Source organism: Prevotella sp. P2-180 (genome assembly GCF_002251435.1).
Lineage (GTDB): Bacteria > Bacteroidota > Bacteroidia > Bacteroidales > Bacteroidaceae > Prevotella.
In genome coordinates this window covers 1-57671 of record NZ_NPJI01000096.1, presented here as the reverse complement: position 1 = coordinate 57671, position 57671 = coordinate 1, and the positions used below count along the sequence as shown (strand labels likewise).

At 45.7% G+C, this 57671-nt stretch carries 44 protein-coding genes, 2 tRNA genes and 1 pseudogene (1 of these 47 running past the window's edge); 26 read left to right on the top strand and 21 right to left on the bottom strand.

All coding sequences use genetic code 11. The features are described from left to right. Nucleotides 1-576, bottom strand: the 5' portion of a protein-coding gene (locus tag CIK98_RS13785; RefSeq protein WP_094385202.1) for a phosphatidylserine decarboxylase family protein. Its footprint begins 120 nt before the window's first position; 576 of the gene's 696 nt are visible here — the first part of the coding sequence; it begins with the start codon at nt 574-576; the stop codon falls past the left edge of the window. A gap of 138 nt (nt 577-714) precedes the next feature. On the opposite strand from CIK98_RS13785, the gene dnaE reads away from it, so the two are divergent. Further along, nucleotides 715-4425 carry a DNA polymerase III subunit alpha gene (gene dnaE / locus CIK98_RS13780; RefSeq protein ID WP_094385200.1) on the top strand — a complete coding sequence of 1237 codons (3711 nt, stop codon included), beginning with the start codon at nt 715-717 and terminating at the stop codon, nt 4423-4425. 30 nt (nt 4426-4455) lie between these two features. Continuing rightward, the gene (gene trxA / locus CIK98_RS13775) at nt 4456-4770 is read left to right on the top strand and encodes a thioredoxin (protein ID WP_094385198.1); all 315 of its coding nucleotides are present in this window, start codon (nt 4456-4458) and stop codon (nt 4768-4770) included. A gap of 104 nt (nt 4771-4874) precedes the next feature. Here trxA and tsaE read toward each other — a convergent pair whose 3' ends face one another. Genes tsaE through CIK98_RS13745 form a run of 6 tightly spaced genes read right to left on the bottom strand, consistent with a single transcriptional unit; the run spans nt 4875 to nt 12330 of the window. Next, on the bottom strand, nt 4875-5288 hold the full coding sequence (gene tsaE / locus CIK98_RS13770) for a tRNA (adenosine(37)-N6)-threonylcarbamoyltransferase complex ATPase subunit type 1 TsaE (protein ID WP_094385196.1): 414 nt from the start codon (nt 5286-5288) through the stop codon (nt 4875-4877). After that, a complete protein-coding gene (locus tag CIK98_RS13765) occupies nt 5279-6868 on the bottom strand; it encodes a bifunctional response regulator/alkaline phosphatase family protein (protein WP_094385195.1) in 1590 nt (529 codons plus the stop codon). The genes tsaE and CIK98_RS13765 overlap by 10 nt, the downstream gene beginning before the upstream one ends. After that, nucleotides 6865-9831 (bottom strand): lipopolysaccharide assembly protein LapB, encoded by a 2967-nt coding sequence (locus CIK98_RS13760; protein ID WP_094385193.1) that lies wholly within the window; start codon nt 9829-9831, stop codon nt 6865-6867. The genes CIK98_RS13765 and CIK98_RS13760 overlap by 4 nt, the downstream gene beginning before the upstream one ends. Continuing rightward, a complete protein-coding gene (locus tag CIK98_RS13755) occupies nt 9812-10633 on the bottom strand; it encodes a metal ABC transporter permease (RefSeq protein WP_094385191.1) in 822 nt (273 codons plus the stop codon). Before CIK98_RS13755 ends, CIK98_RS13760 begins: the two co-directional genes overlap by 20 nt. Before the next feature lie 18 nt (nt 10634-10651). After that, nucleotides 10652-11062, bottom strand: coding sequence for a hypothetical protein (locus tag CIK98_RS13750; RefSeq protein ID WP_094385190.1), 411 nt, complete (start codon nt 11060-11062; stop codon nt 10652-10654). Next, nucleotides 11059-12330 (bottom strand): 3-phosphoshikimate 1-carboxyvinyltransferase, encoded by a 1272-nt coding sequence (locus CIK98_RS13745; protein WP_094385253.1) that lies wholly within the window; start codon nt 12328-12330, stop codon nt 11059-11061. The genes CIK98_RS13750 and CIK98_RS13745 overlap by 4 nt, the downstream gene beginning before the upstream one ends. Nucleotides 12331-12519: 189 nt before the next feature. Between CIK98_RS13745 and CIK98_RS13740 the strand changes: the two genes are divergently transcribed. Then, a tRNA-Pro gene (locus CIK98_RS13740) sits at nt 12520-12593 on the top strand. A gap of 206 nt (nt 12594-12799) precedes the next feature. Here the strand turns inward: CIK98_RS13740 and CIK98_RS13735 are convergent. Then, complete coding sequence (locus CIK98_RS13735) at nt 12800-13957, bottom strand: glycosyl hydrolase 53 family protein (protein ID WP_094385188.1); 1158 nt, start codon at nt 13955-13957, stop codon at nt 12800-12802. A 689-nt stretch (nt 13958-14646) separates the two neighbouring features. Here CIK98_RS13735 and CIK98_RS13730 point away from each other — a divergent pair. From CIK98_RS13730 to CIK98_RS13700, 7 genes and pseudogenes are all read left to right on the top strand, one after another. Then, entirely contained in the window at nt 14647-17619 is a 2973-nt protein-coding gene (locus tag CIK98_RS13730) for a two-component regulator propeller domain-containing protein (RefSeq protein ID WP_094385186.1), read from the top strand. 193 nt (nt 17620-17812) lie between these two features. Further along, nucleotides 17813-21016, top strand: coding sequence for a TonB-dependent receptor (locus CIK98_RS13725; RefSeq protein ID WP_094385185.1), 3204 nt, complete (start codon nt 17813-17815; stop codon nt 21014-21016). 35 nt (nt 21017-21051) lie between these two features. Further along, nucleotides 21052-22803 (top strand): RagB/SusD family nutrient uptake outer membrane protein, encoded by a 1752-nt coding sequence (locus tag CIK98_RS13720; RefSeq protein ID WP_094385183.1) that lies wholly within the window; start codon nt 21052-21054, stop codon nt 22801-22803. Nucleotides 22804-22893: 90 nt separating this feature from the next. After that, on the top strand, nt 22894-24666 hold the full coding sequence (locus CIK98_RS13715; protein ID WP_094385181.1) for a hypothetical protein: 1773 nt from the start codon (nt 22894-22896) through the stop codon (nt 24664-24666). 121 nt (nt 24667-24787) lie between these two features. Next, nucleotides 24788-25249: a T9SS type A sorting domain-containing protein gene (locus tag CIK98_RS13710; protein ID WP_094385179.1), complete on the top strand. Its 462-nt coding sequence runs from the start codon at nt 24788-24790 to the stop codon at nt 25247-25249. 15 nt (nt 25250-25264) lie between these two features. Further along, nucleotides 25265-27052, top strand: a pseudogene (locus CIK98_RS13705) (arabinan endo-1,5-alpha-L-arabinosidase); the annotation flags it as partial. Between the two features lie 931 nt (nt 27053-27983). Beyond that, nucleotides 27984-28223: a hypothetical protein gene (locus tag CIK98_RS13700; protein WP_094385175.1), complete on the top strand. Its 240-nt coding sequence runs from the start codon at nt 27984-27986 to the stop codon at nt 28221-28223. Between the two features lie 61 nt (nt 28224-28284). Here CIK98_RS13700 and rplS read toward each other — a convergent pair whose 3' ends face one another. Continuing rightward, nucleotides 28285-28647, bottom strand: a complete 363-nt coding sequence (rplS, locus tag CIK98_RS13695; RefSeq protein WP_094385173.1) for a 50S ribosomal protein L19 — start codon at nt 28645-28647, stop codon at nt 28285-28287. A gap of 192 nt (nt 28648-28839) precedes the next feature. Between rplS and CIK98_RS13690 the strand changes: the two genes are divergently transcribed. Beyond that, a complete protein-coding gene (locus CIK98_RS13690) occupies nt 28840-29613 on the top strand; it encodes a 5'-nucleotidase C-terminal domain-containing protein (RefSeq protein WP_253249746.1) in 774 nt (257 codons plus the stop codon). Between the two features lie 9 nt (nt 29614-29622). After that, nucleotides 29623-30462, top strand: a complete 840-nt coding sequence (locus CIK98_RS13685; RefSeq protein WP_094385171.1) for a bifunctional UDP-sugar hydrolase/5'-nucleotidase — start codon at nt 29623-29625, stop codon at nt 30460-30462. A 20-nt stretch (nt 30463-30482) separates the two neighbouring features. Here CIK98_RS13685 and CIK98_RS13680 read toward each other — a convergent pair whose 3' ends face one another. Beyond that, nucleotides 30483-31229 (bottom strand): porin family protein, encoded by a 747-nt coding sequence (locus CIK98_RS13680; RefSeq protein WP_094385169.1) that lies wholly within the window; start codon nt 31227-31229, stop codon nt 30483-30485. A 159-nt stretch (nt 31230-31388) separates the two neighbouring features. On the opposite strand from CIK98_RS13680, the gene CIK98_RS13675 reads away from it, so the two are divergent. Then, complete coding sequence (locus CIK98_RS13675) at nt 31389-31556, top strand: 4Fe-4S binding protein (protein WP_094385167.1); 168 nt, start codon at nt 31389-31391, stop codon at nt 31554-31556. Between the two features lie 81 nt (nt 31557-31637). On the opposite strand, the gene CIK98_RS13670 is transcribed toward CIK98_RS13675, so the two are convergent. The 9 genes from CIK98_RS13670 to CIK98_RS13630 form a co-directional block, all read right to left on the bottom strand. Then, nucleotides 31638-32975: a TolC family protein gene (locus tag CIK98_RS13670; RefSeq protein WP_094385165.1), complete on the bottom strand. Its 1338-nt coding sequence runs from the start codon at nt 32973-32975 to the stop codon at nt 31638-31640. A 12-nt stretch (nt 32976-32987) separates the two neighbouring features. Beyond that, the gene (locus CIK98_RS13665; protein ID WP_094385163.1) at nt 32988-34097 is read right to left on the bottom strand and encodes an efflux RND transporter periplasmic adaptor subunit; all 1110 of its coding nucleotides are present in this window, start codon (nt 34095-34097) and stop codon (nt 32988-32990) included. Nucleotides 34098-34136: 39 nt separating this feature from the next. Then, on the bottom strand, nt 34137-35381 hold the full coding sequence (locus CIK98_RS13660) for an ABC transporter permease (protein WP_094385161.1): 1245 nt from the start codon (nt 35379-35381) through the stop codon (nt 34137-34139). 24 nt (nt 35382-35405) lie between these two features. Further along, nucleotides 35406-36665, bottom strand: a complete 1260-nt coding sequence (locus CIK98_RS13655) for an ABC transporter permease (protein ID WP_094385159.1) — start codon at nt 36663-36665, stop codon at nt 35406-35408. Nucleotides 36666-36697: 32 nt separating this feature from the next. Continuing rightward, on the bottom strand, nt 36698-37402 hold the full coding sequence (locus CIK98_RS13650; protein ID WP_094385157.1) for an ABC transporter ATP-binding protein: 705 nt from the start codon (nt 37400-37402) through the stop codon (nt 36698-36700). 95 nt (nt 37403-37497) lie between these two features. Next, nucleotides 37498-37851, bottom strand: coding sequence for a GntR family transcriptional regulator (locus CIK98_RS13645; protein ID WP_094385155.1), 354 nt, complete (start codon nt 37849-37851; stop codon nt 37498-37500). 13 nt (nt 37852-37864) lie between these two features. Then, a complete protein-coding gene (locus CIK98_RS13640) occupies nt 37865-38713 on the bottom strand; it encodes a hypothetical protein (protein WP_094385153.1) in 849 nt (282 codons plus the stop codon). Between the two features lie 27 nt (nt 38714-38740). Continuing rightward, nucleotides 38741-39565, bottom strand: coding sequence for an ATP-binding cassette domain-containing protein (locus CIK98_RS13635; RefSeq protein ID WP_094385249.1), 825 nt, complete (start codon nt 39563-39565; stop codon nt 38741-38743). A gap of 72 nt (nt 39566-39637) precedes the next feature. Continuing rightward, nucleotides 39638-40126 (bottom strand): DUF3836 domain-containing protein, encoded by a 489-nt coding sequence (locus CIK98_RS13630; protein WP_256387784.1) that lies wholly within the window; start codon nt 40124-40126, stop codon nt 39638-39640. 217 nt (nt 40127-40343) lie between these two features. Here CIK98_RS13630 and CIK98_RS18970 point away from each other — a divergent pair, with 217 nt between their 5' ends. Continuing rightward, nucleotides 40344-40475 (top strand): hypothetical protein, encoded by a 132-nt coding sequence (locus CIK98_RS18970; protein WP_256387783.1) that lies wholly within the window; start codon nt 40344-40346, stop codon nt 40473-40475. A gap of 347 nt (nt 40476-40822) precedes the next feature. On the opposite strand, the gene CIK98_RS13625 is transcribed toward CIK98_RS18970, so the two are convergent. Beyond that, nucleotides 40823-40899, bottom strand: a tRNA-Met gene (locus tag CIK98_RS13625). 148 nt (nt 40900-41047) lie between these two features. On the opposite strand from CIK98_RS13625, the gene CIK98_RS13620 reads away from it, so the two are divergent. The 10 genes from CIK98_RS13620 (at nt 41048) to CIK98_RS13575 (ending at nt 51699) form a co-directional block, all read left to right on the top strand. Further along, the gene (locus tag CIK98_RS13620; RefSeq protein WP_094385149.1) at nt 41048-41446 is read left to right on the top strand and encodes an START-like domain-containing protein; all 399 of its coding nucleotides are present in this window, start codon (nt 41048-41050) and stop codon (nt 41444-41446) included. 147 nt (nt 41447-41593) lie between these two features. After that, nucleotides 41594-43495 (top strand): LptF/LptG family permease, encoded by a 1902-nt coding sequence (locus CIK98_RS13615; protein ID WP_094385147.1) that lies wholly within the window; start codon nt 41594-41596, stop codon nt 43493-43495. Between the two features lie 59 nt (nt 43496-43554). Continuing rightward, on the top strand, nt 43555-44763 hold the full coding sequence (locus CIK98_RS13610) for a bifunctional 3,4-dihydroxy-2-butanone-4-phosphate synthase/GTP cyclohydrolase II (RefSeq protein WP_094385145.1): 1209 nt from the start codon (nt 43555-43557) through the stop codon (nt 44761-44763). A 120-nt stretch (nt 44764-44883) separates the two neighbouring features. Further along, on the top strand, nt 44884-46077 hold the full coding sequence (locus CIK98_RS13605) for a pyridoxal phosphate-dependent aminotransferase (protein WP_094385143.1): 1194 nt from the start codon (nt 44884-44886) through the stop codon (nt 46075-46077). A 200-nt stretch (nt 46078-46277) separates the two neighbouring features. Then, nucleotides 46278-47108, top strand: a complete 831-nt coding sequence (locus CIK98_RS13600; RefSeq protein ID WP_094385141.1) for a MotA/TolQ/ExbB proton channel family protein — start codon at nt 46278-46280, stop codon at nt 47106-47108. Between the two features lie 29 nt (nt 47109-47137). Further along, nucleotides 47138-47752: a biopolymer transporter ExbD gene (locus CIK98_RS13595; RefSeq protein WP_094385139.1), complete on the top strand. Its 615-nt coding sequence runs from the start codon at nt 47138-47140 to the stop codon at nt 47750-47752. 2 nt (nt 47753-47754) lie between these two features. Further along, nucleotides 47755-48396, top strand: a complete 642-nt coding sequence (locus CIK98_RS13590; protein WP_094385137.1) for a biopolymer transporter ExbD — start codon at nt 47755-47757, stop codon at nt 48394-48396. A gap of 24 nt (nt 48397-48420) precedes the next feature. Then, nucleotides 48421-49254 (top strand): energy transducer TonB, encoded by an 834-nt coding sequence (locus tag CIK98_RS13585; RefSeq protein ID WP_094385135.1) that lies wholly within the window; start codon nt 48421-48423, stop codon nt 49252-49254. Nucleotides 49255-49272: 18 nt separating this feature from the next. Next, the gene (locus tag CIK98_RS13580) at nt 49273-50235 is read left to right on the top strand and encodes a PstS family phosphate ABC transporter substrate-binding protein (RefSeq protein ID WP_094385133.1); all 963 of its coding nucleotides are present in this window, start codon (nt 49273-49275) and stop codon (nt 50233-50235) included. Between the two features lie 39 nt (nt 50236-50274). Next, complete coding sequence (locus CIK98_RS13575; protein WP_094385131.1) at nt 50275-51699, top strand: tetratricopeptide repeat protein; 1425 nt, start codon at nt 50275-50277, stop codon at nt 51697-51699. An 84-nt stretch (nt 51700-51783) separates the two neighbouring features. Here the strand turns inward: CIK98_RS13575 and CIK98_RS13570 are convergent, their stop codons facing one another. Continuing rightward, complete coding sequence (locus CIK98_RS13570; protein WP_172409961.1) at nt 51784-52680, bottom strand: DUF3298 and DUF4163 domain-containing protein; 897 nt, start codon at nt 52678-52680, stop codon at nt 51784-51786. Nucleotides 52681-52882: 202 nt separating this feature from the next. Between CIK98_RS13570 and CIK98_RS13565 the strand changes: the two genes are divergently transcribed. Beyond that, nucleotides 52883-56911 carry a two-component regulator propeller domain-containing protein gene (locus tag CIK98_RS13565; protein WP_172409960.1) on the top strand — a complete coding sequence of 1343 codons (4029 nt, stop codon included), beginning with the start codon at nt 52883-52885 and terminating at the stop codon, nt 56909-56911. Nucleotides 56912-57131: 220 nt separating this feature from the next. Continuing rightward, a complete protein-coding gene (locus CIK98_RS13560) occupies nt 57132-57545 on the top strand; it encodes a hypothetical protein (protein WP_141210552.1) in 414 nt (137 codons plus the stop codon). The last annotated feature ends 126 nt before the right edge of the window (nt 57546-57671 follow it).

Below are 57671 nucleotides of genomic sequence, written 5' to 3'. Positions count from 1 at the left end.
GCCCAAGTGTTCGTCGATGAAGCATTCCTCACCTTCCTTGGCATATGTCACAATACGACGAGCCATGGCACCAGCAATCTGACGGCATAGAATGTCGTCGCCTTCAGGAGTGGTAATCATAACGTCCGCATGCTCGTTTTCCTCGCTGGCCTTCGGAAGCCAAGCCTTATGGAAGTTTCCGTTGAAATGCTTCACGAATTTTACTTTGCCGTCAACAGGAAACCAGTTTGCGTGAACATTTACAAGACTCATGAATATGGAAATCATAAGACGGCGGTCGTGGAAATACTCGTTTTCTTCAACTTCTTCCACCACAACTATCTTACCATCGGCAGGCGCAACCACAATACGCTCTGTGTCTTCCTTAAACTCACGGATAGGACATCGGTAGAAGTTCAGGACAATAGCCCAAGCGATGCCAACAACGGCAACGAAACTCCAGAATACCCCAGCCGGTACCCCGATCCAATGCAGAAAGACAGCGACGGCAACAATTCCAGCTAAGCTATATATTAGTGTTCCGGTGCCTTCTCTGTGTATCCTTTGTTTCTTCAATTTTCGTATTCTTTTTCCCATGAGGTAACTCGTTGATTGATATTTGCACTGCAAAGATACATCTTTTTTGAATAATAAACAAACTTTTTTCAATTTCTTTTGGTTATTTCGCGGAATAAGCGTAACTTTACACCTCGAAAACTACAAATAACACGAAAAATGCAAGATTTCATACATCTTCACGTTCATACGTACTACTCCATACTCGACGGACAGTCAAGTATTGCAAAACTCGTAGACAAAGCCGTGGCCAACGGAATGAAGGGCATGGCGGTGACCGATCATGGCGACATGTTTGGCATTAAAGAGTTCTTCGACTATTGCAATAAGGTGAACGGTGGAAGAAAAAAAGAAGGACTTGAGCCTTTCAAGCCTATCTTCGGATGTGAGATGTATGTGGCACGACATAGGAAAGAAGACAAAAACAAAGACAATGGCGACCGGGGAGGTTACCATCTCATTGTTCTTGCAAAGAACTACCGGGGATACAAGAACCTTATAAAACTGGTGTCTAATGCATGGGTTGACGGATTCTACGGACGTCCGCGTACCGACAGGGCAGAACTGGAGAAATACCACGAAGACCTGATAGTATGCTCGGCTTGTATTGCCGGTGAGGTGCCACGCAAGATTCTTGCCGACGACATTGAAGGTGCGAGGGAGTCGATAGAATGGCACAAAAGGGTGTTTGGAGACGACTACTACCTTGAGCTGCAGCGACACGAGGTAAAAGACCCTGCAATACGTGCCAACCGCGAAACGTTCCCATTGCAGCAGAAAGCCAACAAGGTGCTGCTTGAATTGGCAAAGGAGTATGGGATAAAGGTGATTTGTTCCAACGACGCGCATTTTGTAGACCAAGAGAACGCAGAGGCACACGACCATCTGTTGTGTCTCTCAACCGGAAAAGACCTCGACGACCCTACCCGAATGTTATACTCAAAGCAGGAGTGGTTTAAGACAAGGGAAGAAATGAACGAGGTGTTTGCCGACATTCCCGAAGCTCTGTCAAATACCCTTGAAGTGCTCGACAAAGTGGAATTCTACGACATAGAAAATCCACCCATTATGCCATTTTTCCCCATACCGGAGGATTTCGGTACCGAGGAAGAGTGGCGCCGGAAATTTACAGACGAGGACATCTTCAATGAGTTCACTACCGACGAAAACGGAGAGAATCCGTTGCCGCGCGAGGAAGGTGAGAAGAAAATCGCAAAACTCGGCGGTATCGACAAACTCTACCGAATAAAGTTCGAGGCCGACTATCTTGCAAAACTTGCATACGAAGGAGCCGAAAAGCTATATCCCATGCCGCTGACTAAAGAAGTGGACGACAGAATACGTTTCGAACTGCATATCATGAAGACCATGGGATTCCCAGGATACTTCCTTATAGTCCAGGATTTTATCAACTCGGCACGTGACGAACTGGGCGTGATGGTAGGTCCAGGACGTGGCTCCGCTGCCGGGTCGGTGGTGGCATACTGCTTAGGCATCACAAAGATCGACCCTATAAAATACGACCTGCTGTTTGAGCGTTTCCTCAATCCCGACCGTATTTCCCTGCCAGATATCGATACAGACTTCGACGACGACGGACGAGGCAGAGTGCTGGAATGGGTGGAAGAAAAGTATGGACACGAAAACTGTGCCCATATCATCACCTATGGCACTATGGCAACAAAAAACTCCATCAAAGACGTGGCGAGAGTGGAAAAACTGCCATTGGAAAAGGCAAACTGGCTATGCAAACTCATTCCCGACAAACTGCCCGACGGACTGAAAATGAACTTGGGTAACGCCATAAAGTGCATACCAGAACTTCGCGACGCAGAGGCCAGCTCCGACCCGAAGCTCCACAACACAATGGCTTACGCCAAGATGCTTGAAGGCACCGTGAGAGGCACTGGAATACACGCCTGCGGCTTTATCATCTGTAGAGACAAGATCAGCGATTGGGTGCCAGTGTCGGTGGCTGAAGACAAAGCCGACCCAGGACACAAATTACGCTGTACGCAATATGACGGACACGTGATAGAGTCCACGGGACTCATAAAGATGGACTTCCTCGGACTGAAAACACTGTCCATCATGAAGGAAGCCGTAGAGAATATCAGACTTACCAGAGGACATGTGGTAGATCTCGATACCATACCCATCGACGACGAACAGACATACCAGCTATACTGCGACGGACGTACCATCGGCACCTTCCAGTTTGAGTCGCCAGGCATGCAGAAATATCTTCGCGAACTGCATCCTACCGTCTTTGAAGACCTAATAGCCATGAATGCCCTCTATCGTCCGGGACCTATGGACTATATCCCTTCGTTCATCGCACGAAAGAACGGGCGAGAAGAGATAAAGTATGACATACCATGTATGGAAAAATATCTCAAGGACACATACGGCATCACTGTATACCAAGAGCAGGTGATGTTGCTGTCAAGACAGCTCGCCGATTTCACCCGAGGCGAAAGCGACGCCTTGAGAAAGGCGATGGGTAAGAAAAAGAAAGCCATCGTAGACGCCATGAAACCAAAGTTTATCGAAGGCGGACAGAAAAACGGACATGACCCGAAGGTGCTTGAGAAAATATGGGGCGACTGGGAGAAGTTTGCTTCATACGCCTTCAACAAGAGTCACGCCACGTGCTACTCATGGGTGAGCTATCAGACGGCTTATCTTAAGGCACACTATCCTGCGGAATATATGGCGGCAGTGATGAGCCGAAACCTCGACAATATCAATGAAATTACAAAGCTTATGGACGAGTGCCGGGCAATGGGAATACCAACACTCGGTCCTGACGTAAACGAAAGCCGCGCTAAGTTCAGTGCAAACAAGAAAGGCGAGATACGCTTTGGCATCAGCGCTATAAAAGGCGTGGGAGGTGCCGCTGCCGACTCTATAATAAAAGAACGTGAAGCTAACGGACCGTATAGCTCAATATTTGACTTCATACAGCGAGTGAACCTCTCCAACTGTAACCGAAAGTGTATTGAGTCGCTCGTGCTGAGCGGAGGCTTCGACTGCTTCAGCGAACTAAAGCGTGAGGACTTTTTTGCCAAGACATCCAAAGGCGACCAGTTCATAGACACGCTCGTGCGCTATGGCCAGCTGTATCAGGCAGAAAGGGCACAGGCGAGAAATTCTCTCTTCGGAGAGGATAATGCAGTGGAGATATCCACACCTCCAATAGTAAAAGGAGAACAATGGAGCGATATAGAAAGACTAAACAGGGAACGTGACCTCGTGGGCATCTATCTCTCGGCACATCCGCTCGATGAGTATAAGGTGATACTCGACAGCCTTTGCAATACCTCATGCCAGGAACTTGAAGACGTGCAGCGACTGACCGACCGTGAGCAAGTGGTGTTGGGAGGCATAGTGACTGCCATAAGACAGAAATATACCAAGACGGGAAAACCCTGTGGCTTTGTTACCATTGAAGATTTCAACGGCAGTGGTGTGCTGCCTCTTTTTGGAGAAGACTGGGGACGCTGGGCAGGAATGTTTGTGGAAGGTTCCACTGTTTACATTCTCGCAGAGATGAAACAGAGATTCCGCGACAGTAATCTCTATGACATGAAGGTGACCGACGTGAAATATATGCAGACGGTGAAGGACAGCACACTGACGAAACTCACCATTTCCATCAACACCGACAAGCTTGACGCACGCACGGTGGAAGAGCTAAACGAGATAATAACAGAGAATCCCGGAAAGACACAGCTGTTCTTCCAACTTCGTGACTCACAAGGCAAGAAACACGTATTGCTGAAAAGCCAGTCGAGGACAGTAGACGTGAGAAGCCAGCTCATCAACTATATTGATCAGCAAGAGGCGTTAGAATATAAAATCAATTAACATTATTATAACAAAACATTTATTAAAGAAATGGAAACAAAAATTACAGCAAGCAATTTCGAGAGTTTGAAGAATGGCGAACTGCCATTGGTTGTTGACTTTTGGGCTACATGGTGTGGACCATGCCGTATGATTGCCCCAATCATTGAAGAACTGGCAACAGAATACGACGGCAAGATCAACGTAGGCAAGTGCGACGTTGAGGAATGTGATGACATTGCCGCTGAATTTGGTATTCGCAACATCCCGACAATACTGTTCTTCAAAGGTGGCGAAGTGGTAGACAAAATGGTTGGTGCCGCTTCAAAGTCCAAGATTGAAGACAAGTTCAAGGCATTGCTCTAAAAAATGTAGTTAACGCTATTTTCAGGAGTTAAGGAGTTAAGAAGTAGGCTCCTTAACTCCTTTAACCCCTTAACCTTTTAACCTTTTAACCTTTCCTCTTATCCTCAAAACCTCACAATCCTGCTTCCGTCCGCATTCTCTTCAATAGTCACTTTTACCGCCTCCTCCGGCAATAGTTCCTCTATCAGCTCCGGCCATTCAATGAAGCAGAGGGCTCCGCTGTAGAAATAGTCTTCGTAGCCCATATCGTATACCTCCTCAATCTTCTTGATGCGATAGAAGTCGAAGTGATAGATAAGTTCTCCGGTGGTATCCGACCTGTATTCGTTTACGATGGCAAACGTGGGAGAAGTGATGACATCTTCTACACCAAGTTCTTCGCATACGGCCTTGATGAAGGTGGTCTTGCCAGCTCCCATTTTTCCGTAGAATGCAAACACGGTGTTTTCTCCCGTTGCAGCCACAAACTGTCTTGCAGCTTCTCTTATAGAATCAATGTTGTCTATTCTCAGTTCCATTTTTCTTTCCTTGGTTTTAATGTTACTAATGGTATGATGATTTCTTCCATGGATATGCCTCCATGTTGGAATGTGTCCCTATAATACTGTACGTAATAATTGTAGTTGTTCGGATAGGCGAAAAACTGGTTCCCCTGTGCAAACACGTAGTTGGTGCTCACGTTAGGTTGCGGCAGATGCACACGTCGGGGATCCTTTATCACGAAGAGGTCTTTTGCATCGAATCCCAAGTTTCTGCCTATCTTGTAGCGAAGGTTGGTGTTGGTATTGCGCTCGCCAATAATCTTCACGGGTTTGTTTACACGAATCGAACCATGGTCTGTAGTAACCACTATGCGGTAGTCGCTTGAGGACAGCATCTTGAAGATGTCGTATACCACAGAGTGGCGGAACCAGCTCATGGTGATGCTTCTGTAGGCCTTTTCGTCTTTCGCCAGTTCCCTTACGGTTTTCGACTCTGTTCGTGCGTGGCTAAGTATGTCGATGAAGTTAAACACCACGACATTGAGGTCTTTGTTTTGTATTTCGTTAAACTTCGCCATAAACTTTTCCGCTGAGGCCGAATCGTTTATTTTTGTATAAGAGAAAGAGTCCTTGCGCCTATATCGTTCTATCTGTGTTCTTACCAAAGGCTCTTCGTTGAGGTTCTTCCCCTCCTCTTCGTCCTCGTCTACCCATAAGTCGGGAAACATCTTTGCGATGCCGTCGGGCATGAGACCGCTGAATATGGCATTGCGGGCATACTGGGTGGCTGTGGGCAGTATGCTGTAGTAGAGCTGCTCGTCGATGTCAAACATGTCGCCTATCTCTTTTGCAAGAAGTCTCCACTGGTCGTATCTGAAATTGTCGAATACAAGTAGAAACACCTTTTCGCCTGCGTCGATGTGTGGAAAAACAGCCGTTTTCATCACTTCTGTACTCAGTATGGGGCGGTTTTCGCTCCTTGGCTTAGGTGAGCTTATCTCGTCCATCCAGGTTTCGTAGTTCTTTTTTATGAACTTCGCAAACCTTATGTTGGCGTCTTCCTTTTGCATTACCAGCGAGTCCAGCAGCGGTGTGTCGGCAGTAGGCAGTTGCGACAGTTCCAGTTCCCAGTGTACCAACATCTTGTAAACCTCAATCCAGTCATTCCAGTTGCGCGAGTCATCAATTTTCATGGCTATCTGCTGGAAGTTCTGCTGGTAGTCTGACTGTGTCACTTCAGCCACGATGGCCTTTTGGTGTATGTTTTTCTTCAGCGACAGCAATATTTGGTTTGGGTTGACAGGCTTTATCAGATAGTCTGCAATATTTTTGCCGATAGCCTGGTTCATGATGTCTTCCTCCTCGCTTTTTGTCACCATCACCACCGGCACTTGTGGCTGTACAGATTTTATTCTCTGCAGAGTCTCAAGTCCCGAAAGACCAGGCATCATTTCGTCGAGCAGCACGAGGTCGAAAGTTCTTGTCTCGCATTGCTTTATTGCGTCGTGACCATTGCTCACCGTCACCACTTCATATCCCTTTTTCTGAAGGAACATCACGTGGGCTTTGAGATGTTCTATCTCGTCGTCAGCCCATAACAGTAATCCGTTTGTCATCTGTAAAAATCTTCTTCAAAGTCAAATACTTCCTGGTCGTCACCATTGCTTTCTTCAGTGCCGTCCCAATCATCGTTATCGTCGTCCTCCTCATTGTCGTCCTCCTCTTCCTCCTTTGGTTGTGTAGTCACTTCTTCCGGTTCAGTGAGCAGCTTTTCTTCGGGCATGGCCAGAGGCTCCATGTTTTTCTTGTAGAAATCATCATATTCCGCAAAGCTGAATGATGTGCCGAGAAGTGACAGGTTTTGTTCACTTACCACGAAAAGCCTTACTCCAGAAGAAGGTTTCTGTAGAGGTGCGAATTCCTTTGAGAGCTGTTTACGGTATTCGGTAGCCTCTTCCCAGCTGCGGAATCCGCTGACAGTCATTCTTGTTATACCCTCTTCGCCTGACACATTGATGTCGAAGTTTCTAACAAGGAAGTTGGTGAAGTTGTATTTTGCCAGTTCGTAAAGCATCTGGTTGCTGTTCACCGAGTCGGTTTTGAAGGCAAGCATCACCACGTGGGCAGTGTTCAGTTCCAAGCTGAGAGTGTCCGCGGCGGTAGAGTCAGCCTTGGCTGATGACGAACGTCTCGACCACACATCGCCCAGGTCGAATCCTCCAGTTTGAAGAGCCTTCCCCTCTTTTACTCCTTTAACTATCATTCCAGCCATTTCTGCCACTTCAGAGGTGGGGTGTTTCTCCACTACCTCAGTCATCATCTTCACACATGTCTGTGAGTCGCCTTCCTTCAGCATAGTCAATGCGCCTATGAAAAGGAACTTGGCACGATTTTCGCCCTGTTCAAATCTTTCGTCGCTTATGGTTACGTTTGCCTTTACTCTTTGGCTGTTGTCAGCCTTGAAAGCCTCGTAAGTGGCGGCGTAGATAGAGTCTTCTATATGCTCTCCCCATCTTGAGTCTTCAAGGTAGTGAGGGTTTGAGAGTAGTTTTGTGTATGGGCTTTCAGGATGGTTTTTCTTCAGTGTCTCAACCATGTTGGCAGCCTTTGTGTCTTTGCCTTGTCGTGAGTAGGCGAGAAACAGGTGGTAGCACGTCTCGTCGTTACGTTCAAAGTCTGGCCAGTTTTGCAGCAGGCGTTCAAGGTGCTTGCATGAGGCGGGTATATTGTCCATCTCGTCCTTAATGATTATTCCTGCTTCCAATAGGGCTGGCTTTAACAGGTCGTCAGACTGCTGCTTTTGTTCCTCGGTGAATGGTATCTGTGCAAGATAGTATTCGCGTTTGTGAGGGTCTTGGCTTTCGTCGTCGGCCTCTTTCTCCTCTTTGTCTTTTTGTCCCTTGTCTTGTTTTTCGCTTGTCTCGCTGCCGTTTTCTTCCGTTTCTTCCTGTTCCCCGTTGTTTGCCTCTTCGGGATTGTCAAACTTCACCACTGTTTGGTTAGACCTTCTCCAGTTGTCAATGTTTTCGCGTTTTCCCCAAAGACGTTCGAATGCCGCCTTTCCTTGGCTTACTGTAGTGGGATTGTAGAAATACCATACACCAGACTTGTCGGTCGTAGGTTGTGTGTTTGTTGCCTGTTGTCTGTTGTTGGTCTGTCGGTTGCCTGTTGAGGCTTGCTGTCTTTGCATTTCCTCAGCCTGCTTGTCGAGTTCGGCGTCTCTTTCTTCCTTTTCTTTTTTCTTCAGGAGTTCTATCTGCCTGTCTATGGCAGCGTTTCGCTCTTGTTCCGGGCATGATGCAAGGTATTGAAGAGAGTCTTGCAGGTGTATGGTCTCGGTGTGGGGCACTAATTTGTCGAGTACGACAGAGCGATCCGAGAGCTGCTGGTAGTCTGGTCGTTCTTTGTCGAGCAGTCCGATGGCTTCTCCATAGCATCTTCTTGCGTCGGAATATTGTTGCCTTTCCCAGTAAATGTTGCCGAGTGTGAGCAGCAGTACACCTTTCTCTATACCGCTTCTTGTGGCCTTCTTGTAGCCTTCCTCGTATGCTGCAATGGCTTTCAGAGTGTCGCGGTTCATCAGGTGAATATTGCCTATGGCATAGTAAACTTGGTCGAGATAATCCTTGTTGTTGTCCGAGGCAGCCATTCTTTTCAGTCTTCCCACCATCTTCTTCGCGTTACCTGTGCCTATCACTTCCGTCTGTGCTATACGTGCGTTGAAAGAGAGTTCGTATGGCGGGCTTAGTTTAATGACTTTACTGAACGATTTGTATGCAGCCGCCTTGTCTCCCTCCTGAGCCAGTAGTTGTCCGAGCAGATACCACTGTCTTGCCCGTTGTTTTTTTCGTTTTTCGTGTTTTATTACTTTTTTCAGGTATGTGATAGCCTGTTTCCTCTGTCCGCTTTTGAGATAATAGTCGCAGTAGGCGTAGTCCCAGTCTTTCACCGCCCTATAGTCCATGGAGTCTCGCTTCATCTTCGTTATCACGTCTTCGGCGTCGTATATCCATCCGAGTTCAGCATAGCTTTTGGCGAGCCATGCTCTTGAAATGCCGTAGATGGCAGGTTGTGTTGCATATAGTCTGCCCATGTATGAGAAGGTGGCTGCCGCCTCTTCGAATTCGCCTTTTTGGAATTGCGATTTCCCTAATAGCAGCCATGCTTTCCAGATGAAGGGGTTGTATTCGCGTCTGCCAAGCCATTCTATGTCTTTTGGTGTCTTTCGTCTCGACTTGGTCCACTCGGGTCGTTTTTTGATGCTATGTCGTTTGATGGCTTTTTCTGCTTTTTCTATAGCCCGGTCGAAATTCTGTTTACCTATGTCCTTGCCGGTCTTAGTGCCCGCAGGGTATAGTGGCAGTTGTTCCGTGAAGTTGTCCTTGTGTCCGTTTTCTTTCTCCAACGATCCCTCAATGAATGCCTGGCTTCCGTTGAAGTATGTGTTGTATCGGGCATTGAAGGCGTGCCACCTGCGGGTTGCCGAGGTGTTTTTTTGTGTAGAGCAAGCAGCAAACAGCAATGCTGTCACTATACAGGAAAAAAATATGGCCCAAGGGCTAACTGGCCTTCTTTTCATTTGTGAATGCAGATTTAAGAATTCTAAGTATCATGTATATTAGTATCGACACGAAGATGATGGATGCTCCTGACGGGACGTTAAGATAATATGACATTCCAAGCCCCATGAGACAGTAGCAAATGGCAAACGCCACGCTGAGCCATTCCATCTTCCGGAACTGTGATACGAAAATGTTTGCCGTCATCTGTGGTATGGTGAGAAGACTGATGGCTAACACGATGCCCACGAGTCTTAGTGTGGCTACTATCGTCATAGCTATTATTATCATCATGGCATATTCCACCATCTTCACCGGAAGGTTTTGAGTCTTTGAAAACACGGGGTCGAAGGCTATGCTCACTATAGTGTTCTCAAACAATAGGAATAGCGCTACTACCAATGTCGCGAGAATGGCAAGTAGAGAGAGGTCGAAACTGTCGATTGTAAGAATATTGCCGAAGAGAAACGACGGGAGGTCGGGCATGAATCCGGGGGTGAGGAAACTGCATATTATTCCCACGCTCATTCCAAGGGTCCAGAACAAAGCTATGGCGCTGTCTTCCCTTACCTTTCTCTTTTCCGACATCCATTGTACACCGCATGCGCTTGCAATGGCAAATGCCATGGCTGACAATATGGGGTTGATGCCGAGAAACACGCCAAGCCCCACACCTCCAAAGGAGGCATGGGTGATGCCACCGCTGATGAACACCAGCCGACGGCTCACGATGTATGTGCCTACGAAACCACATACCACACTGGCCAGCACACTTCCCAACAGTGCGTTCTGGAAAAACGTGTATTTCAGTATCTCCAACATTCTTTATCCTTTATAGTCTCAGTTTTGTTCACTCCTTGTATCCTCCTCCATCATCATTATCAGTTCGTCCTTCAGTTGGTCAGGCACGTTCACTTGTCTGAGTATCAAGCTTCTGTTCCATGCCTTCGCTTCTTCGCGTCGCATGGTGTACAGCACATCGCGGAACTCCTCTACTTCCTCTTCGGAATAAGAGTCGGAGGGCTTGCCGGCAAATCGGTCAAGGTCTTCGTCGTCGAAATATTCCACTTGCTTTGTTGCCGCCTCCAGCATGCATTCTTGTTCACACCGGCTGTCGTCACCATTGCAGGTGTCGCATGTAGGCTTTGTCACTATCGTCTCCTCATCGTTTGACGAGAAGAAGAAGTGAAGGCCACCGATAATGATGGCACCAGCTGCCAATGCTAAGAGAAGTACGACAATCACGTTCATTCCTTATGTTCCTCGCATATTTCAAACCCTACTTCGTCAAGATGCTCCCAATAGTGGGGATATGACTTTGTCACCACTTGAGGGTCGTTTATTCTTATATAGTTTCTTACAAAGGCCATTGGCGCAAAGGCTAAGGCCATGCGATGGTCCTCGTAAGTGTCGATGGCTACTTCGGGGGCGCTGTTAGCGCTCCGGCCTTGTATCGAGCCGTCCCATATCAGTTCTGAGTTGTCGCGGTCTTCTATCACATATCCCATTTTCCTCAGCTCTGTCTTCAAGGCTTCTATACGGTCGGTTTCCTTTATCTTCAGAGTCTGTAGGCCAGTGAAGTGGAACGGGATATGCATTGCCACGCAGGCCACAACGATAGTTTGTGCCAGGTCGGGGCAGTTCAGGAAGTCGTAGTCAAGGCGTGTCACGCCGTGGCCTGAATATTTAAGGCACACAGTGCCGGGCATTCCGTCAGCCGACTTTTCAAAAGTGGTCTTCACGCCAAGCAGGCTGAACAGGTATCTCGTGATAGAGTCGCCTTGCTTGCTGCCGTCAAACAGTCCAGTAAGTCTTATGCGGTCTTCGGGCCTGGCGTTGAGTGCTATCATCTCATACCAGTATGAAGCTGCGCTCCAGTCGTTTTCTATGTAGTATGTCCTTGGAGTGTATGGTCTTGGCTTTATTGTTATCACGTCGTATGAAGTCCATTCCGCCTCAGCTCCAAACTCTTTCATCATCCAAAGCGTTAGGTCGATATAGGGTTTTGATATTATATCTCCCTCGAGATGTAGTTCCAGGCCGCCTTTGAGTGTAGGTCCAATCATCATCAAGGCCGAAATATATTGGGAGCTGACGTTTCCTTTAATGTGCAGTTCGCCTCCCCTTAGTTTCTTTCCTTTTATCTTAAGAGGCGGGAATCCTTCTTTTTCCACATAGCTTATGTCGGCTCCGATGTAGCGCAGTGCATCTACCAGCACTGCTATCGGCCTGTTTTTCATTCTTTCGGTTCCGGTGATGACGTGCTCGCCTTCAGTGGTGGCAAGGTATGCGGTCATGAATCTCATGGCGGTGCCTGCCGCCTTTATGTCAATTGTCTCAGGATTGTCTTTTAGGGCTTTTACTATCACCTCGGTGTCGTCGCAGTCAGACAGGTTGTCGGGCATGATTCCGCTGCCTGCCAGTGCGCTTATTATTAGAGCCCTGTTGCTGATGCTTTTTGATGCCGGCAATTTCACGGTGCAGTCCAGTGCTGCCGGTGCGGTAATGATGTATTGCATAGAAGAATTTTGCATATATATAATGTGATACTCTATTTCGAACTGCAAAAGTAACTATTTTAATCCGTATTTCCAAGAAATGTTATGCAAATTAGGCCTAAAAAGAAAAAAATATTCCCAAAAACTTGTGTATATCGTAATTTATGTATACCTTTGCACCCGCAAAACCGAAAGGTGATGCAAATTGCTCGGGATGTAGCGCAGTTGGTTAGCGCACGCGTCTGGGGGGCGTGAGGTCGCAAGTTCGAGTCTTGTCATCCCGACAAAAAATTGGCTTTCTCGTATAGAGAAAGCCTTTTTTTGTAGTTAAGGAGTTAAGGCATTTCAGCTTCATTTTTTTTATGAACCACAGAGAAAAAGAGTTAATGAGTTTTTTGGTTGATATATAGAGTTGATGCCAAGGCATGGGGATATTCTCTTTTTCTCTGTGGTTTAAAAATAAAATGTTGAATATGTATCCTTTAATTCTTTAATTTTTTAATCCTTTAATTCTTTTTCCATTCCACTTACTATATTCATAAAATGCAGGAAGAGCACAGCCGGTCTTGTTGTCAAACAGTCCGCGGTTAAGCCATCCTTTGGTCACTTCGCTGCCAGAGGCGTTTTCCTCAGGGAACCACCAGAACAGACCTGTCACGTTCTTATGACGGCGAAGTTCGGCCACGAGTTCTTTTGTGAACATTGTCTGACCGTCTACGCTGATGGGGTAGAACTCCGAATAGGTGTTCGGCTTCGACCATCGGTCGTTTTCGTGGGAGTAGTATGCTGCCGTTTCAACTATCATCACGTCGCGGAACGGCTCTCTGAGTTCTAAGGAGTCGAGGGTGGCTGACAGCACTCCCATGTTGCGGTGCCACATGGGGTAATAGCTCAGGCCTATGATGTCGTAGTCTGTGCGGTGGCAACGTAGCTCGTCGTAGAATCGGCGTGTGATGTTCCAGTCGCCGGCTTTCTCTGTGTGTATGATTATTTTCGCTTTAGGACAAACCTCTCGGCACGCCTTAGAGCCACTGTCTATCATGCGGCAAAGGATGTCCCAGTTGTCTTCTTCCGTATGGTTTATCTTGCCCACTGGCCACAGCATGCCGTTGGTAATCTCGTTGCCCACCTGTATGAGTTCAGGCTCGGCTCCAACTGCTTTCAGAGCCTTTAGCGATGTCAGGGTGTGGGCGTAGATGCTGTCGCACAGTGCCTCCACAGAATGGTCTTTCCAGTCGGAGGGGATAAATTGCTTGCCTGGGTCGGCCCAGGTGTCTGAGTAGTGGAAGTCGAGCATGAATTTCAGTCCCTTCTGTTTCAGTTTCATGGCAAACGCTTTCACGTATTCAAGATCCTGACACACACCCTCGCCTTTGTTCATCTTTGGCGCATTTGCCGGGTTTACAAACAGACGTACACGTATGCAGTCCCATCCGTTTTGCTTCAGAAAGTCAAGTGCGTCCACTGCATGTCCTTCTGCGTCGCGGTAAACTGTACCCTTCGCCTCGTATGAAGGCAGAAGCGAGAGGTCGCCTCCGAGAATTTTCTCTTTCCCGTCGTTCAGGTTAAACACTTCAGATAGTATTGACTGGCCTTGTGAGGTGATGGCTGTTGCCAGTAGGATAAGGGTGAAAATAAGATGTTTCATAAACATGTAATTAAGTTACTTGCAAAAGTACGACATTTTTCTCGTATATCCAAATGTTTTTGCCATTTTTTTTATTTCCGTATCACTCCAAATGTAGTATGAGTCATTGTAACCTTTTATGTGCGACTATTATAAAGTCTTATCTCCTACTGGTATAATTGTCCCACAAAGCCTGTTTTAATTTACCAAGAACAGGCTTTTGTTTTATATTCCGCAGTGTGGAATGTGTATTCCGCAATGGTGAACGTACATTCCGCAATGGTGAACGTACGTTCCGCACTGCGGAATATAAAACCAATACGTTATAGAGATAAAATCCAAATGGCTATTTTGAAAACTTATATTCAACAGGCTTTATACTTTTATTACTATTAATCAGATGCCGCCACATTGTCCTTTTCTTGCGCGCGCGTAACTTAAATTTTATAATTTTTCTGTCACCTCTGTCATTTCTTGCATTAACTATCATGTAGCCAGATAGTTATGTGGTGATAGAAGAGTGACAAAAGAGTGACAGTTGTGATTTCCACGAAAATGTTTATACGCGCCAAAATAAAGGACGAATGTCCAGACTTTTGAAGAAAATCACGCTCAAATGCAAAAAAAGAAGCCGAAAATTTTGTGCTTTCAAAAATAGTTATTACATTTGCAACCACGCAATCAAATGTTTATTTTGACACCTAAAAGCTATGAACAAGTATTTGCTTATTATACTCTGTGTTATTGTCATTTCTACAAGAAATGTCTTTTCACACGAACTAGACGGAGAGAGCAATCTCACTGTCCTTGACATGCATACCGGGTTGCCACATAACTTTGTGAACGATATTTATGAAGACAGTCGTGGCTTTATATGGATTGCCACATACGGAGGCGGCCTGACACGATACGACGGATATGGCTTTATGAACCTCGGATTCGGCACTCGCTCGCTAAACCTGAGAAGCAATTCTTGTCGCACGTTGGTGGAAGACAAATTCAACCGCCTTTGGGTGAGCTTCGATGAGGGAACAGACATAATAGACCTTGATACATACCAAAAGGCCCAAGTGAAGTGTAAGACAGCTGATTTGTCCAAAATTCTAAATGAACCATCCATTTTCGTATACCTTGACTCAAAAGACAATATCTGGCTTTTGACACGAACGCATGTCTATCGCTTTGTGTTCGATGAAATGGGGAATATTGTTGAAATTGCTACAACAATGTATTCAAGTAATACTCCTGAGGTGCATATCTATGACGCCAATAGCGACGGGTCGGTGTGGATGTCGTCGGATGGAAAACTGCAACGTTTTGTCGCACAAAATTCAAAATTGGTAAAGTCTTCTCTTTCTCGTACTTTGGATGTTCTCGACAATGTATATATTACCGACTTCCTGAATTTTGGTGGCGATACCTGGATAAGTACCAACGTTGGACTTTTCCGGTATACACCAGCCACCGACATGATACGCCATTATATAAAAGGTGAAGGGCCGCAGTCGCTTACAAACAGCTACACTACATGTCTTGCACGCTCGAGCGACAACAAACTTCTGGTCGGCACTCTTGGTGGAGTGAACATCTATGATGCGGCAAAGGACAGTTTTACGCCTTGGGACACCTCGTGCATGCCTTCGCCGCATATGGGCGACTTCGTACATTGCATGTTTGTCAGGCCTGGGGTAGTGTGGGTCGGAACAGAGACCATGGGCATCTTCCGCTTTTCGGCACGACAGATGAAGATTCGTAATTTTGTAAACACCAGCGACCCCGGGTCACTGTCACCTAATTGTGTAAATGCAATGTATGTTGAGCCCGACGGTACCTTATGGGCAGGAACCGTTGATGGCGGACTGAATCGTCGCCCTGTGGGAAGCGACACTTTCCAGCATTTCAACACCTCCAACAGTCGCCTGTCGCACAATTCCGTTTCCACGCTTGAAGCCGACGCCAACCGCCGCCTCTGGGTAGGTTCATGGGGTGGGGGAGTGGATGTGGTGATGATGGACAACCCCAAGGAAATATATCATCTCGATGTAGGAGAGAAATATAATAAACTGCTGAATTACATAGGGGCTTTTGCCTTCGACTCGCGTAACAACGGACTTTGGATAGGCAGTAATGACGGAATGTTCTTCTATGACTTCGACAGAAAACAGCTGTTGCTGCCTTTTGAACGATGCCTCGACGTAAGAGGATGCATCGGCTCGCTGGTCGACAGCAGAGGACACCTTTGGATGGGAAGCCAGACAGGACTGCGTATCATCGACCTTAACCACCGCGACAATAAAGGGCAGTATCCGTTTATCTGTACAAACTACATGTATAAACTCGACCAGCCCGACTCTAAGGTAGTCGACAAAATCACATGCTTCTGTGAAACAGCCGACGGTACCATCTGGATAGGCAGCAACAACTACGGCATTTACCGTGCAGTGCAAGACGAAAAAGAAGAATGGCATTTCCAATGTCTCACAACAGAAAACGGACTCGCAAACAACTGTGTGAAAGGCATAGCCTGCGACATAAGCGGAAATCTTTGGATAACAACCAACTGCGGTCTCTCGGTGTATAATCCCGCCGACGATACCTTTACCAATTTCGACTCTTCCGACGGACTTGTGTCGGCCACCTTCTATTGGAACTCAGCCCTTGCGGCAGGAAAGACAGTATATCTCGGAACCGACAAGGGACTGTCAGAGGTATTTGGCCTTAATCATATAACACGGGGAAACGACAAGCTGACTTTCACCTCCCTTACCATAGGAAACCAGGCTGTATATGCAGGTTCAGACTATCTCGACAAAGACATCTCTGTGGCAAGTCAAATTAACATGCACGAGTCCGACAAGTCATTTGCCATAAGTTTCTCGGCTTTACAATACAACCAGGAAGCCAAGGGACTGTACTATTACCGTCTGCGTGGTTTTGACCGCGACTGGGTGAAGATGCGCCTTGGCGAACACTCAGTGCGCTACACCAACCTCCCTTCAGGCAAGTTCACTCTCGAAGTGAAATATGTGTCGGCCATATCAGGCAACGTGCTCAACACGGCAAGCATCGACATTTGCGTTACTCCATACTTCTGGAAGTCCTGGTGGTTTATGCTCATTGTTGTGGCTGTTGTCTCAGTAGTGGCAGTGTATGTCTACAGGCGACGTCTTGAAACAATAAGGGAACGGGAGACCATGCGACTGCTTACTCCCATAAAGGAAGCTTTGGAGGACTCCGATGACCCTATGGTTACCCAGACGCGTATAAGAAATATACTCGACTCCCAAAAGCGTTTTAAGGAAACCATTGCCAAGGTGGCAGAGGAAGAGAAGCAATACGACAAGCAACATGCAATGCCGTTTATGGAACGCCTACTAAACGTGATGAAGAAAAACTATATGGACTCCAACTTTGACGGCGACCGACTTGCCGACGGGGTAGGCATGAGCCGTAGTCTGCTCGTGAAAAAGGTAAAGGCGGAAACCGGTCAGACGGTAACTCAATTCATAAAAGACTATCGCCTGAATATGGCCCGCGAGATGCTGTCACAAAACGAAGGCAACCTCAACATTACCGAGATAGCCTACAGGGTGGGTTTCAACGACCCGAAATACTTTACGCGATGCTTTAGCCAGAAATATGGGACCAGTCCATCGAATTTTGTCGATTCTATGACTAAATAGTGGAAAAAAAAGGTTCAAAATCTTATTTGTCCACCTAAAATATTAAAATTTCCACCTAGCAAAACCTAATTAATGCTAATTTTGCATCGATTTCGTTGATTTATATCATTGATGTATATCAACACCTTATTATAATTAACAAAAACATTGTATTGAATAATTCTAATTTATAACCTAATAAAACGTATTAACAATGAGGAAACAATTATTCTCAGTTATGCTATGTTTGGGTGCCATCGGCGGCGTTTCGCTCTGCCCAATGCCAGTACAGGCCTCAGTAGCACAGGCGACCATTACGGTCAAGGGACAGGTTGTTGATGAAAACGGTGAGCCGCTCATCGGTGCCACTGTAAGGTTGAAAGACGCGACAACCGGAGTGATTACCGACTTCGACGGTAACTTTACCATCAGTGCAAAAAGCAATGCTGTCATAGTGGTAAGCTACATGGGCTACAAGACCCGCGAGATTGCCGTGCGCGGACGCGCGGTGCTCGAACCTATTCAATTAGAATCTGACACCAACGTGCTCGACCAGGTGGTTGTAGTGGGTTACGGTGTGCAGAAGAAAGCAGACCTCACAGGTTCGGTGTCTATCGTCAACGCTGACGAACTGAAGAAGGTATCTAACTCCAACATCTCGACAATGCTTGAAGGTAAGGTACCTGGAGTGCAGATCACTTCTGACGGACAGCCGGGTGCTGACCCATCGGTAAGAATCCGCGGTATCGGCTCGTTCGGTAGCACTGCACCTCTTTATGTCATCGACGGTGTGCCTATGGGTACAACCATCCGCGACTTCTCTCCTAACGACATTGAGACCATACAGGTGCTTAAGGATGCTGCCGCAGGTGCCATCTACGGTTCGCGTGCCGCCAACGGTGTGATCATCATCACAACAAAGAACGGTAAGAAAGACCAACCACTGAAGGTGAACTACTCAGGATATTTCGGTGTTGACCAGATTCCAAGCGATGTTTATGATGTGATGGATGCTGACATGTACAGCAACTATATCGGTCAGGCTTGTGCAAACTCCGGTACAACTCTTCCCGGCGGCTACTCTCTTGACCCCACCACAGGCAAGTATAAGTTTATGGACAATACCAACACCGACTGGTTCAAGGAAGTGTTCAAGACTGGTACACGCCAAAACCACAACGTGAATCTCAGCGGCGGTAGTGCCCACAGCACATACAACATCTCTCTCGACTACTTCAACCAGAAGGGTACGCTTGAGGGAGCAGGACCTAACTACGAGCGTTACACTGCACGCGTGAACAACACCATGGACGCAAAGTTCATCAAGTTCCGCACAAGTCTCGTTTACTCTCACTCCGACCAGGACAACATGGGTCTGTCAAACGCCAGAGAGTATGTTCAGGGTCTCTACGGTGACGTGACCAACGTGCTCCGCGGAACACTGCTCATGCAGCCTACCATCAAGGCATACGACGAGTCAACATGGGTGCTCGACGACAAGGTGGGTCTTGCCAGCGGTTATAGATATGACGCATACGGATATGGTGTTTACTACGACAATATCCACGGCGACATCTCGGCCTCAAACCCTCTGCTTGTCAACAACTTGTTGCAGCGTAACACACGCGTTGACCGCTTCGTGGGTACAGCTTCAGCCGATGTTGACCTGTTTGACATGCTTGGCCTGAAAATAAAGAACCACTCGCTGCACTACAACATCAACCTCTCTTACAGCAAGACACACGCCAAGGACTTCACCTGGATTGCTGCCTGGGCACAGAGCAACCGTGTATATCTCGACAAGTCTAACGAGAAGTTGACAAAGGGTTCGCGCGATTATACCGACGCCCTGATAGAAAACACACTTACTTACGACGGCACCATAGGCAAGCACCATGTAAATGTCGTTGTAGGTCAGACATACGAGGAAGAATACACCGACCTTCTTACTGGTTGGGCAGTGAACTTCCCGGAACCATACTTCCTCCAGCTACAGAACGGAGCAAGCACCTACTCTTCTTCTTATGAGTACAAGCACGCCATTGCTTCTTACATCGGACGTATTAACTACAACTACGACGAGAAGTACTTGCTTTCTGCAGTGGTACGTAGAGACGGTAGCTCACGCCTCTCTAAGAACATCCGTTGGGGTACATTCCCATCAGTGTCTGTTGGTTGGCGTGTGGACAAGGAAAAGTTCTTCCCATTCACACCTGACGTGATGAACATGTTTAAGATTCGCGGTAGCTATGGTGTACTTGGTAACGAGAACATCGGTGAATTTATGTTCCAGACAACCATGAACCGCAACAACATGACATATAGCTTCGGCAATATACCTGTAACAGGTTCTGCTGTTTCTACCTTCACCGACAACAACCTTGCATGGGAGAAGAAGAAGACCACCAACGTGGGTATCGACGTGGCAATGTTCCGCAACCGTTTGGAGTTCACCTTCGAGTGGTACAAGAATGTGTCGGAAGACCTTCTCTATGCCGTTCCTGTGCCTGCACAGGCTGGTGTAAGCAACACAACAGTTACAATGAACGCCGCCTCTATGGAAAACAGCGGTTTCGAGTTCTCTGCTACATATCGTAACAACGACCACGACTTCAAGTATCAGATTGGAGCAAACCTCAGCACACTGAACAACAAGGTCACTTCGCTCGGTTTCGGTACAGAGTCATATATCGAAGGTGCTTACAAGACTGAGGTAGGACAGGAAATCGGTAAGTTCTACGGATGGGTATACGAGGGAATAGCACGTACACAGGAAGACCTCGACAACCACGCATCGCAGCCTGGCGCAAATGTGGGTGACTGCCTCTACAAGGACATCTCCGGTCCGGATGGCACTCCCGACGGCACTATCGACGCATACGACCGGACTGTGCTTGGAAGCGGTCTACCAAAGATTAACTTCGGTCTCAACGTACGTTTCGAATACAAGAACTTCGACCTGAGCGTGGCTACATTCGGCGCTCTCAACTATCACGTCAGCGACGACATCTACAACAGCCTTAACTCTTGCTACGGCTGGGGCAACAAGGACGTAGCAATGAGTGACGCAAACCGATGGTCGGAAGACGGTACAACATACCTCTCAAGCATTCCACGCACATACGCGGCCAACAATGCCACACTGGCATGGAACGACCTCTTCAGCGAGCGCAAGATTCAGAACGCAGCATACTGGAAGATAGCCAACGTAGAGCTTGGCTACAACCTGCCCGACAAGTGGTTCGGCAACTACGTTTCAGGAGTTCGCGTATATGTATCTGCACAGAACCTCCACACCTTCACAGGTTACAAGGGATACAATGTTGACTATGCGGGCGGTACATTCACACCTGGCTACAACTTCTGCTCTTTCCCAAGCGCACGTAGCTTCATGGCAGGTCTGCACTTCACATTCTAATCTTACACATTATATATAATATAAGGAATAGTAATATGAAACTATATAAATATTCACTTGCCCTCATGATGGGCCTCTGCACCTTCTCTTCGTGTGGAGACAAGCTGGACTTGACAAACCCTAACCAGCAGACATCAAGTTCGTTCGGAGAAACTGCCGACGACTTGGAGGAGAGCGTAATTGCCGCATACAACCATATCCGTATGGAAGGTACATACGCACGTGTAGGCTACAACATCGACGTTTGCCGCGGCGACGAAGTGTGGAACTCTTCACAGGTATGGTACATGCCTTTCGACGACCTCAACGAGCCTGTGACCGACGAAATAGGAATGTGGTCGTGGCGTGACTGGTACTACACCATCAACGTGACCAACTTCATCCTTTCACGCACCGGCGACGACAATGCCGCCCTCTCAGACAGAATGAAGCGCATTAAGGGACAGGCCCTCTTCATTCGTGGACTGGCATACTACAACCTCGTGAACTACTATCAGACACCGTCGCTCATCACAAGCTATGACGCTTACTCTTCACTCGACGGCCTGTACGGAACTAACGCAACCTACGATGAGGTGGTAGACCAGATAGAGAAAGACTTCTCAGAGGCCATGACCCTGCTGCCTTCAAGAGATGCTGGAGGCGAATGGGCAAAGGGACGTGCCACATGCGGTGCCGCTGCCGGATACTATGCACGCACCCTCATGCAGCGTCACAAGTTCAGCGAGGCTCTTGCCGTGCTGAAAGACATCATCAACAAGAAGTATGGTACATACAAACTCATGGCTAACTACGGCGACAACTTCCGTGAAGGCCCATCTTACGAGAACAACGACGAGAGCCTCTTCGAGGTTCAGTTCCTCGACAAGGACTCACAGGGTGTTGACGACGAGTGGACACCGGTGAACACTTCTCCTAACGCTACACAGGGACATGCCATAGAATCGAACTTCTGCCCTGGCGCATACGGAGGATGGGCAGACCTCTCTGCCTCTCCATGGCTCTACAACCTCTTCAAGGCTGAGCGCACAAAGACCGGAAGCCTCGACCCGCGTCTTTACTGGACCATCGGTACATACGAAGCCGACTGGGAAGGCTTTGAGAATGGAAACGTGGGTTATTCGCAGCCAATGTCGGCTAACGAGCCGGTTGTGACAAACAACCTCAACGGCGGTCTGCCTATCGCAAAGTGGACAAACTTGCGTACTAACCTCGTTGACAAGGTGGTGACAGGTCTTCACTGCGGTATCAACCTCCGACTGATGCGCTACTCTGACGTGCTGCTACGTGCCGCAGAATGCGAGAACGAGGTGAACGGACCTACACAGCAGGCTATTGACTGGATTAACGAGGTGCGCCGTCGTGCAAACCTTAACGACCTGAAGCTCGCCGACTTCTCTTCTGCCGACAAACTGTTTGAGCAGATTGCAAACGTGGAGCGTCCAAAAGAGTTCGGCTGTGAAACCGGTCGTGGTTTCGACCTCCTCCGCTGGGGATTCTTCTATTCTGCAGACCGTCTGCAGCAGCTGAAGGAACACGGAACGTTCCGCAAGACACTTGACGACCCGAAGGCTCCGGTGAGCTACTCTGAGGTAGGTATCGACCCAATGGTGAAGTCTTCATACGACAGCTGGCTCCCAGGTCACGAGTACTTACCAATCTATCAGGGTACGCTCAACGCCAATCCAAATCTCAAGGGCAACTCTGCCAACGATGGTATCGACAATTCATCCGACTTCTTCAGCCGCGGCTGGAAAGTACGTCCGGTAGTGGACTTGAGCGAATAAAAATATAAGGTAAATAACTTATAGACATGTTAACCAGACAACATACAACTTGTCAACTTGTTAACTTGTCAACTAAAAAATAAAAAAACTATGAAATATCTAAATAAATTGTCATCCGTATTATGCACAGCGGCCCTTGGGCTGCTCGTGCTCACGGGATGTGAGGGCGGTGACCTCTACGGCGTAAGCTCGCCCGACTGGATTTCAGAGAAGATTGACTCTATCGAAAACGCCAAGAAAGGTGACGTAGAAGTACTCGAAGGCATGGAAGAAGATGTTTACACCGTCGGTGCCACCGATTTCTCCTCAGGCTGGTGGTCTGAATTTTCAAAATACTATGTTATACCCGACGGAAAGAAGTTCCACCTTCAGTTTAACCTGAATATCAACCCAAGTGCTACAAACACTTACAAGAACTTCGCCATGATTCTCACAAACGACGTTGATCGTGGTGGTGCAGATTATCTTGAGTATGGTGCTATACGCTATGACAACCAGCCTTCGGGCAACTCTGAGTGGGGTGACTATATCGACCGCAGCTGCGTTGAGAGTACACTCACTTTCAACTCCGATACAGATGCCGGTGTAGACAAACTCGGAGGCAAGGTGACAATCACTATCGACCGTTCAGACCCAAGCTCTTTCTCAGTGAAGATGGACAATGGTGTTGTTACAAAGACATACAAGCAGAAGACTCCGCTTGCTAATCTCAATGCCGACCAAAATAATACAAATATCCGTATATTCCTTGTGCCAGAGGGCTCATATCTTAATTTCTTGGCTGCAAACGTTGAGCCTATCGGCGGATTCACTTCCGCACTTGACAAGAATCCATTGTCGATGACACTTGAGAATGTTCCTGACGAGGTCGTTAAGGGTTCTACACTTGAGGATGCCGTCGCCGGTATTTCTGCTACTGTACAGTTTGAGGAAGGCGTAACAAAGGTTGTTCCTGCTGCTGAACTCCTCTTCTCTGCTATTCCAGATATGGACGAGCCCGGTGAGAAGACTCTCATCGCCATCTACAACAAGACCTTCAAGGGTGAGAACTGCAGTGCGCCTATCGTGGCATACGCCAAGTTCAAGGTGGTTAACGCGATTGCTTCTATCGCCATGACTCAGGCACCTGCTCGCAACACTTACTACTTCTTCAACTCTGACGCTACCGACGGAATGGAAGGCCGCTATCTGACATTTGACCCGACAGGTATGGAAGTGGTTGCAACTTATTCCGACGGAACAACCGCCGTTATCGACAACTCCAAGCTGTCGTTCTCTACAGTTCCTGCTGTTCCTGGCTCACACAAGGTTACAATCTCTTCTGCTAACGGCAAGACCGTTGAGACTGAGGTTAATGTTGAAGTTTCCAACTGCGAAAAGGCAACTCCTTCTACTACTATCGTAGGTGCTGAGGATAACTCAACAGGCTGGTGGGGCGCACACGCTGCGGACGTAAATGTCCCAGCAGGAGAGACTCGTGAATTTAACTTCACCAACTATAACAACAGTGCCAGTGCTGCTAACTGGAACAACTTCGTTCCTATTCTCCGTAAAGCAGATCTCACAGAGTATGCCGTGGTACGTGCAGACAACTATGGATGGGGTGCAGGTTATGACGGCAATCCAAACCTTGTAACCTCTGGCGGTCAGGCAGACTGGGCTACATGGCTCGCAGCAATGAATGGTGCCAAGTGTACTGTATGGGTTACCAACTGTAATAACGGAACAGCAGATATTCAGTGCATTATGCACGGAACTGACGGTATCGACTATATCCAGTACTATCTCGGTATCCGTTACGTGGAACCAAGCGACTTGTTTGTTTCATTCACAGTTGACAGTTGTCACCTTGTATTTGAATAATCATTCATTACAGAATATGATATGACTTTTTTGAGAGGTTTTAGGCTCGCGGTTAACCCCGCGGGCCTCTCCCTCAATTTCATATTCATTGTATAATATAAACAACAAACAGATAGTATTTATGAGAAACTATTTAATGGCTTTTGTCCTGCTATGCACTACCGCAGCAAATGCCGCCGACTTGAAATGGGCAATGACTACGCAGGATGGTAAATCTGTGTTTATGAACCAATTGGCATATATCCTCTATACTGACGGCAGCTCTACGATGAGCATTGTCAAGACCGACAATAGCACTATTGAGGATGTAACCAAGGTGAGTTTTGCAAAACTCGACGCTACGGGTATTTCAAGTGCCGTGGTAAAAAACGGAATCTCTCTGCTCTCGAACGTAGTTGAAGCTAACCTTACTATTACAGGATGTAAGGAAGGTCAGGCCATTACAGTTGTCTCTACGGATGGTGCTGTTAAGGTAAAGACAGTGACAAGCGGCGACCATACAAACGTTGATGTTTCTCGTCTTGCCTCTGGTGTATATATGCTTAACGTGGGTAAGACCACTGTGAAATTCATAAAGAAATAACAATTTATCACTGAAGTGATTATGAACAAGAAAATCCTCTCTTTGATATTGATGTGCACGATGGGAATTGCTTCCATTTCGGCACAAGAACTCGTGATTAAGAAAAAGGACGGCTCGGCGCAGACTGTAGGTGGAAAATTGTATTTCAAGCAGAAAGGCGATGCCGACAAGTGGTCAGCCACTACTGATGCCAATGGTGAATATTCTTCAGCCAATGACATCTCGAATATTAAGAGTGCATCCATCCTTGACGGGATCGACCTCGAACTCGTGAAATATCAGTCGCCATCATATATCGACTATTATATCTCAGCAGGTAGTTCGTGGTCAGATCGCGCCAAGTGGAATCTCGCAAATATTCATGACCCGTCGGTGATGCTTGCCGAGGATGGATATTACTATATGTATTGCACTGATGCCGGATATGGTAACCCACATAACGAGGACGTGAAGGATGGGAAACACGGACATTTCCAGTGCCGCCGCTCCAAGGACCTCGTCAACTGGGAGTATATGGGTGCCACAATGTATGGCTTGCCATCATGGGTGCAGCCCAAGCTCAACGAGATACGCAAGGCTATGGGACTTAAAAACAGTACAGCCAATTTCAGCGATGACCTGCAGTTTGGATATTGGGCACCATGTGCACGCAAGGTGAAGGACGGACTCTATCGCATGTACTATTGTATAACTTGTCCAGGATATATTGACCCAACCAAGACATCATGGGGCGAGAGAGCATTCATCGGTGTAATGGAAACAACCGATCCTTCCGACCTCTCTAAATGGGAAGACAAGGGATATGTAATCACCAACTATTCCGACCGTGACCTCTCTAAGATTTATGTTTCTCCAACTGCTTGGGAGAGTTGCTATTATAAGTACAACGCCATTGACCCGTCATATATCATTACTCCAGAAGGAGAGCATTGGCTTATCTACGGTTCATGGCATAGCGGTTTTGCTGCCGTGGAAATCAATCCCGAGACCGGTAAGACCAAGGCTGAACAAGGCAACCCATGGGGAGCAGAGAATGAGGCAGCATACGGCAAGCGAGTATATACACGAAAAATGAGCAGCCGCTGGCAAGGCTCTGAGGCTCCCGAGGTTATCTATCATGATGGATACTACTATCTCTTTATGGCATACGATGGTTTGGATATTCCATATAACACACGTGTAGTGCGTTCAGAGAATATCGATGGTCCATATAAGAGCATGAATGGGGTAGATGTAACAAATAAGGGTGGTGATGCATTCCCCATAGTCACTCATCCTTATCAGCTTGGTGGTAATAATGGTTGGGTGGGTATCAGTCACTGCGCCGTATTCGAGGATGGCAATGGCAACTGGTATTATGCCTCTCAACAGCGTTTCCCAGCCAATTATAATGGCAATGCCTATAGCAATGCTGTAATGCTCGGTGGCATTCGTGCCATACGTTGGACCGACACTGGCTGGCCTATCGTGATGCCTGAGCGCTATGGTGCAGTGCCACAGGCTCCTATCACTGAGGAAGAACTCATCGGTAAGTGGGAGCACATATCTATTCAATATAAGTATGGTGAAATCCAGAAGTCTGTGTCAATGACTCTTGGTGCTGACCATAAGGTACTCGATGGTTGGAACAAAGGATATTCATGGAGTTTTGACCCCGTTGACAATGTATTGACTATTAATAATACAAAGTTGTATCTCGCACGCGAGGTTGACTGGGAAGCTACTCCACGCAAGACAACTATAGTGTATGCCGGTTACGGTAAATATAACACTACAAGTAACCAAAGGACATATTGGGGCAAGTGGGTAGGACCGCTCGATGATGATGAGGCCGATGAAGGCGAAGGTGAGAATAATGTTCAGATTGTTGGTGCACAGGACTTTTCTTCCGGTTTCTGGTCTGCTTTCTCTGACTCATACACTATTCCTGCTGGCAATAAACTCAAATTGAAGTTTGTCAACCATTCTTCCAAGGGTAATAACTGGAACAACTGGGTGATTGCATTGACTAATGACGTGGAGCGTCAGGGAACAGGTTATCTTGAGTACTTTGTTCTGCGTGCCGATAACTATGCTTGGTGGCCTACGGGCAATACGATGGCCAATCCAGATGCCGGCTTCTCATTGACAAGCAATTACAATTGGGAAACCTTTATGAATGATATGGATGGAGCGACAGTTGAGTTGACTGTATCCAGAAAAGGTTCTACCATCAGTGTGGATGCCGTGACAACAACTACAGCCAATAATGTATATACGGAATCATTCTCAATGCCTAATTGCGGAGATGGCACACAGCCTGTGCGTGCCTTCCTCGTATGCGATGGCACTTGGTTTGAGATAGACAATACCGCGCTATCGATAGCGCCTGCTAACTAATGACCTAACGGATGCGAGGACTGGACGCGATGTCAAGTCCTCGCTATTTTTTTTTGCCTTTTAGAAAAAATTATTCATAAAAGTTTGGAAGTTTCGGTTGAAAAGCGTATCTTTGCAACGAATAAATAGTGTAAAAACGTTTAAGCGATATTATACATCATTTTTTTATAATAATTTGGTTCAAATGTTGAGGCGTTTTGGCTGTGAAGTTTTAATGCCTCATGTTTCGGAAGCCAAAGTGATTTGGGCAAACCGGGACAAACTAACTTAGCGCCTGATGACTGTCGTTCACAGAATCGATGGTCGCAGGCGTTTTTGGCAAGAATGTTTGAAAGATAAAATATTGTTATATGTTATGGAAAAGAAACTGTTTGAACTCAAAAAGCTTAAAGAAGCTATTGAGAAAGAAAGAAACTGGAAGCCACTGAAACCCATTGCACTGAAAAAAGTATTGGGATTTCTGCAAGGCAAGGAAAAACCAAGCAAAGACGTGCTCGACCGCCTCTCGCTATTTGTGGGATTCCAGGATTGGGACTCTTTCAAGGAAGCTGTCCATGGCGACACAGACAACAAGGTCATTGGCAGCGATACATAAAAAAGAGGCAAACACCTTTCGGTGTCGCCTCTCTTTTATTGCTTTTAGACATAATAATCGATTAAGCCTTTGCAGTGCTGACGCGCTTCTCCTTGATGCGGGCCTTCTTACCGGTGAGATTGCGAAGGTAGTAGAGCTTGGAACGACGTACCTTACCAATCTTGTTCACTTCGATGCTGTCGATGTTTGGAGACTCAATAGGGAAGATACGCTCTACACCTACAGTTCCTGACATCTTGCGAACGGTGAAACGCTTCTTGTCGCCATGACCGGCGATTTTGATTACTACACCACGGTAGAGCTGGATACGCTCTTTTGAACCCTCGATAATTTTGTAAGCGACTGTTACAGTGTCACCAGACTTGAACTCTGGGAACTTCTTGCCGGTTGCAAATGCTTCCTCAGCAACTTTAATTAAATCCATTTGTTTGTATAAAATTAAATTTGTTTATCGTTCCAACGCAACATAACAGGCAACTCGTTACTTCCTGCCAGCGATTACGCCGGAAAGCGGTTGCAAAGGTACTACATTTTCTTGAATTTCAGCACTTTTATCTTATTTTTTTTGTTTGTTGCGAGTTTTTTTGCTATTTTTGCACTCAAATTTCGTGAAATCATGAGGGTAATCAAAGTTTTTTTTGCCGTTGTGGCTTTTTTATGCCTTTCGGTCTCTTGCACCGGACAACGGAATATCATTAGTGTTGAACGCTCTGTTGTGGTGGTTGACTCTACATTCGACAGCAATCCTGACAGGGAGGCTGTGGATTTTCTCTCGCCTTATAAGGCAAGTGTCGACAGTATCATGCGTCCGGTCGTGGGACATCTTGCCCGCACCATGAGCAGCGACCGGCCTGAAAGCTTGCTGTCTAACCTTCTGTCAGACATTCTCGTATGGTCTGCCTCCGCTTATGGAGAAACTGCCGACTTTGGCGTGTATAACATGGGAGGTATAAGGGCTTCACTGCCAATGGGTGAGGTGACCTTCGGCGATGTGCTGGAAGTGGCTCCGTTTGAAAACAAGATTTGCTTCCTCTCGTTAAAGGGAACTGACGTGAAACAACTCTTCAGGGAAATTGCGGCCGTTGGAGGTGAAGGTGTGAGCCACTCTGTGAGAATGTGTATTTCTGCCGACAGAAAATTGCTCAGTGCCACTATCGACGGAAAAGACATTGACGACGACAAGTCTTACCGCATAGCCACCATCGACTATCTGTCTGAAGGTAACGACCGAATGTCGGCATTTGCAAAACATTTTGATATCAATTCCCCCTCTGACGAGTCTAACGATATGCGCCACATTATCAGCAACTACTTCCGCACGATGGAAAAAAATGGTATTGTGGTGGATGCAAAGATTGAAGGAAGGGTGGTAGTGAAGGGTGAAAAATAAAAATGAAGAATGAAAAGGATTAGCATATTTTTAATTTTTGTCTTGGCTGTTTCGGTAGTTGCCAAGGCTCAGAAACAGATTGTGATCTTACATACTAACGACACTCACAGTACCATTGAACCTGTGAGCAAATTTTCAAAGGTGAAAGAGGCTGCAGGAAAGGCAGGGTGTGTGCGTAGGGCAACGATGGTAAAGCAGTTGCGCGAGCAAAATCCTGACATTCTGCTCTTCGACAGCGGTGACTTCTCGCAAGGTTCCACCTTTTATACTATGTATAAGGGAGATGTGGAGGTGGGACTCATGAACATCATGGGCTACGATGCGGCAACCATAGGCAACCATGAATTTGATTTCGGACTCGACAATCTCGCAAGGCTTGCCCGCCAGGCAAAGTTTCCTATAGTATGCTCCAATTGCGACTTTACAGGCACTCCTTGTCAGGATGTGATAAAAAAATATTGTGTAGTGGTGCGCGATGGTGTACGAATAGGTGTATTTGGGCTCACACCAAAAATTGAAGGACTGGTGATGAAGGAAAATATTGCCGGCGTGAAATATATCGATCCTATTCAGGCTACTAAGGAGATGGTAAGCGTGCTGAGAGATAAAGAGCGATGTGATATAGTTGTATGTCTCTCACATCTTGGATGGAAACTTGCACCGGAATATATCGACGACCAAGTACTCATATCTTCCACTACTGGTATTGACATTGTACTCGGTGGTCATTCCCATACTTATATGAAGGAAATGGAGTGGGTGGATAATGCCGAAGGCAAGTCCATACCGGTAGACCAGAATGGCAAACACGGTGCTTTTGTCGGAAAAATAACGTTGAAATTGGAATAATTCATCTCACTCATCATTTCTTACTCGAAATAAAATGTGAGTATGATCATTTTGCTGTGACCGGCTGACACCGAGTTGGCGTAAGCCTTTAGTGTCTCGTCTTTCAGCTGGTCGGCATGATTTTTATTGAGGCTGTTGGAGAGGCTGTAGCAGAACTTCAGTTCGGGAATGAGTTTGAAGAATGGAAGATAAAGGTCGCATCCGAATCCTATTTCCACAAAAGTGTCGTAGCGTTTCAATTGTACTATGTCCTCGCTCTTTGCAGTGAGATTGAGCATGGGATTAAGTCCCGCTACAAGATAAGGTCTGTAGTTGCCATATCTCTTGGAACTGAACTTCAGGTCGAGAGGTAGCGATACGTATGTGTTTTTCATGTCTTGTGTGGTTTCCATTGGACGTCCCTCCTCGTCGGTGGCAGAAAGGTTTCTGAACACGAGGTGTTTTGCTCCGAAATGCATTGTTGGGGCAAAACGGAATGAGAGATAGTCAGAAATGCGCATGTCGGCCAATACTCCCACACTAAGTCCAGGATTCCACTTGTCGGCATCGCACACAATGGTCTGGGTGGCTGTAGAACCGTCGGGCAGCGTCACTGTTTGAGGTCCTACATTATTGAATTCAATATCCTGTGTGTGAAATCCGACGTGAATGCCGAAATGCAGCGGACGCAAGTCGATGTATGGCTTGTTTTCCACCTGCCTGTCTTGTGCGATAGCTGAAATAGCCGTCAAACAAGCTATGAATATGATAGTTGCAATTCTTTTCATACTAATTAAAACGAAAGGATGACACATTTTATTGTGTTGTAGATTATTTTGAATTTGTATAAATATAAAAATTATCTACTTAAAATGTGGTATATTTCAAAAATTATGCGTACTTTTGCATCATAATTTTTTGGTATTAATTTTTAAAAGAATATTATTATGGCTTATGTAATTGGTGATGACTGTATCGCATGCGGTACATGTATCGATGAGTGCCCAGCAGGAGCAATCTCTGAGGGCGAGAAGTATTCAATCAATCCTGATGTCTGCACAGAGTGCGGCACTTGCGCTGATGTATGTCCTTCTGAGGCAATCAGCCTTCCCTAATTGACAGGTACTTCTGATTAAGAAACAGAGGGCGGTTAGCTTCACAGCTTTCCGCCCTCTTCAGTTATATAAGAGAGAGATTTAAAATGTAAGTTGACGTCCACGATAGAAGTCGAGCAGTGAGGTTTGGTAGAGGTATTCGTACTTTGCCTGCACTAAGTCGCTCTCTGCCTTTAGCAGATTGTTTTTCTGCTCGTTAAACTCCGTGAGTGTGGCTTTGCCGTTTTCATATTTTGCCTTTGTGAGTTCAAAGGCGTCGTCGTTGCTTTTCTTGGCTTCAAGGCTGCTGGTGTACTTGCAGAGTGAAGCTACCGCGTTGTAGTACACTTGTTGTATCTCCTTGTACAAGTCTTTCTTCGTATTCTCCAGTCTTAGCATTTGGTTCTCGCGGTCTATCTTTGCGGTGCGAATCTTGTTGCGTGTGGAAAAATGGTTGAAGATGGGTATGGAAAGGTTGAGACCGAGATACTGGCTGAAATTGTTTTTCAGCTGTTTGCCGAATGAGTCGGCAGTGAATCCGGAGGTAGTGTAATAGTTGGTGCCAAGGCCTGCCGAGAACGATAGTGAGGGTAAGTAGTCGGCACGTGCTATCTTGATGTTATATTCAGTGCCTGAAAGGCGCAGCTGCTCTGCCTTCACCTGTGGCTTGATGCCTATAGCTTCAGAGTAGATGAGGTCGGGGGAGGGCAGAGTGCAGCTTGCGTCATTGGCAGCAACAGCTATGGATGAAATGTCGGGACGTTCGATGGCGAAGCCTTCAGGCGTGGGTAGTTCAAGCAGTTGGCTCAGCGTGAGCAGCGACAGGCGGCAGTTGTTCTGGGCGTTGGTGGCTGTCAGCTTGCTCTGTGCGAGGGTGGCCTTTTGTCTTGATACCTCTGCGGGGCTTGCCTTTCCCGCGTCAAGCATTCTCTGGAGTCTGTATACTTGTGCTGAGTCGATGGCTATCTGTCTTTGTGCTACATCGCTCACTTCCATGTCGTAGAGTATCTGGACGTATGCCTTGGCCACTTGTGTGCGTATGTCGTCCTTTGCCTTCTCGAGATCGGCAAGCGATGCGTCGAGGTTCAGCTGGGATAGTTTTACAGCGTTGACAATCTTGTTGCCCATAAAGATGGGAACCGAGGCGCCGAGTTTGAACGATGTGTTGCTTGTATTGGAGTTTTCGTAAGTGTTCTGTGCAGTGAGGCCACGTCCGAAGGAGAAGTCCTGGCCTATAGATGCGTCAACTGTGGGAAGGTGGTTGCCGCGGTTGTCGTCGAGTTGTATCTGCTGTTGTCTTGTAGTGTTCTTCTGCTGCTTGACCTGGATGTTGTGGTCGATGGCGTAGTCGATACACTCACGCAGTGTCCACGTCTTCGTTTGTGCGAAGACGGGAGCCGCTGTGAGCAGAAATGCTGAAAATATGGTTATTGCTTTCATCTTTTTTATCCTTTACTTGTTATTGTCGGCCACCTTTTGTGGTCCGCGCACCTTGTCCTTTACGGTTACGCCTTTCTTTATCTCAATGTTAACACCGTCGCTGATGCCTGTAGTGACAGGTACTCGCTGGTAGGTCTTGTTTTCTGCCGTTCCCTTTACAAGATAGACGAAGGTGGAGTCGTTGCTGAACTCGATGGCGCTCTCGGGAATGGCTGTTACCTTAGTGGCTTTGTCGAGTACTATCTCGGCATTGGCACTGTATCCAGAACGAATCTTGCCTCCGTCGACGCTTTTCACCGCAGCCTTTACCTCAAACTGGTTGGCTCCGTTGTTTTCCACAGCCTTCGGCGAGATATACTCGAGGGTGGCCTCGAATTTCAGGTCTTGTAGTGCACCGATGGTTATCTTCATGGGCATGCCTTGTACGAGTCGTCCAACTTCTGTCTCGTCGATGTTTCCGCGGAAGATGAGGTCGTTCATGTCAGCCACGGTGGCTATTGTTGTTCCGTCGTTGAATGTGTTGCTTAGCACCACGGTGTTTCCCACCTTCACTGGAATGTCGAGAATGATGCCTGAGATGGTTGATCTGATGAGTGTTGAGCTTGCATTGGCATTGCTTTTCGACACACCGTCGCGTACTACCTCCAGTGCATCGTTTGCAGCTGCCACTTCTTCTTCGGCCTGTTTAAGTGTCTGCTTTATTTTGTCAAACTCTTCGTCCGACACGAGTTTCTGGTCATAAAGTGCCTTTTCACGTTTGAAGTCCACTTTTGCCTGTTTGAGGTTGATGCCTGCCAGTCTGACGCGGGCTTCAGCTGAAGAAAGTTGTCCCATGTCGGGAATCACTTTTACCTTGGCAATCACTTCACCTTCTTGCACCTTGTCGCCCGCTTCTTTATAAAGGTGGGTGATGATGCCGCTAATCTGTGGTTTCACGCTCACCTCGTCTCGTGGCTCAATCTTTCCTGTTATCACCGTTGTCTTGTTGATGTCGGTGACAGATGGTGTAAATTCATTGTAGACTACAGGTTGTGGTTGTGATTTTTTGTAGAGAAACACGAATGTTCCGATGAAGACTATTGCGATGAAAACCGCGATAATCAGTTTGCTGTACTTTTTCATATCTTGTATTTTTTTTGTTTTCAATTTTCAATTTTCAATTTATTCGTCTCTCATGGCATCCACAGGTTTAATACTCATTGCCCTCCATGCAGGAGCGAGTCCGGCGAGTCCTCCAAGGAAACTTAGGATAAGGGCTGCGCCTATGGCAGTCCAGAATCCCACCTGGAAGTGGGCTGTGAGGATGCCGTCGGAGGTGTTGGCCAGTTCAAGCATCTGTAGGAGACTGACTCCGAATAGTATTCCGCTCATTCCCGCCACGGCAGTAAGAAGGATGCTTTCTGACAAAATCTGCGAGAGTATCATTCTTGGAGTAGCTCCGATGGCGCGTCGTATTCCTATCTCTGTTGTGCGCTCCTTCACTGTCACCATCATGATATTTGAAACTCCTATGGCACCGGCAAGCAAAGTTCCTATACCAATGAGCCATATAAGGAAGTTAACTCCATTAAACAGGTTGTCGAGCATGGTGAAGAGTAGCTCTGTGTTGAAAAGCGTCACGGCCTTCTCGTCGGTAGGATCTACGGTATGTGCCCTGGCTATCACTGTTCGCATGCGGTCGGTTATGGAACTCATCACCACTCCTGGCTTGGCTGTGACAGCAAGGCTGTGTATTTGGTCGCCAGAGTTGTATATCTTTCTGAACAGCGAGTATGGTATTGTGACAAGCTGGTCGGGACGCCCGTTGATGTTTATTCCGTCCACCTTGTAGTCTACTCCCACTACCTTATAATATGTACCGTCAATTCTTATGGACTTTCCGCAAGGGTCACCGCCCCCAGGGAAGAGTTTCTTGTAAACCTCCTTTCCTATGACACACACTTTTCTTCCTTCGCGTATGTCCATTTCGTTGAGGAATCGTCCGTAGAACATTATTGGCGGATTGATTTCGGGATAGTCGAAACTCACTCCCGAGATATTTGCCGTAAACGACTTGTCGCCTACCACGGCATCCTTAGTGCCTCCAAACATCACCGGTGTGATTACATCCAGTTCTGGCACATGTTGCCTAAGTCTTTCCATGTCCTTTTCCACCATGGAGAAGTATCGTCCTTTGCGAAATCCCTTGTATGGTTTTGTTGTGTTCTGTGTCCACACCATAGCAGAGTTAGTGGCAAACCCCGCAAAGTTTTTCTGTAGCATCTCCTTTAAGCCCTTTCCTCCTCCAATGAGGAATATGAGCATAAACACGCCCCAGAACACTCCGAATCCCGTGAGAAACGACCTCGTCTTGTTTCGGGTTATGGTGTCGATAATCTCCCGATAATTATCTATGTCAAACTTCATACCATTTTTATATATTTAAAGTTTTTACTCCGCTCTCAACGCTTCTATCGGCCTTACCCTTGCCGCCTTTATGGCTGGTATGAGTCCCGCTATGGTGCCGGCTATGATAATTACGAGAGTGGCTTGTATGCAAACGTCGAGACCAACTGTGGGGTCGAGGAACATCGAAGCCTGGAACAATCCTGTGTCTACCACCTCATGGCCAATTGTGGCGTTCATATATTCGTTGGCGCCTATGCCGCACAACATGCCTATATATCCAAACAGAGCCGTCGTTATTACACTTTCGGTAATTATCAGTTTCAGTATCTGCCATGGTTTGGCGCCAATGGCCTTTCTTACTCCGAATTCCTTTGTGCGCTCCTTTACCGTGATAAGCATGATGTTCGATACTCCCACTATTCCGCTTAGGAGTGTGAAGAGGCCAATAACCCACAGCGCGGTCCGTATGATTCCTATACCAGTCTGCATCTGAATGTTCTGTGTATACCGGTTCCATATATACATGGCCGACTCGTCGTCGGGTGCGGCATTATGCTGGATGTTGATGTGTGCTCGGTAATTTTTTTCAAACTCTTTATTCTGCTCTTCAGTCACGAGATTTTCTATTTCAAACTGGATGTTTCCAGCCTGGTCGCCTTTTGAGTATACCGTTTTCAACGTGGTGTATGGAATGAAGGCCGTATTGTTTTGACCTTGCTTGTCGTCTTTCACTATGCCCACCACCATAAATGCCAGTTCTCCCACTTTCACATGCTTTCCAATAAGCCTTTCGGGGTTTTTGTCGAGTTCTTTCGCCTGTGTCTGCCATAGGGCAATCACTTTGCGTCGGTCTTTCATGTCGATGTCGTTGATGAATCGTCCGGTAATCATCTCTCTTCTGTTAATGTCTTTGTCAGAAGGGTAGACACCGTTGAGGCTCTGGGCTGATATGTAGTTGTCGCCGAGTGAGATGTTTATCCCGTTTACGGAAATTTCCGACCCTACGTTTGAAGTGTTGTCGCTGAAGGTCTTGTCTGTTATTTCCACGTCGCTTTCTTTCAGCGTAATGAATCTGCCCTTTTCCAGACCCTTGAATGGTTTGGATGTTTGTCCTCCGAAAATCTTAATTGAGTTGGCGAGGTGTCTGCTCTGTTGGTCAAGCTGCGCATTGATGAGCCCATTGCCGGCTCCGAGCAGGAATATGATCATGAATATGCCCCATGCCACTGCAAATCCGGTGAGCGATGTCCTGAGCTTGTTTCTCTTGGCCGTGCTCCATATTTCCTTAAAGAGTTCAATCATATTGTTGTTTTTTTGTTGACGAGTAGACTTGCCTACTTAAATCCTCTATTCGCATGATGGTCGAAGTTTTCCTCGATGTTACCTATGAGACCATCCTTGATGTGGACGATTTTGTTTGTCTCGTTGGCCACACCGCCTTCGTGAGTCACTACGACAATGGTAATGCCTTCGTCGCGGTTGAGATTTTTCAGCAGGTCCATTACCTCAACGCTGGTCTTAGAGTCAAGGGCGCCGGTAGGTTCGTCGGCAAGAATTATCTGTGGTTTTGTTATCAGAGCCCTTGCAATGGCCACTCGTTGCTTTTGACCTCCCGACATCTCGTTGGGATAATGGTTTGCCCATTGGGCGAGACCGAGTTTGTCGAGATATTCCATTGCCATTTGGTGACGTTTTCGCCTGCTCACTCCTTGGTAGAACAGTGGCAGCTCCACGTTTTCCACAGCAGTCTTAAACGGGATGAGGTTGAACGATTGGAAGATAAAGCCTATCATGCGGTTGCGGTATTCTGCCGCACGTGTCTCGCTTAGGTTCCAGATGGGCACGTCGTTAAGCCTGTATTCGCCTGAGTCGTAGTTGTCGAGTATACCGAGTATGTTCAACAGTGTTGACTTTCCCGATCCTGACGCACCCATGATGGATACGAACTCTCCTTTCTCTATGTCGAGATTTATGCCTTTCAGCACGTGAAGCGGCTGCGCTCCCTGGTAGGTTTTGTTTATGTCTCTTAGATGAATCATTTTTTATTCAGTTATGTACAATTTGTTTTTTCATTCGTTTGACGCTATCTGTCACCAAAAAGCTGCAAATAATAGTATAAATAATGTTAATGGTGCTATTGCTGCTGCCATTTTTTCTGAATGTCTTCTATCGTTATGTCCAGGAGCTGCATCTGTCTGAAGAGTTCGGGCAGGGTCTGTTTCATAAATTCTGCCTTACGTGCTTTTTTTATCTCCTTAGAAGCTCCGGCTGTCACGAAGTAGCCTAGTCCGCGCTTGTTGTATATTATGCCGTCGCGGGCCAACTGATCGAATGCCTTTACCGCGGTGTTGGTGTTCACCTGGAGCATCACGGCATATTCCCTTACGCTTGGAATGCGGTCGTCGTCCTTGTATGTGCCGGCTATTATCTCGTCGCAAAGGCGGTCGGCCATCTGTATGTATATTGCCTTGTCGTTACTGAAATTCATGTTTGTAGAGGGTTTAAAGGTTCAACCATTTGTTGTTTATCACTTGCATACGTGTGAATATCTTATAGCTTGCGTAGTATAGTAAACCTGTTATCACTGTACCTACTAAGAGCATGGTGTTGATGGTGATGCTTATGCTTGTCTCGTTAGCGAATATCACGTTGAAAACTCCCATGTCAATAAGCTTAAATATACATATTACTATAGTGAAGCCCAAGATGAAGTGAGAGCATATGGCTAACAGCCAGACATTGCGGCGGAAGAGTGATCCGCAGAAGGTGTAGAACGCATGGTTTATGAGCAAGAACAGCAAAGCTGCATACTCCATGGTGGCTACACCTATGTTCAGCTCCATTCCCTTCATGACAAATATTCCAGGTCTTGCATCTTCTGAGTTGTAATTGTTCAGTATATGCATTGTCACAGAGCCTCTCAGGTCGTAACCTGCCACAACGCAGAAGAGCTGATGGATGAGGTCGGCTACTACTATTGATGCGCTTGCCAAAAGGAACACTCCTACTGTCATCGACAAAAACCTTACCATATATTTTTCAAAGTTTGATGCCGGCTGCATAAGAAACTCTATTCGCATTTCTTTAGTCTGCATGTTGTTGAATATGTATGTGGCTGCAACATACATCACTACAGTTGCAATAAAAATGCTCGTTCTGGCAAGTGAGTCGAGGTGGTAGCCGCTGGCTATTCTGCTGCTGCCTTGTGAGTTTATCCATGTGTTGAAACAGAAGATGAATGCTAATGCTATGGTCAGGCCGATAACTATTTTGATGTAGAACTTCTTGTTTGTCAGGATGTCCCATTTTGCAAGGTTTCCGAATCTCTGTAAGTCAAATATCTTGTTCATAGTTGTATCTTCTTTAAAAATTATTATTTATATTTTTATCTTCCCGGTTGCCACTGCATTAAACAGCAGTTCGAGGTTCATCTGGGTCTCGTCATCGTTTTCTTCTCTCTTCGCTATCACTGCGTTGCCTTGCAGTGTCGGTTCGGCATATATCACTGTGTCGTCCATTTCCTGAGGCTGTCGGTATTCGAACGAGAATTGTTCGCAAATGTTGCTCACCGACGAGTTCAGTAGCATTTCGCTTTCGCTGAGTATGAGAATGTGGTCGAGCAATGTTTCCACGTCGTGTACCTGGTGTGTAGAGATTATCAGTGTCCGTTCGTCGCTCATGTTGTTTGCTATCACCCTGCGGAACTGTGTCTTCGACGGAATGTCAAGCCCGTTGGTAGGCTCGTCCATAAACAGGTATTTTGTGCCTGCAGCCAGTGCAAAACTCATATACACCTTTTTCTTTTGTCCCATTGAGAGTTCGTTAAGCTTCAGTGTCTGAGGTAGTTCAAAGTCTTTCAGACAACTTTCGAGTACTTCCTGGCTGAAGTTGGGGTAGAAAGGCTTGTTTATCTTCACATAGGTGTCGAGGGTCACAGCAGGCAGGTTAAACTCCTCTGGCACTATAAACATATCTTTCAGCATTTCTGGCAGTCTGTCTGTAGCCAGTCTTCCGTCTACCTTCACTTCTCCATTTGCAGGTCTCAGTAGTCCGCTTATCAGGTAGAGAAGTGTCGACTTGCCTGTTCCGTTTTTCCCGAGCAGTCCGTATATGTTGTTTGCTTCGAGCGACATGCTGAAGTTGCTGAATACGTTGTGTTTCGTTCCTGGGTATCTGAAACTGATATTGTTTACCTCTATCATTGTTGTCTTCCTTTTTTTATTGTTATTAATCATTCATATTTCCACCCTTTGGCGTTTAAGGAGTTAGGCAGTTTAATCTTCTACCAACAGCTTGTTAGTGTCTGATGTCATCACGAGCATGTTGTCAGCCAAGGCAAACTCACCGCTATTCTCGTCCAGCTTATAGCTGTTTACTGCCAGCACGTTGTCCATCAGCACCATATAGTGGCTGTATTCCTTAGCCTCGGCGTAGTCGTGCTTGGTTTCGTTCCAGAATCGCTTCTCTATTGTGTAGCCTTCGGGATTGTAGTTGTAGCAGAGGCAGCTGTGCTTTTCCCACGACATGGTCTCCTTGTTCCATTTCAGTGTCTCACGCATCACCAGGCGGTTTTCTTCGTCGTATGTGTAGAGGCGTTTCAGGCTTGCCGTGATATATTCACCCTTCTTGTCATATACCTCTATAGCATTGATACGACCGTTTTCTATTTCGGCGTTATAGCAGTGCTTGTTGTTTTCTACGTCTGTTGTCAGATTCATGTACATTGACATAATTGTCGTAACTGTGATGATTGTGTTCATAATCGTATTCTTTTTAATTGTTTATTTTCATTGTTAAAAGTCACAGTGTCCATGTCTGTAGTAGTGTACTACTTTAATAGAACACTGCAAAGGTAGTGCATTTCTTTATACGCTCCAAATATTTCGGCAACTTTTTTTTGACTTTAACATTTGCTTAACATTTCCACCTTATATTATTATAATTATATGGGAATTTTCAGTTTTTTCTCATATACAGAATGTGCTTTTCATTCGTTTTTCCAAGGTAAGCTGGTTTGATGACTGCCATGTCGTGTGTGACATCGTTCAGGAAGATTGGATGGAAGGAGGCATGCAAAAACGCCCTCGTCATCACGACGAGGGTGTTGATTAATTTAAATTACTTTTTTTTCTTTTCTAAAAAAATCTAAACCAATGTAACCTTTTTTCTACAATCTTTTGCCTTTATTGCTATATAAGTTAAAACCAAATAGGTATTATTGTTGTAAATCCGCTATGTTGTTGATGTCTTGTTTTGACGATGCAAAATTACTACGACTTTGCCATTTATATGGGATAATTATCAAGAATGTTAGGGTAACAAATCATTATTCACCCTTTTCCTTCTATTTTTTACACCTTCAAATAGTCATAATTCGCTTATTTCAAGAAGAAATAAATGTTGTCAACAACAAATATAAAAAAGAGAGACTCGACAATTGAGACTCTCTTTTATTAATATGGTAGCGGGGGTGGGACCCGAACCCACGACCTCCGGATTATGAATCCGACGCTCTAACCAGCTGAGCTATCCCGCCATATTTCCTGATTGCGGGTGCAAAGGTACTACATTTTCATTAAACTACCAAATTTTTTCCAGGAAAATTTCAATAAATGAATAAATTTTCGTATTTTTGTAGCGAAATAACGGGTTTCCCCGTTGTCCCAATCTAAAATACTAAAGATATGAATAAAAAGAAACTCGAAATTGAATATCCTCTTTCGTCAAAATCAGAGTCGATAGTATGGGGATTAATAGGAAATGCACATGGGCTGAGCAAATGGATGGCCGACTATGTGGAAGAAGTTGATGGCGTAATGACTTTTACATGGGGGGAAGTATGGACACAACAGGATATACGGACCTCGGTAATTATTGAAAGACGAGAAAACAGCTTCATCCGCCTGAAATGGGACGTAAATCCTTCCGACGATGATTTCTGGGAGTTACGGGTAGGGAAAAGTGACTTCTCGGGCAAGCTCACACTTCTCATTACCGACCATGTGGACGAGGACGACTACGACTATATGAAAGGTGTGTGGGCTGACAATCTCAACAGACTGCACAATGTTAGCGGCCTGTAATAGGGTATAAATATTACTCTTTAGTGGCAAAATTTTGCTAAATACAAGCGCTAACAAGGGATTTGTTCCGCATTTATTTCGTGGAACGGATTTTTTGTGCTAACTTTGCAGCCCGAAATCCTATATTTAATAAGGGTTCGCACGCGAATGATTAGAATAAAGAAACTTGATATCTTCATAGCTAAGCAGTTCGGACTGCTTTTCGTCGGAACGTTCTTCATCTGCCAGTTTGTGCTGATGATGCAATTCCTTTGGCGATATGTGGACGAACTTATAGGTAAAGGCCTCTCGCTCGAAATACTTGCGCAGTTCTTCTGGTATATGGGTCTGATGCTTATGCCACAGGCCTTCCCATTGGCGATACTGCTATCTTCGCTCATCACCTTTGGTAACCTGGGAGAGAGTTCTGAGCTTACCGCCATCAAAGCTGCGGGCATATCGCTTATGCAAACTTTCCGTTCACTTATTGTTATAGTGACACTGATATGCGGATGCTCTTTTTATTTCCAAAACGTGGTGGCCCCAGATGCTAACAAATCGTTCGCGCAACTGCTGCTGTCGATGAAACAGAAAAGTCCAGAATTGGAAATTCCAGAAGGAGTATTCTATGACGGAATACCTAATTGTAACCTTTATGTGCAGCAGAAAGACCTTAATACCGGAAAACTCTATGGTATCATGATATACCGTATGAATGGCGGATATGAAGATGCCGCCATCATACTTGCAGACTCTGGAATGCTCCAGTCAACAGCCGAAAAGAAACACTTGTTGCTCACACTTTATAGTGGAGAATGGTTCGAAAACATGAGATCTCAAGACCTCGCGGGAAGTGCCAACGTCCCGTACAGAAGGGAGACTTTTTCTACAAAACGTATAGTGCTCGACTTCGACGGTGGCTTTAATCTTGCCGACGTGACCGGCATTGCAAGCGACGCAAGGTCGAAAAGCCTTGCGAAAATACGACACGATCTCGACTCCATAAGAGAGTTTAACGACTCGGTGGGAAGAGCATACTATACTCAGGCAAAGCAAACCGTGTTTAATATTCCCGGCTTGACTAAAGACGACTCGGTAAAGGCCGAGAAAGCTGCGAAGAAGATTGACTTCGACAGTCTCTATCTCGCCCACAAACCAGAAGAGAAGCAAGAAATCTCACGTATAGCTTTGTCTTCCATTGGAATGAACGCCGCCGAGATAAGCATGAAGGGCGACTACTCCTATGCCATTAACCGACAGGAGAGACTACACGAGATAGAGGCTTATGGAAAAATCACACTGTCGCTACTCTGTATCGTATTCTTCTTCATAGGCGCCCCTTTGGGAGCCATCATAAGAAAGGGAGGACTTGGAGTGCCGGTTATCATCTCTGTATTGGTGTTCATCGTTTATTACATCTTCGACTTCTCGGGAATGAGAATGGCACGCGACGACAACTGGACAGTGCTGTTCGGTAAGTGGATTTCTACTGCCATACTTGCACCGCTTGCCGTGTTCTTCACCTATAAGGCTAACAAAGACTCCGTGGTGTTTAACATGGATGTTTACAAATCTTTCTTCAGAAAAATGTTCGGACTTAGAAATAAACGACACATATTCAAGAAAGAAGTGATAATACACGATCCGCAATATACTATCAACGCAGAGAAACTGAACCGTATCACTGCGGACATAGTGGACTACTCACAACGCCATAGCCTTCTGAAAGCTCCAAACCCCATAAAGGTGTTCTTCCAAGAAGGCGACGACAGGCAGATAAGAGACATCAACGAGGAACTCGAAGCAGTAATCGACGACCTCTCCAACACCAAAGACAAGGCAATCCTGACTTATCTCAACCGCTATCCGGTGATAGCCACGCATGCACACACACGTCCATTCCGCCGCCGTTGGCTGAACGCCGTGACAGGCATATTGCTACCACTGGGATTGTTCTTCTACTTGAGAATGTGGCGATTTAGACTGCGTCTGCTTCGTGACCTGAGAGTCATCAGAGCGACTAACGAGGATATATGCAGGAGAATAGAGGAAATGAGAAATGAGGAGTGAGGAGTTTTTGAGGGTGGAAGGTAGTGATTAGTATTTACACCTTATTATATTATATATATATGGCAGAAATGAAGATAAGTAGTATAGAGGAAGCTCTTGAAGACTTCCGCCAAGGTCGGTTCGTTATCGTGGTTGATGACGAAGATCGTGAGAATGAAGGCGACCTGATTATTGCTGCAGAGAAGATTACGCCAGAAGACGTGAACTTCATGCTTAAGTATGCACGTGGAGTATTGTGCGCTCCCATCACCATAAAGAGAAGCGAAGAACTTGACTTACCGCACCAGGTTAGCGACAACACATCCATGCTCGGCACTCCATTCACAGTGACCATCGATAAACTCGAAGGCTGCACAACAGGTGTCTCCGCACACGACCGAGCCGCCACCATAAAGGCACTGGCAGACCCAACATCACGTCCTGAAACCTTCGGACGGCCTGGGCATATCAATCCTCTTTACGCACAAGACATGGGCGTACTGCGCAGGTCAGGGCATACCGAGGCTGCCGTCGACCTTTGTAAACTCTCAGGACTATATCCCGCAGCCGCACTCATGGAAATCATGAACGATGACGGGACAATGGCACGCATGCCAGACCTCATGAAATTTGCCGAAATACACAAGATGCATATCATCACCATAAAAGACCTCATAGCATATCGACTGGCAAAAGAATCGCTCATAGAGGTAGGCAATATGGCTGATATGCCTACACAGTACGGACACTTCAAACTCGTGCCCTTCAAACAGACTTCCACCGGACTTGAGCATATGGCACTCATAAAGGGAGAATGGAAAGAAGACGAACCGATACTCGTAAGGGTTCACTCCTCATGCGCCACCGGCGACATACTCGGTAGCAAGCGATGCGACTGCGGAGAACAACTCCACAAGGCAATGCAGATGATTGAAGAAGAAGGAAAGGGAGTGCTCATTTATATGCAGCAAGAAGGAAGAGGCATCGGACTGATGAACAAAATTGCGGCATACAAACTACAGGAAGAAGGATTAGACACCGTAGAAGCCAATATCCACCTCGGATTCAAACCAGACGAGCGAGACTATGGATGCGGAGCACAGATGCTTAGACATCTCGGTGTACACAAGATGAGACTCATGACCAACAACCCTACCAAGCGTGTGGGACTTGAGGCCTATGGTTTAGAGATAGTAGAGAATGTACCCATTGAAGTAAAACCAAACGAGTACGACTACAAATATCTCAAGACAAAGAAAGACCGTATGGGACATACCCTTCACCTGTGATATTTTTCCATCAAAACCAAAAAAAAATAAGCAAAACGGCAAAAAAAATCGAATATTTCTTTCGATTAACGAATAAAATTATTACTTTTGCACAATAAAAACACAATAACACCAAAAATTATGGCACAGTTATCTGACCGTCTGCAACGTCTGGCTCCTTCAGCCACGTTGGCAATGTCACAGAAAAGCAGTGAAATGAAAGCACAGGGAATCGACGTCATTAACATGAGCGTTGGAGAACCCGATTTCAATACTCCAGACCATATCAAGGAGGCTGCAAAAAAAGCTGTAGACGAAAACTACTCAAGGTACTCACCTGTACCAGGATACCCTGACCTGAGAAAGGCTATCGTAGCCAAACTCAAGAACGAAAACAACCTTGACTATAGCGTCAACGAAATCCTCGTGTCCAACGGAGCAAAGCAAAGCGTATGCAACACTGTAATGGCTCTCGTCAATCCAGGAGACGAGGTGATTATTCCTGCCCCATATTGGGTGTCATACCCACAGATGGTGAAATTGGCTGGCGGAAATCCGGTGATCGTAGAGGCTGGCTTTGACCAAAACTTTAAGATGACGCCCGAACAACTCGAAGCTGCCATCACACCAAAGACACGCCTTATTATACTCTGCTCACCGAGCAACCCAACAGGAAGCGTGTATTCAAAGGAAGAACTGGCTGGGCTTGCAGATGTCATCAAGCAGCATGAAGACCTCTTCGTACTGGCCGATGAGATATACGAGCACATCAACTACATAGGACGCCATGAGAGCATCGCACAGTTTGAAGGCATGAAAGAACGTGCCATCATCGTAAACGGTGTCTCAAAGGCTTATGCCATGACTGGTTGGCGAATAGGTTATATAGCCGCCCCTGAGTGGATCGTTAAGGGATGTAACAAACTGCAGGGGCAGTATACCAGCGGACCTTGCTCTGTAAGCCAGAAGGCAGCGGAGTTCGCGTATGTGTCATCGCAGGAGTGTGTGGAGCAGATGCGTCAGGCCTTCGAACGCCGTCGCAATCTTATAGTAGAGTTAGCCAAGGATATACCAGGACTGGAAGTTAATGTGCCCGAAGGAGCCTTCTATCTCTTCCCCAAGTGCAGCAGCTTCTTCGGCAAGAGTGATGGTACCACAGTGGTGAAAAACTCGACAGACCTCGCTCTCTACCTTCTCGAAAAAGGACATGTGGCAACTGTAGGCGGCGATGCCTTCGGCGACCCGGAATGCTTCCGCATGAGCTATGCCACCAGCGACGACAATATCCGCGAAGCAATGAGAAGAATCAAGGAATCTTTGGCCGAATTGAAGTAAAAAGCACGTAATATCGACACTTTCTTACTAATAATGAAAAAAGTTAGTGTTAAAACTTGTAATTTTCTTCTTCGTCTGTGAGTATTTTGTTATCTTTGTCCCTTGAAAAAGAAAAGAAAGACATTTATTGCAAGACTACTTTCGTTTAGACACTAAAATTAATATTATTCACAAATAACAAAAATTTAAAATTATCAATTATGGCAACAACAAAAAATGCTGCAGCCCCAGCAAAGAAATCGGGCTTCAAAGGTATTAAGAACGCTATCTGGATCCTCGTAATCTGTGGTGTAGTAGCTTACACATTCTACTTCAAGGTTCTCGGTGCACCCGAAAACTTCGCAGGTAACGACCCGACAGGTCATCCAGTAAACCTCATGGGTACCGTTTATAAGGGAGGTTTCGTAGTAGGTCTTATCCTTACTCTTCTTCTTTCAGTTATCTGCCTCGGTGTAGAGCGCTTCTTCGCTCTCCGCGCTGCTTTCGGTACAATGAGCCTCGGCAAGTTCACTATCCAGGTGAAAGAGTACATCAAGGCTGGCAAGTTCGATGAGGCTATCGCTCTCTGCAACAAGATGAAGGGTTCTGTAGCTAACGTCGTTCTCGCTTCTATTACCGCTTACAAGGACGCCGAAGCAAACAATACATTGAAGAAGGCTCAGAAAATCGCTAAGATCCAGCAGGCTCACGAAGAGGCAACTCAGCTTGAAATGCCTACTCTGCAGATGAACCTCCCAATCGTAGCTACCATCGTTACCCTCGGTACTCTTACCGCTCTGTTCGGTACTGTGCTCGGTATGATCCGTTCTTTCCAGGCTCTGTCTGCAGGTGGTGGTGCTGACTCTATGGCTCTCTCTGCCGGTATTTCTGAGGCCCTTGTGAACACAGCTTCTGGTATTTTGACATCATGGTTCGCTGTAGTTATCTATAACTTCTTCACAAACAAGATCGACAAGCTCACATACGCTCTCGACGAGGTTGGTTACACTATTGCTGCAACATACGACGTTAACCACGCTACTGAGGCTTAATTGTTTTACCTTTTAATTAGCGAATAATAATGGGTAAAATAAAAATACAGAAAAAAGACGTCTGGATTGACATGACTCCTATGTCAGACGTGATGACGCTGCTTCTGTGCTTCTTCATGTTGACTTCAACATTCTTGCAGCCAGAGCCTATTCAGGTCACCACGCCAAGTTCGGTGTCGGAGGTCAAGGTTCCGGAAAAGAATGTGCTTAACATTCTTGTAAGCCCGGAAGGACAGATCTTCGTCGGAACTGACAATAAGAACGACATGTTGGCCATCATGCAGTCTGTTACCGACAAGTTCGGCGTTTCGCTGAATGCGGCACAGATTAAGAAGTTCAAGGAGGAATCAATGGTAGGTGTTCCAGTAAACAAAATGCCGGAATACTTGAACCTTGAACCAGAAGAGATGGCAAAGGTAATCCAGAAAATGGGTGTCCCCACCGATAGTATCGATGGTGGAATGAGTGAATTTCAAGAGTGGGTACAGGCTGCTGTAGACAACAATCCTGACATCAGACTCGCAATCAAGTGCGACGCAAAGACTCCTTACAAGGTAGTTAAGTCGGTGATGTCTGAACTTCAGGATATGAACCAGAACCGTTACCAACTGATTACAAATCTTAAAACGTCATCGGAGGAATAATCATGGCAAAGAAAAAAGCGAGCAAGCAGAAAAAAATGAACACCCGCGTGGACTTCACGCCTATGGTGGACATGATGATGCTTCTTATCACATTCTTCATGCTGTGTACCACTCTGAGCAAGCCTCAGGCTATGCAGTTGACGATGCCTAGCAATGACAAGAACGTGACCGATCAGGACAAGTCTGCAACAAAGGCTTCACACACGATCACCATCTTCCTTGCTGGTAGTGATAAGATTTACTATATTGAAGGTTTGCCACAGTATGACAACCCCGCATGCCTTAAGGAAACAACATGGGGTAAGAACGGTATTCGTCAGACTCTCGTCAGCCACGTGACAGAAGAGGGTATTGCACCGGTTGCCAAGATAATGCTGGCAAAACAGAAGTTGGATGAGAAGAAGCTCAAGTACAATATGGCTGACTCTCTCTACCAGAAAGAGCTTGCCGAAATCAAAAACGGTAATCTCGATGGTGAGAAGGTTCCAAAGCTTACTATCATCATCAAGCCTCTTGACACTGCTTCTTATAAAAACATGGTTGACGCTCTCGATGAAATGCAAATTTGCAGCATCGGTACTTACGTGATCGACAAGATCAGCGAAGACGACCAGAAGCTGCTTGCGTTGAAGGGTGTAAAGTAACAACAATTTAAAAAGGAAAGAACAATGTCAAAAGTAGATCTTTTAGATAAAAGTTGGGTAGAACTCGTATTCGAAGGCAAAAACAAGGAATACGGTGCCTACGCCCTGCGTAGAGATACCGGTAAGCGTAACATCAAGGCTATGTTAATCGTTTTCGCGGTTATCATCGCTATCATGGTAGGTGTTTGGGCTAAGGTTGCCATCGAAAACGCTTTCCCAAAGAAGGTAGCTATGGAGACGGATGTAGAACTTTCTAAACTGGCTCAGAAGAAAGAGGCTAAAGTAGAGAAGAAAGCACCCGTCAAGGTTGAAGAGCAGAAGGTCGTTGAAAAGGTTAAGAGCTCTGTAAAGTTTACTCCTCCTGTCATCAAAAAGGATGATGAGGTGAAGCCAGAAGAGGAACTTAAGTCTCAGGAAGACCTTAACAAGACAAATACTGCTATTGGTTCATTCGACGTACAAGGTAACGACGAAACCGGAGGTGAGGTACTCAAGGCTAAGGAAGTAATTGCCCAGCCTGAACCACCGAAGGAAGAGGAAACCAAGATTTTCGAAGTCGTTGAGCAGATGCCTTCGTTCCCAGGTGGACAGGCTGCTCTCTTCGAATTCCTCTCTAAAAACATCCGATACCCGGTTGTGGCTGAAGAGAATGGTATCCAGGGTCGTGTTATCGTGACTTTCGTCGTTGAGCGTGATGGTTCTATCACTGACGTTCGCGTAGTGAAGTCTGTTGACCCATCACTCGACAAGGAGGCCGTACGTGTGACAAAGAGCATGCCTCACTGGAACCCAGGTATGCAGAATGGTGGACCAGTGCGTGTGAAGTTCACATTGCCAGTTACCTTCAGATTGCAGTAATAATCTAATTACAGTAATATGACAAAAAACAGTATCAACATATGCGTTGGACTGACTCTATGCTTAGGTTTGTTGTTGTCTTGTGGCAACAACAAACCTAAAAGTAATAGAACTGATACGTATGCTTCCGGTGTTTGTTCATTTACTTGCGATGATAGTTTCAGTCCTATTATCGGAGAACAGATTGACATCTTTGAACGTATGTACCCAACCGCAAAAGTCAAGCCTATTTATACTGACGAGATTGATGCGGTAAACAAACTTATGACTGAAAAGGTGTGGCTCGCCATTACTACAAGACGATTTACACCAAAGGAACAAAAGAACCTCGAAGATCGCAAGTTTTTGCCCAGAGCTATTCCTTTGGCTTATGATGGACTTGCACTTATCATCAACAACTCCAATCCAGACTCATGCCTTTCTGTAAAAGACATAAAACTTATACTTAGTGGAAAGGCAAAGAATTGGAAAGACATCTTCCCGGATTCTAAACTGGGCGAATTTGATGTCGTTTTCGACAATGCCAAGTCAAGCACCGTACACTATTGCGCTGACTCTATACTCGGTGGTAAGCCTATCAATAGCCCGAATATCACGGCTGTAAAGAAGAGTGAGGAGGTCATCAACTATGTTTCTTCTCATCCAAACGCATTAGGTGTCATCGGTTCTAATTGGCTTAACGACAAACGTGACTCTACAAACGTCACTTTTAAAAAGAATATTCGTGTTGTAGCGGTTAGCCGACTTGACAAGGCTACGGTCATTAATAGTTGGAAACCATATCAATATTATATATATAATGGTAATTACCCCCTTGTGCGTACCATATACGCCATGCTGAACGACCCGCGTAACGGTCTGCCATGGGGATTTGCCTCTTTCCTCCAGTCACCGAAGGGACAGCTAATATTCTTTAAGGCTGGTCTTTTGCCTGCAAGAGGTCAGCTGAACGTGAGGGAAGTAAACGTAAACCAGAATTAATTTTTATACGAATAAATATTTAGGAATTTTAAATTGATTATGAAACAGTTGAAATATGTATTGGTAGGAGCGTTGATGCTGGGCATCAATGCACCTGTTATGGCTCAGGAGGACAATAAAACTGTAATTGAGTCCATAACAAAAGTGATTAAGAGTAATTCTTCAGACGTGGAAGAGCAGGTGAAAGCAGTGTTCAAGAAGAACAAGAAGAATCCTGAGGTTCTTGTAGGTATTGCACGTGCTTATTTTGAGCAGAAAGATACTGCCAAGGCTCGTGTATTTGCTGACTTCGCTAACAAGGCTGCAAAGTATAAGTGTGCACAGGCATATGTGCTTCTTGGCGACATCTCTGCCATGGGTGAAGATGGTGGTACTGCAGCACAGCATTATCAGCAGGCTATAAGTTTCGACCCGAAGAATCCAGAGCCATACTACAAGTATGCTAATGTATATCGTAAGGTCAGTCCTACTGTAGCTGTAATGAAACTCGATGAATTGCGCAAACAGCGTCCTGACGTCGCTGTCGATGCCCTTGCAGGACGTATATACTATATGTCTAATGAGTTTGACAAGGCCATTACTTCTTATAAGAAAGCCGACATCTCTAAGATGGAGGAGCGCGACATCACCGAGTATGCTATGGCCTTGTATTTCAAGCAGAGAAACCAGGAGAGTCTTGAGGTGGTACAATATGGTTTGAAGAAGAAGCCGCGCGACGCTGCTTTCAATCGTCTTGCGTTCTTCAACAGCACTGACCTTAAGAACTATGATCAGGCACTCCTTTATGCTGATGCCCTGTTCAATAAGTCAGACAGCGCCAAGTTCTCTTATTTTGACTACACTTATTACGGAAATGCCCTTAACGGAGCAAAGAAGTATGATGAGGCTATCGACATGTTTAAGAAGGCTCTCGAACAGGAATTTGATTCAAAGGATAAGAAGGCTGGTGTGATAAAGACCCTTTCAGACGCTTATAGCTCACAGGAGAAGTATGAAGATGCTATCAAGTATTATGAAGAATACCTCAACACTTATTCTACTCCTACTGCCACCGACTATGCTGGTCTGCCACAACTTTACTACTACAAGGCCAGCAAAGAGCAAGATGACGCCATGAAGGCTTCTCTTAAAAAGTCTGATGAACTCTACGGTCAGCTTGCTGAGAAATATCCAGATGCAATTGAGTATGCTACATTCTGGCGCGCACGTGTGAACAACGCTATGGATAATGAGCAGAAAGAGGCTTTGGCAAAGCCATATTATGAGAAACTGATAGAGGTTTATTCTACACGTAATGAGTTGAATAACTCAGACAAAGCTCGTCTGAAGGAGAGTTATCTCTACCTTATCTCTTACTATGCTCGTGTAGTCGATGATATGACTAAGGCAAAGGAATGTGCTACCAAGTTGCTCGAAATAGATCCAGAGAACGAGACTGCAAAGGTAGTATTAGGTGTGAAATAATTAATTATTAGATAAACAAAACAAGGCATTGACCGTAAAGTCAATGCCTTTTGTTATATAATGTTCAAATACTTAACTGCAACCTTAATAATTTCCGATTAGTTCCGTAGCTTCCTGTGTCATATATCCCTTTACATCCTTATATGGTAAAGTGAAATTGACCATTCCGATGGCATATGGGCCAATTTCGTATTGCTGATATTCAAACCGAAGTCCTTTTGTGGTCAATACTGGCGACATGGCTGGGAGCGGGATAGTATTGTTGTCGATAAAGAGAACGTTGTTGAGGTCTGCGTCAGAAATTGTTTCGCCTTGCTCCTTAAAATACTCTATCACTCCTTTTCTAAGAAGAGGTTGGATAGATTGCGTCATCTTCTGATTTATGGTGTATGCCACCTGGTCATTGTATGTCTTTGCAAAGTTTATACTATAGTTCATGGAAGAACCATGAGCTCCGCCAGTATAAGAATATGTGTTTATCGATAGTGTGACATATTGGTCGGTTTGCTCTTCAAGTCTTATTTCAATCTCGTAAGAGTAAGGCATAGGCTCTTCGCTGTTTTCGTTAAGTTCCTGTATCTCGTTCCAAGATTGCTTCATTGTGGCAGCATAAATCTCACCAAAGAAGTTCACCACAGCCTTGCCGTTGTTCTTGTCTCCGGTATAGGTAACGTTGCTCTTCTCGTCCTGCATCAGTCCGAACGGTCCGCTTTTTCCAAGCAAGTCGCATATGAAAGCCTTTATGTTTCGGTCAAGTTCTGTAGTTCCTTGCGGGAAATCCACAACCACCTTACATTCCGCCCCCTTTGCTTTCTTTTTAAAAACCACGCTGTCAGTTTTCAACTCAGTGCTTACAACACTGTCTACTATCACTTCCTGATCAGTATCAGCCATAGCGGTAGCTTTTTTTTCAGATTTGCATCCGTTCAGACATGCCATCGATGCAATAGTAATAGCAATGAGAAAATGTTTTCTGTTCATGATAAAAATCAAAATATAGTTAGAGATTATTCTTAGACTGCAAAGATAATCCATTATTCAATACAAACCAAGAGATTAATGATAATTAACCCCAATGTGATTTTTGTGTTAAATAGTGTTGCTTTTTGCTTTTGTTTACATGATTATGTGTATCTTTGCAGAGAAAATAACGGAACGACTGACATTTCTTAATAAACCAAAGATGAGAATAATTATTGTTGTAATATTGTGTCTGATAGCATTTCCATCTTATATCCATGCACAGATAGGAAGGCTGTTCAATACCGACAACCATTTGTCGAGCAGTTTTGCCATGCATGTGTATCAAGACTATGATGGCTTTATCTGGGTGTCGACACGTAATGGACTTAATAGATATGATGGTTATAACTTTAAAGTTTTCAAAAAAGGAGAATACTCATGTGACGGAATGAAGTCCAACTATATCAATACCGTTTTGCAACGTCGTGACAAGGTACTCTTTGTAGGCAACCAGCGTGGTGTTCAAACATATTATAACGACCGTTTTCATAATTTCAATCTTATCGGGCTTAATGGTGAAACAATAATATCGTTTGTAAGTTGCTTTGCAGAACTCAAAGATGGCACATTGCTTATTGGTACCTCAAATAATGGTATATATAAGGTGACAAGCAATGAAGAGGCACATCGCTATGAAGCCCTCAAGGAAATCAAAGGTGTAAAGAAATTATATGAGGACAGCAGCCAAAGACTATGGATTTTAAGCGAGAAAAACGGAGCTTTGTCATTCAAGGATGGTAAGAAGACAAAATGGATAGAGGAAGACGGACTCGGTTCTGTTCTTATTGACATTTGTGAAGACAAGGCAGGAAACATCTATATAAGTACATTCGATAATGGTGTATGGGTGAAGGATGTAAGATCCAACAAGTTTGAACTTGTGCCTTCTACAGAAGGAATGCATGTCTCGGCACTATATACATGTAGAAATGGTAATATACTCCTAGGACTCGACGGAGATGGTGTTGCCATTATGAATCCCAAGACACGCCAGTTAACCGTAAATCCTTATTATAGCCATGAAATAGACCTGCGACATGTAAAAGTGAACGCCTTTGTGGAGGACAAGGCTGGCAACATCTGGTTCAGCATGCTTCAAAAAGGTGTGTTCATGCAGCCTGAGAAACCTGTTGGATTTGGTTATACAGGCAATAAATTAGGAAATAAAAACCAGATAGGAGACTGTTGTGTTACCAGTACAATGATTGACAGCAAGGGAAACAGCTGGGTGGGAACCGACAAGGACGGACTCTATGTGCTTGACGTAAGCCACAACCGCATACGGCATTTTGACACCCCCTCCACAGTGCTTGCGCTTGTTGAAGACCCAAGGGGAGGAGTGTGGGCAGGTTCGTATATCAAAGGTCTATACTATATATCTCCCGATCTGTCTTCTATAGAACCTGTCAAACTGGGCAATTTCAATAGTGTCAGCATCTTTGGCCTCGTTGTAGACAATAAATCAAATCTCTGGATTGCCACAATGGGATTTGGACTTATTAGGTACCACACTACCACACATGACATTGAACAGTTCCTTTCCACCGAAGAAGCAGCTTCAGACAGGAAGATGAACATACTTGCCAATAGCTATATCTCACAGATTGATATATCATCTGACTATACAAAGATATTTTTGGCAACCACCATGGGGCTTTGCTGTTATGACATAAAGAAGAAATCATGGTTAAGCACTTTCGGGGAGAATGCCCTGCTCTACGGCATAAATATTCGCTCAGTGTTCCAGTCAGACGTAAACACACTGTGGTTTGGCACCGATGACGGACTATATAAGCGAGACATGCAGACACAGACCTTGACACGCCTTTCAGACGAGGATGGACTGCCAGACAATGGCATCGCCTCTATAATGAGCGACAACGATGGTCAACTATGGGTTGCCACCGACCATGGACTTTGTCAGATGAACGCAAAGACCTGCCATGTGAACAACTGTTTTTATGTAGACGACGGACTTCAGAGCAATGAGTTCAGCGACGGAGCCATTGCAATGGGACCTACCGGGCAGATTCTCTTGGGAGGTGTCAGCGGTATCACCTGGTTTTATCCAAAGAACATAAAGATGCAGACATGGGAGGCTAATGTGCAGATTACCAACCTTGTAGTTAACGGGAAAGACATCACCTCTGGCGACGAGTCAGGCATATACACAATTACCGACAAACCCGTGCTCCAATCTGACCGTTTCACGCTTTGCTACGACGACAACACGTTCTCTATCCAGCTCTCCACCCTTACCTATGACTCTCCGGAGCATATCACATACTCCTATAGTGTCAACCACGACGGATGGACAACACTTCTTCCTGGACAGAATGAGATAAACTTCAGCCTGATGCCACCGGGCACTTATAAGTTTCGCATAAAAGCAATCAAAAACAATCAGGAGTCGAAGATTAAGGAATTTACCATTGTAGTGAAGTCGCCATGGTACCGTTCTTCTATGGCCTATGTGGTTTATCTCGCCTTTATCGTTGCTTGTATATACCTTTATATAAAGCAGAGAAAACAGAAAGAGCATGACCTCATGATGTTACAAGAGCACAAGCATGCCGAAGAACTCAACGAGGCAAAGATAAGATTCTTCATGAACATCAGTCACGAGATACGCACTCCTATGACCCTTATATTAGCACCGCTCATGACACTTCTCAAGGAAGACAAAGACCCGCGTCGAACAGGTGCGTATATCACCATAAAGAGAAACGCTGAGCGAATACTGAATCTCATCAACCAGATGATGGACCTGAGGAAGATTGAGAAGGGAATGATGAAGATGCGTATGCGAGAGACAGACTTCATTGGGTTTGTGGAAGACATTTGCCACATGTTTGAATATCAGTCAAGGGCAAAGAGCATAAAGCTCAGCTTTGTCCATGAAGACCAACACTTGCCAGTATGGATAGACCTCGCCAATTTCGACAAAGTGGTAGTAAACCTGCTTTCTAACGCTTTTAAATATACTGCCACTGGAGGAGAAATTGTCGTAACTGTTAGCCACGATAACAAAAACATGGTGCTCTCTGTTCGCGACAATGGTGAAGGCATACCAAAGGACAAGGTGGAGAAGATTTTCGAGCGCTTCTATCAGAGCGACACTAAAACCAATGACCGCCATCTCGGAACAGGCATAGGCCTCGACCTTGCAAACTCTCTCGTACTGCTGCATCATGGCTCCATAACCGCCAAGAATAACGAAAAGGGTGGGGGAGCCACATTCACAGTCACTATTCCGCTCGGTTCGGCACATCTGAGAGATGAAGAGAAGGTGGAAATCAGTGAAAACGACAGCAATGAAGACACAATGTCTAAAGTTCTTGAAGAAAGATACGAAAGTGTAGTGAAACCGGAGCCCACAGAACAACAGGCTATTCTGCCACGAGGCAAGCGTCAGTCGATAGTTGTCGTGGAAGACGACATCGAGATACAGAGATACCTTGTCGACGAACTTTCGCCGTATTTCAAAGTGTCGGCTTACGGCAATGGTCAGGAAGCACTTGTCGCAATACTTAAAGATGTTCCGGATTTGGTCATCAGCGACGTGATGATGCCGGTGATGGACGGTACCACACTTTGCACCAAACTTCGCAATAACATAAATACCAATACAGTGCCCGTTGTGTTGCTCACCGCAAAGTCGCGCGACGAAGACAAACTGGAAGGACTCGAGACAGGAGCAGACGCATATCTAGTCAAGCCGTTTAACATCGATATATTGAAGCGCACGGTTTTTAACTTGATAAATTCGCGAAATATTATGCGAAACAAACTCTCTGGCAACGAAAGCCAGGAAGACAGGGTGGAGAACCTCGATATTCAGACAGCCGAATCAAAACTGATGGAGCGAGTGATGAAGGTAGTGAACAGCAATATTAGCAATGCCGAGCTCAATGTAGACTTCATTGCCCGCGAGGTAGGACTGAGCCGAGTGCATTTCTACCGCAAGATGAAGACACTTACCAACCAGTCGCCCCACAACTTCATACGCAACATACGCATGAAACAGGCGGCAAGACTATTCGATGCAGGACATCAGAATATCAATGACGTGATGTATGCCGTGGGATTTTCAAACACCAGTTCATTTTCTACCGCCTTCAAGGCTGTATACGGGGTGTCGCCCCGAGACTATATCAAGGACAAGAACGGAAAAGAAAAGGGAGAGTAAGCCGAAAGGTTTCTCTCCTTCTCTTTTTCCTTTCTTTTTGTATCTTTTTGTCTATAATCTGCCATAATGTAACATTTCATGTACTATGTGTTACATCTCGTTTATATTGTTTGATAAATATTAGGTAATTTTGCAACTGAAATTTTTGCGTTATTGAACCATAATTAACGAACTATTGTATTAATAAAAAATGTATGTAAAGAATTTATTGACAACTTTGATGTTGGCATTTATGGTCATCATAGCAAAAGGTAGTGATGACTTACCGCCATTGTCTGTCAAAGGTAAACATCTTGTCGACGACAAGGGAAACCCCGTGACTCTGCATGGAGTTATGGACACCCCCAACCGTTATTTCAACGGATGGCGCTGGCAAGGATGGAAACCAGGGTATAATGGGGAGGACGTGGAGCCGTGTCTCAATTATTTCGAGAAACTGTTTAAAGCCCTGACCAATCATGATCAAGGAGCCTATTGCACCGTGTTCCGTCTGCATCTCGATCCTTGTTGGACCAACGATCCTAACCTTCCGTTGGTAGGCGATGGTGGAGAGCACAATATTAGCCAGTTCTCACAAATGAGGCTTGGCAAATATTGGAAAACCTTAATTCCGCAACACTTTGATTTAAATTAATTTATAAGTTCCTGAGCAACAAAAAGTTGCCCAGGATTTTGCCGTGTCAGATTTTTCACTTATCTTAGTGTTGCAATTAGAAAACAAGCGAAAATCGTAACAAGGCATGGCAAAGGTACAAATAAA

Excerpts from the sequence above, each read along its gene's own strand:
- CIK98_RS13560 (WP_141210552.1), top strand. The coding sequence starts at position 57,132 with ATGTTGGCATTTATGGTCATCATAGCAAAAGGTAGTGATGACTTACCG.
- CIK98_RS13685 (WP_094385171.1), top strand. The coding sequence starts at position 29,623 with ATGAAAAGGATTAGCATATTTTTAATTTTTGTCTTGGCTGTTTCGGTA.
- CIK98_RS13755 (WP_094385191.1), bottom strand. The coding sequence starts at position 10,633 with ATGTTGGAGATACTGAAATACACGTTTTTCCAGAACGCACTGTTGGGA.
- CIK98_RS13725 (WP_094385185.1), top strand. The coding sequence starts at position 17,813 with ATGAGGAAACAATTATTCTCAGTTATGCTATGTTTGGGTGCCATCGGC.
- rplS (WP_094385173.1), bottom strand. The coding sequence starts at position 28,647 with ATGGATTTAATTAAAGTTGCTGAGGAAGCATTTGCAACCGGCAAGAAG.
- CIK98_RS13595 (WP_094385139.1), top strand. The coding sequence starts at position 47,138 with ATGGGTAAAATAAAAATACAGAAAAAAGACGTCTGGATTGACATGACT.
- CIK98_RS13760 (WP_094385193.1), bottom strand. The coding sequence starts at position 9,831 with ATGAAAAGAAGGCCAGTTAGCCCTTGGGCCATATTTTTTTCCTGTATA.
- CIK98_RS13615 (WP_094385147.1), top strand. The coding sequence starts at position 41,594 with ATGATTAGAATAAAGAAACTTGATATCTTCATAGCTAAGCAGTTCGGA.
- trxA (WP_094385198.1), top strand. The coding sequence starts at position 4,456 with ATGGAAACAAAAATTACAGCAAGCAATTTCGAGAGTTTGAAGAATGGC.
- tsaE (WP_094385196.1), bottom strand. The coding sequence starts at position 5,288 with ATGGAACTGAGAATAGACAACATTGATTCTATAAGAGAAGCTGCAAGA.
- CIK98_RS13690 (WP_253249746.1), top strand. The coding sequence starts at position 28,840 with ATGAGGGTAATCAAAGTTTTTTTTGCCGTTGTGGCTTTTTTATGCCTT.
- CIK98_RS13570 (WP_172409961.1), bottom strand. The coding sequence starts at position 52,680 with ATGAACAGAAAACATTTTCTCATTGCTATTACTATTGCATCGATGGCA.
- CIK98_RS13575 (WP_094385131.1), top strand. The coding sequence starts at position 50,275 with ATGAAACAGTTGAAATATGTATTGGTAGGAGCGTTGATGCTGGGCATC.
- CIK98_RS13700 (WP_094385175.1), top strand. The coding sequence starts at position 27,984 with ATGGAAAAGAAACTGTTTGAACTCAAAAAGCTTAAAGAAGCTATTGAG.
- CIK98_RS13730 (WP_094385186.1), top strand. The coding sequence starts at position 14,647 with ATGAACAAGTATTTGCTTATTATACTCTGTGTTATTGTCATTTCTACA.
- CIK98_RS13765 (WP_094385195.1), bottom strand. The coding sequence starts at position 6,868 with ATGACAAACGGATTACTGTTATGGGCTGACGACGAGATAGAACATCTC.
- CIK98_RS13600 (WP_094385141.1), top strand. The coding sequence starts at position 46,278 with ATGGCAACAACAAAAAATGCTGCAGCCCCAGCAAAGAAATCGGGCTTC.
- CIK98_RS13605 (WP_094385143.1), top strand. The coding sequence starts at position 44,884 with ATGGCACAGTTATCTGACCGTCTGCAACGTCTGGCTCCTTCAGCCACG.
- CIK98_RS13640 (WP_094385153.1), bottom strand. The coding sequence starts at position 38,713 with ATGAACAAGATATTTGACTTACAGAGATTCGGAAACCTTGCAAAATGG.
- CIK98_RS13580 (WP_094385133.1), top strand. The coding sequence starts at position 49,273 with ATGACAAAAAACAGTATCAACATATGCGTTGGACTGACTCTATGCTTA.
- CIK98_RS13720 (WP_094385183.1), top strand. The coding sequence starts at position 21,052 with ATGAAACTATATAAATATTCACTTGCCCTCATGATGGGCCTCTGCACC.
- CIK98_RS13590 (WP_094385137.1), top strand. The coding sequence starts at position 47,755 with ATGGCAAAGAAAAAAGCGAGCAAGCAGAAAAAAATGAACACCCGCGTG.
- CIK98_RS13745 (WP_094385253.1), bottom strand. The coding sequence starts at position 12,330 with ATGCAATACATCATTACCGCACCGGCAGCACTGGACTGCACCGTGAAA.
- CIK98_RS13735 (WP_094385188.1), bottom strand. The coding sequence starts at position 13,957 with ATGAAACATCTTATTTTCACCCTTATCCTACTGGCAACAGCCATCACC.
- CIK98_RS13585 (WP_094385135.1), top strand. The coding sequence starts at position 48,421 with ATGTCAAAAGTAGATCTTTTAGATAAAAGTTGGGTAGAACTCGTATTC.
- CIK98_RS13645 (WP_094385155.1), bottom strand. The coding sequence starts at position 37,851 with ATGAATTTCAGTAACGACAAGGCAATATACATACAGATGGCCGACCGC.
- CIK98_RS13565 (WP_172409960.1), top strand. The coding sequence starts at position 52,883 with ATGAGAATAATTATTGTTGTAATATTGTGTCTGATAGCATTTCCATCT.
- CIK98_RS13665 (WP_094385163.1), bottom strand. The coding sequence starts at position 34,097 with ATGAAAAAGTACAGCAAACTGATTATCGCGGTTTTCATCGCAATAGTC.
- dnaE (WP_094385200.1), top strand. The coding sequence starts at position 715 with ATGCAAGATTTCATACATCTTCACGTTCATACGTACTACTCCATACTC.
- CIK98_RS13750 (WP_094385190.1), bottom strand. The coding sequence starts at position 11,062 with ATGAACGTGATTGTCGTACTTCTCTTAGCATTGGCAGCTGGTGCCATC.
- CIK98_RS13715 (WP_094385181.1), top strand. The coding sequence starts at position 22,894 with ATGAAATATCTAAATAAATTGTCATCCGTATTATGCACAGCGGCCCTT.
- CIK98_RS13635 (WP_094385249.1), bottom strand. The coding sequence starts at position 39,565 with ATGATAGAGGTAAACAATATCAGTTTCAGATACCCAGGAACGAAACAC.
- CIK98_RS13675 (WP_094385167.1), top strand. The coding sequence starts at position 31,389 with ATGGCTTATGTAATTGGTGATGACTGTATCGCATGCGGTACATGTATC.
- CIK98_RS13610 (WP_094385145.1), top strand. The coding sequence starts at position 43,555 with ATGGCAGAAATGAAGATAAGTAGTATAGAGGAAGCTCTTGAAGACTTC.
- CIK98_RS13710 (WP_094385179.1), top strand. The coding sequence starts at position 24,788 with ATGAGAAACTATTTAATGGCTTTTGTCCTGCTATGCACTACCGCAGCA.
- CIK98_RS13655 (WP_094385159.1), bottom strand. The coding sequence starts at position 36,665 with ATGATTGAACTCTTTAAGGAAATATGGAGCACGGCCAAGAGAAACAAG.
- CIK98_RS13620 (WP_094385149.1), top strand. The coding sequence starts at position 41,048 with ATGAATAAAAAGAAACTCGAAATTGAATATCCTCTTTCGTCAAAATCA.
- CIK98_RS13670 (WP_094385165.1), bottom strand. The coding sequence starts at position 32,975 with ATGAAAGCAATAACCATATTTTCAGCATTTCTGCTCACAGCGGCTCCC.
- CIK98_RS13680 (WP_094385169.1), bottom strand. The coding sequence starts at position 31,229 with ATGAAAAGAATTGCAACTATCATATTCATAGCTTGTTTGACGGCTATT.
- CIK98_RS13650 (WP_094385157.1), bottom strand. The coding sequence starts at position 37,402 with ATGATTCATCTAAGAGACATAAACAAAACCTACCAGGGAGCGCAGCCG.
- CIK98_RS13660 (WP_094385161.1), bottom strand. The coding sequence starts at position 35,381 with ATGAAGTTTGACATAGATAATTATCGGGAGATTATCGACACCATAACC.